Genomic DNA, 54,827 nt, shown 5'->3' on the forward strand with positions numbered 1-54,827 from the left:
ACCTCATGGAGGCCCAGTACCTGCGACTGGACCCCGAATAGTGCAAGCGGCGGCGGGAGCGGGCGCATAAACAACGCTCGTTCACCATCACCCCAGTCAGCGACGGCACTGAGCTTTCTGGACACTCCGGGCTCCGCCCGGCACGTCTGTCCGACCTGCGCGGCACCATGCCACTCGAAGCAGCAGCAGAACTCCGCGAACGCCTCGACGCCATCGCCCGCACGGTGTGCCCCGACGATCCACGCCCCATCTTCACCCGCCACAGCGACGCACTCGCGATCCTCGGATCTGAGCACCAACTCGCCTGCCAATGCGACAAGCCCACCTGCAAGGCAGCGCAACGACCCGCACGGCACGCCAAGAACATCGAACTCGTCGTCCAACTCCCCGCCCTCATCGGAAAAGACGACATCCCCGCGCTCCTCGACGGCGCCCCGATTGACCCCGAACTCGCACGGATGCTCGCCAAAACAGCAAAACGAATCAAATTCACCACAGACCCCGACCAATACAAGCCAGCACCGGCTCTCGAAACCCATGTGAATGCGCGCGACCAGCACTGCAGGTTCCCCGGCTGCTACCGAAGCGCGCGAACGGAACTCGACCACACGGTTCCCTTCGACCACGAAGATCCCAGCGCAGGCGGCTTCACCGTCCCAGACAACCTCAAACGATTGTGCCGACACCACCCTCCCCCACTCGCAGAACTCGTGGGAGGTGCCCCCAGCGCCAAAACACACGGACACTGGCGAGACCAACAATCACCCGACGGAACCGTCCACTGGACATCGCCAACCGGCCAGCACCACACCACCAATCCAGGCTGAGCAAGATATCTGGCTCGCCCTCGGTTTACCGGACGTGCGCCTCCACGAACGGCGGGTTCACAATTTCGCAGTGCAGTTCACGACCACGCACGTCGATGCTGACCTCGTCGCCCACCGCGACTCCGGATGTCGAGTCGAGCAGAGCCAAGGCGACTCCCGTCTTCAAAGTCGGCGAGAATGTGCCAGACGTGACCTCGCCGATCGCCTCTCCGCCTCTGCGGACGGCGTTGCCCCGGCGCGGAATGCCCTTCTCCACGGCCTTCAGGCCGAAGAGCTTCCGCTCGGGCCCTTGCTCTTTCTCGGCCACAACGGCTTCGCGCCCGAAGAACTCGGGCTTCTTCCAGCCCACGGCCCACTCGACTCCGGCCTGCACCGGCGAGATGTCCAGCGCGAGCTCGTGCCCGTGCAGCGCGTACCCCATCTCTGTGCGCAGCGTGTCCCGCGCCCCGAGCCCGGCAGGCTCGCCGCCGAGCGCTTTGACCTGCTCCAAGACCGCCGAGAACACCTCAGGGGCGTCCGACCACGTGGGAATCAGCTCGTATCCGTGCTCGCCGGTGTAGCCGGTGCGGCAAATCCGCACGACGACAGAACCAGACTCGACCGGAACCTCCGCGTCCACGTACGCCATGTACTCCTCGGGGTACGAAATGCCCAGCCGTTCGAGCACCTCTTGGGACTTCGGCCCCTGCACGGCGAACACCGCGTAGTCGCGGTGCTGGTTCGTGACCCGGATCTCCGGCGGGGCAACCGCCTCGAGCGCCGTGACCACGCTGGCCGTGTTCGCCGCGTTGGGCACCAAGAAGATCTCCTCGTCGCTCACGTAGTACGCGATGAGGTCGTCGATCACGCCGCCGTCGGGGGCCAGGCACAGGGTGTACTGGGCCTTGCCGGGACGGATGCGCCCGAGGTCGTTGCTGAGCGACCGGTTCACGAAATCGACCGCGCCCGGACCTGCCACCAGCGCTTTGCCGAGGTGGCTCACATCGAAGACGCCGACCCGCTCGCGGACGGAAGTGTGCTCAGAGACCACGCCCGAGTACGACAACGGCATGCGCCACCCGCCGAACGGGGCGAATTTCGCGCCGAGCGACTCGTGGATCTGCGGGATCGGGCCTTCTTGCACCAGTTCGGGTTGATCGTCACTTCCCATGCTCGCTACAGTAGCGGATTGCAGTGAAGCAGCAGGGCGCGAGCCACGGTCGAAGAAAGTCGGGACGTTCTTATGGATCAGTCGAAGCATAACGATCCACTCACCGTGCTGCCGAAGCTCATGCTCGACTCGGCATTGCGCCAAGCCGACGAGGTGCTGCTGGTCGGCGTGGTCTCGACAGGGGGCGGTGAGATCAAAGTCCTCGGCTCGGCCCTCTCCTCCGCGCAGGCCGACGAGCTCGTCCGATCCCTGCGCAGCGTCGGGGCCAAGGGCAAAGCCCTTGAGCTTTTTCGCGTCCCCGCTCCTGTCGACGTGAACGCGACGAGCGTGCTCGCCGTTGGCCTCGGCACTGCGGAGGAGGGCGAAGACCCCGAGCGGATCCGCAGGGCCGCAGGCGTCGCCGCCCGCGCCCTTGGTGAGACGGGCAACATCGCGACCACGCTCTCCGAGCTCGACCTCGGCGCGACCGTGGAAGGGTTCGTCCTCGGCGGCTACAAATTCGACACATACAAATCGGCCTCCGCCGATCCGGCCGGCCGCGCGAAACAGCTGCGGCTCCTCGTCGGGCATCCGCGTTCCGCGCAGGCCAAGGCCGACCTCGCGCACGCGCAGTCCGTCGTCGAATCCGTCTCGGCCGCCCGCGACTTCGTCAACACGCCGCCGAACCACCTCTACCCGGACAGCTTCGCCGCCCGCGTCGTCGCGATCGCCAAAGACCTCGGCGTCGCGGCAGAGGTCTTGGACGAGAAGCAGCTCGTGAAGGACGGGTACGGCGGCGTCGTCGGAGTCGGCCAAGGCTCGTCCCGGCCGCCCCGTCTCGTGAAGCTCGAATACCGGGGCCGGAAAGACAAAACCGCTGGGATCGACGTCGCCCTGGTCGGCAAAGGGGTGACGTTCGACACTGGCGGCATCTCGATCAAGCCCGCAGCGGGCATGGAGAACATGACGTCCGACATGGGCGGAGCCGCCGCCGTGGCGGGGGCCCTTTTCGCAGCGGCGAAACTCGCGCTCCCGCTCAACATCACCGCCACGCTGCCGATGGTCGAGAACATGCCGTCCGCGACCGCCCAGCGCCCCGGCGACGTCATCACGCAGTACGGGGGCAAGACCACGCTCGTCATCAACACCGACGCGGAGGGCAGGCTCATCCTCGCGGACGCCATCGTGTCGGCGTGCGAGCGCGACCCGGTCTACCTGATCGATGTGGCAACACTCACAGGGGCGCAAATGATCGCGCTCGGCGCCCGCACCCCCGGAGTGATGGGGACCGAGGAGTTCCGCGACCGGGTCTCCGAGATCTCCCGCTCGGTCGGCGAGGGCGGCTGGTCCATGCCGCTGCCCGAAGAGCTCGCCGACGATCTGAAGTCTCCCCTCGCTGACCTCGCGAACGTCACGAACCACCGCAACGGCGGCATGCTCTCGGCGGCGCTTTTCCTCAAGGAGTTCGTCACCCCCGACGTCTCGTGGGCGCACCTCGACGTCGCTGGCCCCGCGTACAACACCGGCTCCGCGCATGGTTACACGCCGAAAGGCGGGACCGGAGTCCCCGTCCGCACCCTCGTCGCGGTGCTCGAAGACATCGTGCAGCGGGGATAGCACGCGGGCCCGCCATGGTCACGGGGTAGGCTCTGCGGAGAGGAAGACGAAACTCCACCAGACCATGTGAGGAGACACCAGGACATGCCTATCTCGGTTCGGATGCCTGCGCTCGGCGAAAGCGTCACCGAAGGGACCGTCACCCGTTGGCTCAAAAACGAGGGCGACACCGTCGCAACCGACGAGCCGCTGCTTGAGGTCTCCACGGACAAGGTCGACACCGAGATCCCCTCGCCTAGCGCTGGTGTGCTGTCGAAGATCGTCGCCCCGGAAGACGCCGTCGTCGAGGTCGGCGGAGAGCTCGCGGTGATCTCTGCGGAGGGCGAGTCCGCCCCGGCGCCCGCGCAAGCGGAGGCCCCGGCCCCGGCGCCCGCTCCGGTCGAGCCCGCGCCGCAAGCCCCTGCCGCTCCGGCTCCTGCCGCCGAGGCCGCGCCCGTCGCAGAGGCCCCTGGCACGACGGTGACGATGCCGACGCTCGGCGAGTCCGTCACCGAGGGAACCGTCACGCGCTGGCTGAAGAAGGAGGGCGACACCGTCGCCCTCGACGAGCCGCTCCTTGAGATCTCCACCGACAAGGTCGACACCGAGATCCCCTCCCCCGCCGCTGGCGTGCTGCAGAAGATCCTCGCAGGCGAGGACGCCGTGGTCGAGGTCGGCGGCGACCTCGCGATCATCGGCTCCGGAGCCGCTCCCGCCGCCCCGGCTCCGAGCGCTCCCGAGCCCGTGAAAGCTCCCGAGCCCGCGCCGCAAGCCCCTGTCGCCCCGGCCCCCGTCGCCGAGGCCGCCCCCGTCGCCCAACCTGCGCCTGCGCCCCAGCCGGAACCGCAAGCGGCTCCGCAGGAGGCCGCGGATGAGGACGAGAGCGCGAGCCCCTACGTCACCCCGCTGGTCCGCAAGCTTGCCCGCGAGCACAACGTGGACCTCGAAACAGTCGCCGGATCCGGCATCGGCGGCCGTATCCGCAAGCAAGACGTGCTCGACGCGGCCGAGAGCAAGAAACCCCCGCAAGCGGGAAGCGCCCCCGCCGCCGCGCCGCAGGCCCCGGCCGCCGCTGCGGCTCCTGCCGCCTCGCCCGCCCTCTCGCATCTGCGCGGCACCACGCAGAAGGTGAACCGGATCCGGCAGATCACGGCCAAGAAGACCCGCGAGTCGTTGCTCTCCACCGCGCAGCTCACGCAGACGTTCGAGGTCGACGTGACCAAGATCGCGGCGCTGCGCGGCAAGGCGAAGACAGGCTTCCAAGAGCGTGAGAAAGTCAACCTCACCTTCCTGCCGTTCTTCGCGAAGGCCGTGGTCGAGGCTCTCAAGGCGCATCCGAACGTGAACGCCTCGTTCAACGAAGAGGCCAAAGAGATCACCTACTACGACGCCGAGCACCTCGGCATCGCGGTGGACACCGAGCAGGGCCTGCTCTCTCCGGTGATCCACAACGCGGGCGACCTCTCGTTGGCCGGGCTCGCCCGCGCCATCGCCGACATCGCGGCTCGGGCCCGTTCCGGGAACCTCAAGCCCGACGAGCTGGCAGGCGGCACCTTCACCATCACGAACATCGGCAGCCAGGGCGCGCTCTTCGACACCCCGATCTTGGTGCCGCCGCAGGCCGCGATGCTCGGCACCGGCTCGATCGTCCGCCGCCCTGTCGTCGTGAAGGAAGAATCCGGCGACGAGGTCATCGCGATCCGCTCGATGGTGTACCTGCCGCTCACCTACGACCACCGTCTCATCGACGGGGCCGACGCGGGCCGCTTCCTCACCACGATCAAGCACCGCCTGGAAGAAGGGGCGTTCGAGGCCGACCTCGGGCTCTGACGTGAGCGCTGGATTCCTGTGAGGATTCTGTAGGTTTCCGGGCTCGGATTGCGTGCGGGAACGCCATGCCTCAGGATATGGGCATGAAGATCATTCGTACCGCCGTGCCCGCGCTCGCCGCCGTGTGCCTCAGCTCCTCCTGGCTCCTCGCCCCCGCCGCGCTCGCCGACACCAGCGCCAAGGACGCCTGCAACCAGTACCGGGACGCCAACCAGAAGGCCAACTCCCGGTGGATCGAGTTCAAGGACAGCCACGAGGACGACGACTCGAAGGCGTACTGGCACGACGTCGCGGCCGATCTGAACGAAGCCGCGCTCACTGTCAACGATCTGGCCAAGGACAAGGGCTACCCGGACAACATCCAGAACGCCTTCGTCACGTACGCGCACTCGATGCGCGACCTCGCGGAGTCCGTGAACCGGCAAGAGAAGTACGACCGGCTGCAGCGTCCGCTGGGCTCGGTCCAGAAGGCGCAGCAGGACGTCCAGAACGCCTGCAAGTCGTACTGGGGCTGATCTTGATCGCCGGGGCCGCCGCCAGACGCTAATATGGCGGGGTGTTCGCGGGTCCCACTGCACAGGAGGTCGAATCGGCGACCCCGGAGACGAGGGACCGGGCCGTCGAAGCCATTCGGATTCTCGCGCTCGCCCGGCAGGCTGTCTTCCAACGGCATCACCTGGATCTTCCAGGTGATGCCGTTGTGCTTCTGCGCAGGCGCCCGCTCGCGAAGCCTGCGGGGGCCATGGTCGGCTCCGTGCCCATGCTCGTCCGAGCGACCACACTGCCCCACCACCGAAAGCAAACCGTATGAGACTCTTCCCCTCCGCCGCCGCGATCGAGGCGGGCACGCCTGCGAGCCGGGACCGCTCGATCGACTTTCTGCGCATCCTCTCGTTGGGAGTCGTGGTCGTCGGGCACCTCCTCTTGGTGGTGCTCTATTTCGACGCCGCATGCGCCGAGCCGAGGCAGTGCGTCCGCGCGGCAGGCGCGCTCGACGACTCCACGGCGCTGCAATGGCTGACGTGGGGCATGCAGATCATGCCGCTCTTCTTCTTCGCGGGCGGCGCGGCGAGCCTCGGCTCGTGGCAATCCGGGGCGAGCTGGGGCGGCTGGCTGCTCGCCCGCTGCCAGCGCCTCTACCGCCCCACGCTGTGGTTCGTCGCGGCCATCTTCCTGCTCGTCCTGATCTGCCAGCAGTTCGTCCCGCAGGACGCGATGGCTATCGCGGTGCCGCAGATCTTCGTGCTGCTCTGGTTCCTCGGGGTGTACACCGTCTGCCTCGCGTTCGTCCCGCTCCTCTCGAAAATCACCACAGGACGGCAACTGGCCCTGGTCGTCGCGGGCCTGTACGGGCTCACCGCCCTCGTCGACGCGGCGCGCTGGACATGGGGGTCCGATTGGCAGATCGGGGCCCCGAACTTCGTGTTCGTCTGGCTCATCCCGACCGCCCTCGGCGTCGGCTACCGCAAAGAGCTCATCCCCCGGCTGGTCGGAGCCGCGATGTTCGCGACCGCGCTGGCGGCCGACCTCGCGCTGTGCTTGGCCGGGCCCTATGCCATCGCCATGCTCAGCACCGCGGACCAGTCGCACATCTCGAACTTCACGCCCCCGTCGCTGCTGTTGGCAGGGCATTCGGTGTGCCTGTGCGGGCTCGCCGTCCTCCTCGCCCCCTGGCTGCGCAGGCTCATGAGCCACCCGCAGGCGTGGCGGGTGGTCGCCATCGGCAACACCGGCGCGATGACGCTCTACTTGTGGCATTGGGTGGTGCTCTTCGGCATGGACGGCGCGTTGATCGTCGCGGGGCTGCTGCCGACGTCGCAAACCTCGCCCGGCCTCTGGCCGGACAAGGCGGAACAAGCTCCGCTCTTCCTCTTCCTCGTCCTCGTCGCGTTCCTCCTGCTGCGGCCGCTCGAGACGAGGCCGCTGCCCTGGTGGGACGACAAGGTTTCCGCCCCGGGATGGCGCAGCCCGGTCGTCGGAGCGCTCTTGATCTGCGCAGGGGCGAGCACGCTGGCGCTGGCCCGGCTCGGGCCGCAGGTCGTCGGATTGTGGGGAGTCGGGGCGATGGCCGCTTCGCTGGCCTTGGCGCGCGCGACCGCTACCGCTGCTTCTTCTCCAGTTTCGCGAGCAGCTCAAGGCCGAACTGCTGAGACTTCCTGATCTGCTCGGGCGTGTCCCCCCAGCCGAGCAGGACCGAGGCGCCGAGCGGCAGGAGGACCGACTCCAGCCCGTCGTTGTCGTGCCCGAGGTAGCCCGCCATCTCCAAGAGCACGTAGCCGTGCATGGCGCTCCAGAACTGGAGGATCATCGACACCGGGTCGCCGCCTCGGATGCGCCCCGAGTCGATCGCGCGCTGCACAGCGTTGGCGATCACGAGAATGATGCCGAGCTCCGGCTGCACCTCTCCCCTGCTGATCGAGGGCACGGTGAAGGTGACCGGCACGGAGACTCCGTGCGCCGAGGCCTCGCCGAGCATGAGCCGGTAGAGGTGCGGATTGTCCAATGCGAAACGCCGGTACAGGAAGGTGTACACCGCGAGGTCGGCCACCGGGTCGTCGCTCGGCTCCAAGAGCTCCAATTTCTCGGCGAACCGGTGCAGGCCCTCCTCCGCGACCGCCGTGAGCAACTGCTTCATACCGCCGAAGTAGGTGTAGACCGACATCGTCGAGGTGTCGCAGGCAGCGGCGACCCGACGGGCCTGCAACGCGTCCGGACCATGGTCGGCAAGCAGGCCCAGCGACGCCTCGACTAACTCTCTGCGAAGATCACGAGCTGAAGACACTGGTTAAATTTCCCATATTCTGTAACAGAACTCCACTTTAGAAATCGAGCTGTGACGATTCAGATGCGCTCGCAGCAGGCAGACTGGGCAGTCTGGCATGAGATTCCCCCGCCGTGGCCCCTTCATTGGAGAAGCTCCGCATTTGGAGAAAATCCGCGAAGCGTGTAGGGTGAACCAGGCTCAAATTGCATATGGGGCTATGGCGCAGCTGGTAGCGCATCACACTGGCAGTGTGAGGGTCAGGGGTTCGAGTCCCCTTAGCTCCACCGAAACGGCGCAGGTCAGAACGAGTTTCTGATCTGCGCCGCTTGGCGTTTCAGGGGGTTCGCGCCTCGGCTCGCCGAGTCCGGCGGGCCGAACTGGCGCTCGGCCACCAGATCTGGTCCCCGACGAGCGCGAGCATCGCCGGAACAAGAATCGTGCGCACCACGGTGATGTCGAGCAAGAGCCCGACCCCGATGGCGAAGCCGATCTGCAGCAAGTTCATCACGCTGCCGCTCATCAACGCGAACATCGTGATCGCGAAGACGACTCCGGCCGTTGTGATGACGCTGCCGGTGCTGCCGAACCCTCGGACCAGGCCCTGCAGCATCCCCCTGTGCTCCGACTCTTCTCGGATCCGCAGCGCGAAGAGCATGCTGTAGTCCGAGCCCACGGCGATCAACGCCATGAACGACACGGGCAATGCGGCCCAGTCGAGGTCGATATGCAGGATGTGCTGCCACACCAGCACGCTCGCCCCCATTGCCGCGGCATAGGAGAGGACGACCGTCCCGACCATGAGGAGCGGAGCCAAAATACTGCGCAACAGGACGATCAGGACGAGGAGCACGCCGATGACGGCGACGATCCCGAAGATGGTGAAATCCCGCCAGACCTGGTCTCGCATATCCGCGGAGAGCGAGGCGAGTCCGGTCGAGTGGAACTGCGCGTTCTCCAGCACCGTCCCTTTCGCCATGTTGCGCGCGGTCTCGCCCACCTTGCGAGTGGCGTTGATCGTCTCGTAGCCTGCCGCGTTCCCCTTCCAAACCACAATCATGCGGGCCGACTTGCCGTCCGGGGAGAACAGCAGCTCGGACCCGGCTTTGAAGCCTGGGTCCTCGAACCCCTGCGGCGGGAGATAGAACCCCGAGCCAGGACCTTGCGAGGTGTGCTGGCCGACCTGGGACAAATAGTCGGAGGCGGTCTGCAGGCCCGCGCCCAACTGGTTCGTGAGGTCGAGGACCTGGTCCATCCCGGTCTGCACTTGGTTCAGCCCGCCGACGAGCTGGGCCATGCCGCCCGCAAGCCGCTCGGTCCCGCCGACCAATTGCGCGAGTTGGGCTTTGACCTGGTCGGGCGACTTGCCGCTCACCTGGTTCAGCAGGGATTGCACGGACGCGAGCGAGGCCCGCAGCGCGGGCAGCGAGTCCTGCGCGCGCTGGATCGACCCGAGCGGGTCCCCGCCCATGTCGTGCAGGAGCCGCAACGCCCTGCCGAGGGAGCCGTTGGAAGTTCTGTCGAGCTCGGCGAGGTCCGCGTGCAGTTTCGAGCAGATCGGATTCGGCGCGCAGTCCGGGCCGAGGTCCTCTGCCGCAACAGGGCCGAGGAACGTGTTGATCGTCGTGATGGCCCAGAAGAGCAGGCCGTTGTTCCGGAGGGCCTCGTCCATGTCGGCGAGGGTGGACTCGAGGAGGTCGACCGACCCGCCGAGGTCGCTCACAGCGGACTTCGCGCCGTACTCGCCGCCCGTGGCGGCGTGAATCGACTGGTCGGCCCGCTGGTAGGAGTCGAGAAGCCCGTGCGCGAGGCCCGCGAGCTGCTGCACCCCGGAGACGAGCTGGGGCAGCTGCGCGCTCGCGGAGCCCGCCCCGGAGCGGAGCCTGCCGACCCCCGCCGCGAGCCTGGCCAGCTGGGGGGCCGAACGCGTGAGCTGGTCGTTCGCCTCGCCCAAGCGGCCGCCGACGACGCCGACTTGATAGCCGATGGCGGTTTGGCCGAGCGGCTCGCCGGTCGGACGGGTCATGGAGCGGACGTAGGCGACCTCTGGCAGTTTCGCGACGCTCATCGCGATCAGCTCCAACGCCGCGAGGTCGTCGGTGTCGCGCATGTCGTGGTCCGCGCGGACGATGAGGAAGTCCGGGGAAGCCTCGTTCACTCCCCAATGCCGGTCGACCTTCTCAAAGCCTGCCGCGCTCTCCGAATGCCGGAGCTGCATGGCGTTCTCGTCGAAGTTCATCCGGAAGGTGAGCAGCACGGAAGCCAACGCGAGGAGCAGCGCCAACGCCGCCGCGGTCAGCGCGCGAGAATGCCGGATGATCCGCACGCCCGTCCGCCGCCACTTGCGCTCGTCGAGCGGGCGGGGCTCGGCCAGCCCGCGTTTGCCGAGGATGGCGAGCAAGGCGTACGGCAGCGTCGACGCGACGAACAAGCCGAGGCCGATGCCGATGGCGATGGGCGGGCCCGCTGTTTTGAACATGCCGACTTCGGCGAAGACCATAGAGAGCGCCGCCGCCGCGATGGTCAGCACCGAGGCAACGACGATGGGCGAGGTTTTCGCCGCGGACCGGGCCACGGCGTCCACCACCGGCAATTCGTCCCGACGCGCTTCGTGGTACGCCGCCACGGCGAAGATGGCGTAGTCCGTCACGCCGCCGAGGATCATCGCGGTCATGAGCGAGATCGTGAAATTGGATATGGGCAGCGCCCCGTGCAGCCCCAGCCAGGAGACGACCGGGCGCGCGAGGCCCAAGGCGTAGCCGATGGTCAGCAAGGGGACCGACGCGGTGACGAAGGACCGGTACACCGCGAAGAGCAGCAGCGAGATCAAGACGACGGAGACCCCGGTGATGACGACGAGCGACGAGTCCATCGCGGTGAACAAGTCCGCCAGTTCGGGCGCCGAGCCGGTGTAGTAGACCTCCAAGCCAGGAGGTTTCGCCAGGCCCGCGATCATCGCCCGGGTCGTGTTGACGTTTTGGTGCGCTTTTGTCGATCCGACGTCGCCGGTGCCCGCGACGATGAAATTGATCGCCTTGCCGTCCGGGCTGAGCGCGATGCTCTTGGTCTGCTCGTTATGGTAGGTGTCCAGGACGAACGAGACATTCTCCTTGTCCGCTTGCAGCGCGTCCACCAGGCGGCGGACGAATGCCTCCTCCGCAGGCCCGAAGCCGTGCTCGTCCACCACCACGACGCTGCCGATCGAGGTGGACTGCTGGACGCCGAAATCCTTGGACATCTGCAGCAGAGTCTTCGTCGATTGGATGTTCCCCGGAATGAACGGCGCGGAGTGCTGCCCGACGGTTTTCTCCAACTGCGGCACGACGAGATTGAGCATGCCGATGAGCACGGCCCAGAAACCGACGACCCACCACGCCCGACGGGCGCAGAAACGCCCGACCCTCCCCATGAACGGGCTGCTTTCGCCGTGCGGTCTTCCCATGGCTTGGACCTTTCGTCATAAGCGCACCCGGCTTTCGCCACCTGTTCGGCAGAGACCCGTCGAGTGCCGTATGACATATACCATAAGATGGATCACCCTGCGGAACACCGCCTTTGCGGCACGACGCCCGCCCCGCGAGCCCGAGGCTTCCCGGCGAAAGCAGCATTTGGGGCCTGCTACACTTCCGTAGCATTAGTTATGTCAGACTAACTAACATAACTTCCCCGGGCGGGCCGGGACAGGATGGCGAAAGGCGGCGCGATGGGCCAGGGCGAAAGCACGGCGGGCAGGCGGGAGAAGAAATCCCTCCTCGGCCGGTATTGGCTGTATTTCGTGACCGCCGTCCTCGTCGCGCTCGTCGTCTTGGCCATCGACAGGATCGGCTCGATGTATTTCCAGACGGAGAACGACAAGGCGACGCCGAGGAACGCGGGCGACGTCGTGAAATTCATCCCCAAACACGTCACCTTCGAGCTTGACGGCGACATCGGCGGCGGCGGGCAGGTCACCTATCTCGACGTCGACGGGCAGCCGCACGACCTCGTGCTGACCTCGTTGCCCTGGTCGTTCACCGAGACGACGTTCCTCACCACGGTCTCCGCCACCATCGTCGCCAGGGTGAAGGGCGACCAGCTCACCTGCCGCATCCTCGTCGACGACGTGCTCCGAAAGGAAGTCTCCCTTTCGAACCCCGGCGCGACGGTCACCTGCGTGGTGTTGTCCGCATGAGCGCGCCGCACACCGCCGAGCCGCACGCCCCGCAGGGCGCGGCAGCGCAGGCCCCGACGAAGAAGCCCTTCCTCGCGAAGGCGATCCGCGTCCTCGCGTTGCCGATCCTCGTCTTCTGGATCCTCTTCACCGTCGTGGTGGAGGTCTTCCCGCCGCAGATCGACACTGTCTCCATCAAGCTCGCGGGCCCGATGGTCCCGCTCGACTCGCCCTCGCAGAAGGCGATGCTGCACATCGGCGACGTGTTCCACGAGTCCTCGTCCACCAGCATCACCATGGTCGTCCTCGAAGCGCAGGACCGCAAGCTCGACGCGCAGGACCACGCGTACTACGACGACCTGCTCCGAAGGCTGCAGGGCGACAAGGCGCATGTGCAGTACGTCATGGACCTGTGGGGCAAGAAAGTCACCTCGGCGGGAGCCCAGAGCAACGACGGCAAATCCGCGTACGTGCTCGTGCGCATGACCGGCAACATCGGCGAGGCGCAGGCGACCGAGTCGGTGAACGCGGTGCGCGACCGGGTGTGGGCCGACACGCACCCCCAGCAGTACCCGGACACTCCGGGCCTCAAGCCCGTCCCGCAGGGGCTCAAGGTCTATGTCACCGGGCCTGCCGCCTTGGCCTCGGACACGATCAAAGTCGCGACCGACAGCATGCGCTGGATCCTGTACCTGACCCTGGGCATGATCGGCGTTCGGATGTACCTCCTCTACCGCTCGCCCATGGCCGCCGTCCTGCAGTATGTCGTCGTCGTGACCGAGCTGCTCGCCGCGCGCGGACTGGTCGCGGCCCTCGCGCACCTCCACCTGATCCCGATCTCCACCTTCGGCGCGAACTTCGTGGTGACGCTGGTCCTCGGCGCGGGGACCGACTACGGGTTCTTCCTCGTCGGCCGTTACCGCGAGGCCCGCTCCGCAGGCCTGGACAGGGAAGAGGCCTATTACGACGCCGTTCGCGGCGTCACGCACGTCATCCTCGGCTCCGGCTTCGCGGTGACCGGCGCGATGTTCTGCCTCGGCTTCACCCGGCTCAACTACTTCAGCACCATGGCGGGCGCCTGCTGCGTCGCCATGATGCTGACCACGCTGATCGCGCTCACCATGGGCTTCGCGATGCTCGCCCTCGGCAACCGCTTCGGCTGGTACGACCCGAAGGACAAGCCCGCGAGCAGAGGGTGGCGCAAGATCGGAACCATCGTCGTCCGCTGGCCCGTCCCGGTGCTCGCCGCGAGCTCGGTGCTGGTCGTCATCGGGGCTGCGACGGTGCTGACCTACCACGTCGATTACGACGATCAGCACTCCCAGCCGAGCTGGACCGCGTCCAACCTCGGCTTCCAAGCCGCCGACCGGCACTTTCCGCCCGGCAAGATGAACACCGAGATGCTCATGATCGAGGCCGACCACGACCTGAAGAACCCGCAGAGCATGGTCGCCATCGAGCGAGTCGCGAAGACGATCTTCCGCGTCCCCGGCGTCGCGGAAGTCCAGGGCATCACCAGGCCCGAGGGCCATCCCATGGAACACGCCACCCTCGCCTTCGCGCTCGGCGGCAGCTCGTCGAACTCCGCCGCGACGCTGCAGATCATGAAGGACAACATCGGCAAGATGGAGCAGCTCGCGGAGGTCTCCGCGCACACGGAGCTGATCTCGGAAAAGCAGCTCGCCGTCCTGAAGAACCAGCTCGCCCTGCAGGAGGAGCAGTCCGACATCGCGCACAGCTCCCGAGGGTCGGCCGAGCGGTCGTTGGCCATCACCCAGCAGATGCGCGACGACATGGGCTACGTCGACGACTACTTCCGCCCGTTCCGCAACTATTTCTACTGGGAGACCTACTGCTACGAGCTGCCCTGGTGCTGGGCGGGCCGGTCGATGTTCGACATGATGGACCAGCTGGACAAGACCGCCGACGAAATGGCGATCACCACGGCCGACTCGCAGCGCACGGACGCGCTCCAGCCCCAACTGATCGCGCTCACCAAGCAGAACATCGCGCTGACCGAGCAGACGATCGAGCAGACAAAGCAGCAGATCGACCTGACCCGCCAGCAGATCAGCATCCAGCAGGCACAGGTGGCGCTCACCGAGTCCGCGCTCCCCGACGCGCTCCCGATGGGCAAGGCCTACGACGACGCGCGCAACGACGAGGTGTTCTATATGCCGCCGTCCGCCTTCGTCAATCCGGACTTCAAGATCGGCCTGGAATTCTTCGTGTCCCCGGACGGGAAGTCCACCCGGTTCATCATCACCCACGAGGGCGACGCGCTGAGCGAGGCGGGCATCGTGCACGCCAGGGCCATCCTCGAGGCAACGCGCGAGGGCATCAAAGGAACCTCGCTCGCCGGGTCGAAGGTGTATCTCGGCGGCGCGGGCACCAACTACATGGACGTCCAAGACGCGGCCGATTTGGACTTCGCCATCGCGGCGATCTGCGCCTTCGCGCTGATCTTCGTGATCATGCTGTTCATCACCAAGAGCCTCGGGGCCGCCCTCACCATCGTCGCGACGGTGGCGTTCTCCTACACCGGGGCGTTCGGCATGGGCGTCCTGCTCTGGCAGCACCTCCTCCACAAGCCGCTCAACTGGCTCGTGCTCCCCATTTCCTTCATCATCATCGTGGCGGTCGGATCGGACTACAACCTGATGCTGATCTCCCGGTACAAGGAGGAAGTCGCCACCGGGGCCGGGCTGAAGACCAGCCTCATCCGGGCTATGGGGTCGACCGGCTCGATCGTGACCACGGCAGGCGTGGTGTTCGCCTTCACGATGTTCGGCATGCTGATCAGCAGCCTCAACTCGATCCGACAGGTGGGCACCACCGTCGGCATCGGCCTGATGATCGACACCCTGCTCATCCGCACGTTCGTCACACCGGCCATCGCCACGCTGCTCGGGCGCTGGTTCTGGTGGCCGATGAAAGTGCGGCCCCGCCCGGTCAGCGCCTTGCGCCGAGGCAGGTGAGGCAGGCGGGCTTCACCCGACGAGCTTGCTGAGCCAGTTCTTGTCGTCCAGGTCGACCTTCTTGCCGTGCGCCACAACTGTCGGGACCGAGATTTTGCCGACGGTCTCGCGGAGCTCTTCGGCGGACCGCTCCCCCGCGTCATGGGCGGCGGCGGTCTCGTCCGCGCCCCGAATCTCCGTGACGGCCGAGTCGTCCGCGCCGAGCTCCTGCGCGATCGCCGCCAGCTGATCGTCCGACAGGTCGCTCGCGCCGTGCTCCTTCGGTTGCGTCCCCTTCGCGAAGAGCCGCTTGTGCAGCGCCGCGAAATCTTCCGGATCGTGCTGGAACAGCGCCGACGCGGCTCCAGCGGCGCGCGAGGAGTAGTCGCCGGAAGCGGACCTCGGGTCGAGGAAATGCAGCATGTGGTATCTGACTTGCAACTTCCCGCTCGCCGTGGCGCGGGCGATCCGGTCCCCGAACTCTCGCTCGAACGCCGCCGAGTACGGGCAGAGGTAGTCCTCGTACACGTCGACGACTGCAGCCGCGTCGTCGCCACCGACCGTCGCGAGCGCCGTGTCGGCGGGGTCCGCCCCGGCTCCTGGAGCCACAGCTGCGGACAGAGCGGTCAAGAACGAGGCGAGAAGAGCAGCGCGGAGCCTGGGCATAGCTGCCACTTTACGAGCCCGAAAGGTGTTCGAGCCACTGCTGGTCGTGCGCCCAGTCCACCGGCTTGCCGTCCTTGAGCACCGCAGGCGTGAAAACACGTCCGTGCAGCAGCCCGCTCAGCTCGTTCGTCGCGGCGCTCGCGGCGCCGACCGCCGCCTGCACGTCCGCGCCGGAGCGGATGTCCGCCGCCGCCGCGCCCGCGCCGACGCCCTCGGCGAGCTGCGCCAGCTGGTCGTTCGACAAATCGCTCTCGCTGCCCTCTTGTGGCTGCGTGTCCTGCGAGAACAGCTTCGAGTGGAACGCGAGGAATTTGTCCGGAGCCTTCTGGAACACCGCCAACGCGGCGCCTGCCGCCCGCGACGAGTAGTCCTTCGAGGCCGAGCTTCGGTTCAAGAAGTTCAACATGTGGAACCGCACCCGCAGCTTGCCCTCGCCCACCGCCTTCGCGACCTGCTCCCCATAAGCTTCCTCGAACGCCCCGCATGCCGGGCACATGAAGTCCTCGTACACGTCCAACACCACGGCGGCATCCGGCCTGCCCACCGTCGCCAGCACCGGGTCCGGCGACGCGGCTGCCGTCGTTGTCGGCTGCTCCTGCGAGGCCGTGGTTTCTGCGGCCCGGCTCTCCCGCTGCTTCGCGCCCCACAGCCACACCGAGGCGACCGCCCCGACGGCGCAAAGCAACGTCAGTGCTCCGGCGAGCAGGCCGAAGACGAGCGGCAGCTTCGACTTCGGCGGCTTCGGCGGCGGGAAGTCCGGGGACGGGGAAGCCTGGTGCGTCATCGTTCTTATCCTCCTAGCAGCTTTGTCAGCCACTCCTTGTTCGTGAAATCGACGATCTTTCCGTCTTTGACCACGGTCGGGGTGACGAGCTGTCCGGTGGCGATCGCCGAGAGCTCGTGCAGTCCTGCGCGTGCGGCTGCTTTCGCCTGCTCGACCCTGGCGCCCTGGCGCACGCAGTCCGCCGCCCGCGCCGAGGCGCCCGACTCGGCGGCGAGCTGCGCCAATTGGTCGTTGGAGAGATCCGCCGTCGAGCCCTCCTCCGGACGGGCTCCGGATTGGAAGAGCGTCGCGTGGAATCGCGGGAAAGCTTCCGCGTCCTCCTCGTGCACGCAGATCGCCGCGCCAGCCGCCCGGGACGAATAGCTGCCCGAGGCGGACCTGCCGTCGAAAACGGCGAGGAGGTGGTAGCGGACGAGCAGCGCGCCTTGCTGCCAGGCGGCGGAGACCTGGTCCGCGTACCGGTGCTCGAACCCTGCGCAGGCCGGGCAGAGGAAGTCCTCGTACACGTCGATCACAAGCGGCGCGCGCGGGTTGCCGACCTCGAGGGGGCGCGGCGGGGGCGGGACGTCCGGCCGAGCCGCCGGGGCGGCTGCGGTCGCGGGCTTCGGCGAAACCGCCTGAGCGCTCTTGCTCTGGCTGATGAACGCGCCGGTCAAGAGGATCGCGACCGCGACGGCGGCACCGCCCGCGACCCAGACCCAGAACTTGCCCGCGCCCGAGATCATCCCGCAGGCTTGGGCGCGGGGACCTCTGCCGGAGCCGAAGCAGGAGCGGCGTCGGGGGCGCCGAGAAGCTTCTGGAGCCACTGCTGGTCGCGCTGCCAATTCTGCGGCTTGTCGTCCTTGAGGATCGTCGGCGTGGAGACGCTCTTGGTGATCCCCTGGAGCTGGTGGATCGAGGCCGAGGCCGAGCCTGCGGCCGTCTTCACGTCCGCGCCGGAGCGGATGTCCGCCGCCGCCGCGCCCGCGCCGACGCCCTCGGCGAGCTGCGCCAGCTGGTCGTTCGACAAATCGCTCTCACTGCCCTCGCGCGGCTGCGTGTCCTGCGAGAACAGCTTCGAGTGGAACGCGAGGAACTTGTCCGGAGCCTTCTGGAACACCGCCAACGCGGCCCCCGCCGCCCTCGACGAGTAGTCCCCCGAAGCCGAATTCTTGTTCAAGAAGTTCAACATGTGGAACCGCACCCGCAGCTTGCCCTCGCCCACCGCCTTCGCGACCTGCTCCCCGTACGCCGCCTCGAACTCCGCGCACGCCGGGCACATGAAGTCCTCGTACACGTCCAACGACACCGCGGCCTCCGGCTTCCCCACCGTCGCCAGCACCGGGTCGTACTTCGTGTTGTCCTCCGGGTACTGCTGCTTGATCCCCCACCAGACACCGGCGGCGAGCGCCACGATCACCAATGCCCCGGCCGCCCAGGGCAGCCATTCGCCGACTCGCGGTCCCGGGCCTTTGCGCGCTGCTGTCTTCGCGGCGCCCTTCTTCGACTGGGTCTTCGTCTTGATCGTCATCTACGCCTCGGTTTTTCGTCGACTATTTCTCGGCAGGGCAGGCTTCAGCAGGAGCCGGCGACGATTCTAGCGGAACCGTGAGCCGGGAGCGCGGACCGAGCGCGGCCCACGACCTGGGTTTCACCGCGAGCCACAGCGCGAGCGCGAGGAATCCCGCGTCCCTTGCGATGTCTTTGGCGTATCCCAGACCAGTGGCGGAAAGGTCCTCGCCGCCCTTGGAGAAGCACCCGCAGTCGATCTGATAGCCGTGCGCCCACACCCAGGCGATGCCCGCGATGTAGCCCGCGAGCACGACGGCGCTCACGACTGCGACCACGCGCACGCCGAGGCCCACCAGGAGCAGCACGCCGAGCGCGACCTCCAGACCCGGTTGGATCCCCGCCACGGGCCGCACCGCCCAGTCCGGCAACAACTGGTACGCCGAGACCGCGAGCTCGTTCTGGACCGGGTCGCCGAACAATTTGGGGAATCCGGCGTACAGCCAGACGGCGGCGAGCCCCAGCCTCGCGAGAAGGCTCACGGCAGGCGCCAGCCGCGCGAGCCCTGATTTCCGATCATCAACCACAGCCGCATGATACCCGCCACAACGGGCTGTCTCCTTGGGATGTGACAGAGCTTTCTGACGCTGTTCTCAGAAAAACCCGGTAATTTCAACATGTGCCCCCCAGCCCAGCCCGTCCCCCAAGGCTTCTCGCCCTCGCGCTGATCGGAACCGCCTCGGCCTTCGCCTCCACCGCATGCTCGAGCTCCGCGCCCGCGCCTTCCGACGAGCGCTCCGGGGTGTTCATGCTGCGGCACGAGCACATCGCGGCGCTCACCGGCCCGAAGCGGGACCAGCCGTGCGATATCGACGCCGACCTGTACCTGCCCTCGGAGGCCAGCGCCGAACACCGCGTTCCGGCGCTCATCTACTCGCACGGATTCGGCGCGACGAAGACGCAGGAGAGCGAGATGGACGCGGAGCTCGCCAAGCGCGGGTACGTGATCCTCGCGTACACCCAGCTCGGGCACGAGGGGTCGGGATGCCAGATCCACCTCGACGACCCAGACTACGAGGGCGCGGTCGTCAGCCAACTGGTCGACTACCTCGCAGGCGCCCCCGGGCTCGCATTCGCCGACGCGGGCCATGCCAAACCGCTGCCGTCGCTCTCCGTCGTGCAGGCCGACGACCACGACCACGCGAACGGCCACGCCCAGCACGACCCGAGGGTCGGGATGATCGGCGGCTCCTACGGCGGACAGATCCAATTCGTCGCCGCCGCGCACGATCCACGGATCGACGTGCTCGTCCCATCTCTCACCTGGAACGATTTGAACCAGGAGCTCGCGCCGAACTACGCGACGCAGAGCGGTGCCGCCCCGCTGCCCGGATCCGCGAAGGCGGGGATCGCCGAAAGCCTCTTGCGCGGCGGCGAGCACGACCCTCGGCTCAAACTCAGCGACCTCAAACAAGGCGACGGCTGCGACAGGATCGCCCCCGTGTCCTGCCACGCCCTCCTCGACCTTGGCGAACAAGGGCAGCTCACCGAGGCGCAGCAGCAACTGCTGCTGTCTCGTTCCGTGAAGAGCTTCGTCGACAAAATCAAGATCCCGGTCCTGCTCGCGCAAGGACAAGAAGACCGCCTCGCGCCGTTCAACGAGGCGCTCAAGACCTACCAGGCGCTGCGCGAGCGGCAGGTCCCCGTGCAGCTTCTATGGCATAAGTTCGGCCATGACACGCCATGGGACCACGGCGAACCGGTCGGCGACTCCGGCTGGAGCTTCGCGCCGGACAAAGTCGAGCACGCCTTCGCGAGCATGCACGTGATCCACTGGCTCGACCACTACCTCAAGGACGACCAAAACGCGGACCCCGGCGCGAGCTTCAGCTACTACTGCCCCTGGTCCGACCATCCGGGAACGGAGTCCGCGCAGACGTACGGCCGCGCGCCCGACTACCCTGCGGGCCCCGACCAGTCGTGGTACTTGGCCGAGGGCGGCCAGCTCGCGGGAATCCCCTCGGGCCCCGCCTCTGGCAAGCAGATCGTCACGCGCGAGCAGGCGGGCGGGGCCGGGCCCGCGAAAACGTTCACCAGCGACCCGCTCGCGCAACCGGTCGACGTCGTCGGAGCGGGCAAGCTCGCGTTGTCCATGTCGTCCTCCGGCACGGGCACCGTGTTCGTCACCCTGCTCGACGTCGCTCCGGACGGAACCGCAGCCGTCGTCACCAAGCTCCCCTCGCTGGCCCGGTTCAGCGGCGACGGCCCGGTGGCGGTCGAACTCGTCGGGGTCGCGCACCGATTCGCGCCCGGCCATAAAATCCAGCTCGCCATCGCCGGCTCCGACCCGGCGTACATGGCGGCTCCGGGCCCCGCGCCGGTCTCGCTCGTCCTCGGCGACTACAGCGCGCGGCTCACCTTGCCCACCGTTCCCAGCAGCTGACCCCTTGCCGGTCGGGTGATTAAGCTTCTTTCGTGACCTCCGCACCGCAATTGCGCCTCATCGCCCGGCTCAACCCGTCTGCCGCGGACTCGCGTCGCGGCGTCGTGCGGTTGCACGCCGAGGTGCTCGCGGCGTTGGGCTTGCGGGAATGGGACGCGGTCGAGCTGCTCGGGACCAGGACGACCGTCGCGGTCGCGGGGTTGTCCCCGTCCGGGTTCCCCGCAGGCGTGGCGCTCTTGGACGACGTCACGTTCTCCAACACGGGGCTTCGCGAGAACGGCGAGGTCGTGGTGTCCCAGACAAGCGTCGTCGGGGCCCGGTCGGCGCGGCTCTCCGGGTCGGTCCTCGCCAAAGCCTCGATCACGCCGAGCGCCCTGCGGCTGGCGCTGCTCGGGAAGGTGCTCTCGGTCGGCGACGCGGTCTCGCTGCTGCCCAGAGACCTGGGTCCGGGCACAAGCACCGCCCCAGCCGTCGAGTCGCTCACCAGGTCGGTCGGGATCACCTGGACCAGCGAGCTGCTCACCGTCGTCGCGACCGATCCGGCAGGCCCGGTGAGCGTGCAGCCGAACTCCGCAGTGGGCTTCGAGGACGCGCACGCCCCCGAGCCGGTCCGCGACGCTCCCCCGCAGACCCCTGCGCACGCCTCTGCGCAGACAGCTCCGCAGCCGTCGGAGCCGCAGCGCGGAGCCGGGCAGACGACGCGCGATCCCGCCGAGCTCGTCGGCGTCGGCCAGCAGGTCGCCGCGCTCCGCGAATGGCTCGCGCTCGCCTTGGACCAACCGGAGCTGCTCCGCGCCCTCGGCGTCGAGCCCCGCCTCGGAGCGCTCGTCACCGGGCCGGGCGGAGTCGGCAAAGCGACGTTCGTGCGCTCGGTCGTCCAAGGCAGGCCCTTGGTGGAGCTGGACGGGCCGGGCACTGGCTCGTTGGAGTCGAACGCGCGGCGGCAGGCGGTCCGCGCGGCGGCAGACGAAGCCGTGCGCCGCCGCGCCGTGCTCCTGGTGACCGATGTCGACGCGTTGCTTCCCGCCACGCCCGAGCCGGTGGCGACTGCCGTGCTCGACGAGCTCGGCAGAGTCGTCGAAAGCCCTGGGTGCGCCCTCGTGGCCACCACCGCCCATCCCGAAGGGGCGGACCGCAGGCTGCGCGACCCAGGCCTGTGCGACCGCGTCTTGGCGCTGCCCTCCCCCAACGGCCAAGTCAGGGAGGACTTGTTGCGCGTCTTGTTGCGCACGGCGCCCACCGGGGAACTGGACCTGCGCGAGATCGCGCTCGGGGCCCCCGGTTTCGTCGCGGCCGACCTCGCGGCGCTGGTCCGCGAGGCGGCGCTGCGCGCGGCGGCGCGGGCGAGCCAGTCGAACGAGCCGCCGGTCATCGCCCAGGAGGACGTGCAGGGCGCCCTGTCGGTGATCCGCCCGTTGTCCCGTTCCGGGAGCGAGGAGTTGTCCATCGGACGGCTCACCCTCGACGACGTCGGGGACATGGTCAAGACGAAGCAAGCCCTCACCGAGACAGTGCTGTGGCCGCTGCGCCACCCGGACACCTTCGCCCGGCTCGGCGTGGAACCGCCGCGCGGCGTGCTCCTCTACGGGCCGCCGGGCTGCGGGAAGACCTTCCTTGTCCGGGCGCTGGCAGGCTCCGGGCAGCTGTCCGTGCACGCGGTCAAGGGCGCCGAGCTCATGGACAAGTGGGTCGGCTCGTCGGAGAAGGCGGTGCGCGAGCTCTTCGCCCGGGCCCGTGACAGCGCGCCCTCCCTCGTCTTCCTCGACGAGATCGACGCCCTCGCCCCCCGGCGGGGCCAGTCCGCCGACTCCGGGGTGGCCGACCGCGTGGTGGCGGCCCTGCTCACCGAGCTCGACGGCGTGGAGCAGCTGCGCGACGTCTCGGTGCTCGGCGCGACGAACCGTCCCGACCTCGTGGACCCGGCCCTGCTGCGGCCGGGGAGGCTGGAACGGCTGATCTACGTGCCGCCCCCGGACGCCGAAGCCCGCGAGGCGATTCTGCGGGCCGCGGCGCGAGGCGTCCCGCTCGCGGGCGATGTGGTGCTCGCCGAGCTGGCCGAGCAGCTCGACGGCTACTCTGCCGCCGACTGCGCCGCCGTCCTCCGCGAAGCCGCCCTCACCGCGATGCGCCGGGACATCGAAGCCACGGACATCACCCGCGCCGACGTCGAGGCGGCCTTGCGGGCGACCCCGGGGTCGCTCGACCCCGTCCAAGCAGCCCATCTGGCGGCATACGCAGAGCAGCGGCAGAGTTAGGGGCGATCGCCATGGCGCGCCAGGTCGACTGGACCCACGAGCTGGCCGAACAGCTCGAATGGCATTGGCGGGAGCAGCTACGGCCCCGGTTCGACGGGCTCGCCGACGCGGAGTACCTCTGGGAGCCGACAGACGACTGTTGGAACGTGCGCCCCCGAGGGACGAGCACGGCGCCTGTCCAGGCCGGTGGCGGCGCGTTCACCCTCGACTACGCCTCTCCCGCGCCCGAGCCCGCCCCGGTGACCACCATCGCCTGGCGGCTGTGCCACGTCATTGTCGGGGTGTTCGGGACCAGGACCGCCGCGCACTTCGGCGGGTCTGCGGTCGACTACGAGAGCTTCGAGTACCCCGGCACAGCAGACGAGGCGCTCGGCTTGCTGGACGACGCCCACAGATCGTGGGCACGAGGTGTCCGCGGCCTCGGCCCCGAGGACCTCGCCCGGCCCTGCGGACCCGCCGAAGGACCCTACGCCGACTATCCGATGGCGGCATTGGTGCTGCACATACATCGCGAAGCCATCCACCATGGCGCGGAGATCTCCCTGCTCCGCGACCTGTACACGCGTCTCGGGCGCGACAGGGCGAGCTAGCGCGGCGGTTGGCGGGAGTCGCGGACCGCGACCGGCCGCCACAACGCCCACGCCGCGAACAGCCCCGCCGCCGCCAGCAGCCCGGCTCCGACCCAGAGGTCCGCGTCCCCGCCCGTTTTGGCCACGACCTCCGCACGGTCGACGAGATCGACCACGACCAGCGTCGCGCCATAGATCGCGAGCAGCGCGGCGATGACGACACGGATGTCGAACAGCCCCGCCGTCCGCCGCTTCTCTCGAACCATCCCGCTCTCCTTCAGATCAGTGGAAGACCACGTTCAATGCGACCACCAGGACCAGGCCGACCAGCGCAAGGCGCGTCGGACGCTGCCACCACGGCAGCCGCTCGTCCGTCTCCTCCGGCGTTGTCGCGCTGTACACGAGGCCCACAAGCTCTGCGGCGGGCTTCGGCGTGGTCGCCGCGCTCACGGCGACGCTGACGACAACGTCCACGACGAACGCCAGGCCCGCTTCGAGGAAGTTCGGCCCTTGTCCCGCGAGCGCGAACACGCCGAGCTCGAACGCGCCCCACAGGCCCAACGCGGCGAGCGTGCCCGCGACCAGGCCCGCCCATCCTGCCGCAGGAGTCATCCGCTTCCAGAACATTCCAAGGAGGAACGTCGCGAAGAGGGGCGCGTTGAAGAACGCGAACAGAGTCTGCAGATAGGTCATGACGTTGTTGTAGTGCGAGGCGATGAACGCCGTGCCCACTGCGGTCAAGGTCGCGCCGACCGTCGCGAGCTGGCCCACGCGCAGATAGTGCCGGTCTGGACGGCCCTTGCGGACGTATTGCTGCCAAAGGTCGTAACTGAACACCGTGTTGAACGCCGAGACGTTCGCCGCCATCCCGGCCATGAACGAGGCGACGAGGCCGGTGATCGCGAGGCCCAGCAGGCCGGTCGGCAGCACCTCTTTCATCACCTACAGCAACGCGTTGCTGTAGGTGACGCCGGAGTCCGAGACCGGTTTGCCCGCTTTGTAATCGGCCAGCTGCGGCACCAGCACAGCGGCGATCATCCCGGGAAGCACCACGATGAACGGGATGAACATCTTCGGGAACGAGGCGATGATCGGGGTGCGCCGCGCCGACGAGAGGGAGTCTGCGGCAAGCGCCCGCTGCACCTCGACGAAATTCGTCGTCCAGTAGCCGAACGCGAGCACGAAGCCGAGGCCGAACACGATCCCGAGCGCGGAGAGGAAGCCGTTGGAGAACCCGCTGAGCTCGTTCCCCGGCCACGAGCTCAGCTGCCCCGCGCCGCCGGGGCCCGCCGCCACTTTCGCCACAAGCCCGGACCAGCCGCCGACCCTGTGCAATCCGATGACGGTGAGCGGCAGCAGCGCCGCGACGATGACGAAGAACTGCAGCACTTCGTTGTAGATCGCAGCGGACAAACCGCCGAGCGTGATGTAGCAGAGCACGATCGCGGCCGCGGCCAGCACGGATGCCCACAGCGGCCAGCCGAGGAGGATGTTCACGACCGTGCCGAGCAAATACAGGTTCACACCCGCGATGAGCACTTGCGCCACGGCGAAGCTCAGCGCGTTGACGAGGTGCGCCCCGGGCCCGAACCGGCGCAGCATGAACTCGGGGACGCTGCGCGCCTTTGACCCGTAGAAGAACGGCATCATCACCACGCCGAGGAACAGCATGGCGGGCACCGCCCCGATCCAGAAGTAATGCGCCCCAACGGCTCCGAACTGAGCCCCGTTCGCCGACATGCCCATCACCTCGACGGCGCCCAGGTTCGCGGAGACGAACGCGAGGCCGGTCACCCATGCGGGCAGCGACCGCCCGGAGAGGAAGAAGTCGATGCTCGAGGACACGCCTCGGCGAGCGAGGAATCCGATGCCGAGCACAAAGAGGAAGTAGACCGCGATGATCGCGTAGTCCACAAACCCCGCGTCCAGCCGCAGCCCGCCCGTCGTCATCCCGAGCGCCTCATGCCAGCCGCCTCGCCCCAGCCGAGGCGAGCGTGGTGAACGCCTGCGGCAGGCCGAAGCCCTCCGCGCGGAAACGCGATTCGACCGCGTCGGCCACCGCGCCGACGCTCCCCTCGTCCACGAGCGCGATGACGCTGCCGCCGAAGCCGCCGCCGACCATCCGCGCCCCGTGCGCCCCCGCCTCGCACGCGGCCTCGACCGCCGCGTCGAGCTGCGCCGAGGACACCTCGAAGTCGTCGCGCAGCGACGCATGCCCTGCCGTCAAGATCGGGCCGATCACGCGCGTGTCCCGTCCGGTCCGCAGGATATGCGCGACGGTGAGCACCCGCTCGTTCTCGCCGAGCACGTGCCGCGCCCGACGGCGCAGCAGCGGATCGAGCGCGTCGAGCCGCTGCGCGTCGGCGACGTCGCGGAGGGACGCGACTCCGAGGTCGTGGGCCGCGCGGGCGCACTGCTGCCTGCGCAGCGCGTACTCCCCGTCGACATGCCGATGCGCCGTCTTGGTGTCCACCACCATGAGCGCGAGCCCGAATTCCACGAGGTCGAACGGCACATGCACATGCGCGCCCGCGCCGAAGTCCACGAGGAGGGCGTGGCCTTGCGCGCACAGGACGGACGCGGTTTGGTCGAGCGTCCCGGTCGGCGCGCCGACGTAGTCGTTCTCCGCCGCCCTCGCGATATCGATCAGCTCCTCGTCGGGGACGTCCGGAGCGAAGAGGTCGCGCAGCGCGACAGCCACCGCGCACGTCACCGCCGCCGAGGAGGAGAGCCCGGCTCCGACAGGCACATCGCCTTCCAGCAGCAGGTCGGCCCCCTCCACCGGATAGCCGCGCTTGGCGAACTCGTGCACCACCCCGAACGGGTAGCGGGTCCAGCCGGGGGCGTTCTCCCGGTCGGCCAGCGCGCCGATGGACGCGCTGGCCCGATCCGGCTCGTGCCCGAGGGACGCGACGCTCACCACGTCGTCGCCTCGGAGGCTCACCGCGCAGGTGACGCCCAGCCGCAACGCGATGGGGAGCGCGAAGCCGTTGTTGTAGTCGGTGTGCTCGCCGATGATGTTCACCCGGCCCGGCGCGGCCCACACCCCAGCGCTCATCCGGCCTCCCTCAATTCGGCGGCCACCGTCTCCGGGGTGGTGTCGCTGATGAACGCCCCCATCCCCGACTCGGAGCCCGCGAGGTGCTTGAGCTTGCCGGGGGCTCGCCGGATGGAGAACAACTGCAGGTTCAGCCACCAATCGGCCCGCGCCTGTTTGGGGGCTTGGTTCCACGCCGCGACGTATGGCATCGGCGCGTCGAAGCGCCTGGCGAACCGGCCGAGCACGTCGAGGTACAGCGCCGCGAAACCATCCCTTGCCGCGTCGTCGAGGTCGGGGATGTCGGCTGCTTGGCGATGCGGGTAGAGCGCGACCTCGTACGGCCACCTGGCGAACCGGGGAACGAAGGCGGTCCACTCCTCGTTCGCCGCCACGATCCGCCCGCCCTCCGCGCGCTCGGCGGCGAGGACCGCGCCGAACAGGTTCTCGCCGTGCGCCGCCCGGTGCTCCGCCACGTTGCGCGCGATCTTCTCCGCCCTCGGTGTGACGAACGGGTACGCGTAGATCTGCCCATGCGGGTGCGAGAGCGTCACGCCGATCTCCTCGCCGTGGTTCTCGAAACAGTAGACCTGCGCCACCTCGTCCAACGCCGACAGCTCAGCGGTGCGCTGCGCCCACACGTCGACCACCTGCCGCGCCCGGTCCGCCCCCAATTGCGCGAACGAGGAGCTGTGGTCGCTGGTGAAACAGACGACCTCGCAGCGCCCGCTCCCGCCTGCCAATGACGCCCGTCCGCCCAATGACGCCCGTCCTCCCAATGACGGGAAGCGGTTCTCGAACACCGCGACCTCGTAGTCCGGCTCGGGGATCTCCGTTGCGCGGCCCTCCGACGAGGGGCAGAGCGGGCATTGGTCGGCGGGCGGCAAAAAGGTCCGGGTCTGGCGGTGCGAGGCGATCACCACGTGCTCGCGCAGGAGCGGGTCGAATCTGAGCTCCGAGCGAGTCGCCGCCGCCGGGAGGTCGCGGCGGTCGACCGCCGCGCGGCGCGGCGCGGCGGCTCCGGGCGCGACCCGGTCGAAGTAGAGGATCTCCCTGCCGTCCGCCAGTGTCCGACGCGTCGTCGCCAGGCCCGCAGATGTCACTCCAGCACCTTAGCAAGCCGACCTGTGGCATCCGGGCGGCTTACTGGCCGGGCCGCCTCATCGGGGGCAGGTCGCCTTGAAGGTGAAATCGCTGAGCTTCGTCGCGTCGTGCAGTTGTTTGATCTTCCCGGTGACGGTGTACGTCCTGCCGTCCTTGGCGAGCACCGGATCGTCCGCCCCTCCGGTGGAGCCAGGCTCCCAGAAGTAGTCGAGGCCGTCTGCTTTGAAGATCAGGTCGGCGACTTTGCCCTTCCCGGTGTCGACCGAGACTTTCCCCCCGTCCTTGGTCTTCCCCGTCACCAAGACCGCATCCCCCATGGCAATGCACCGCACGTCCTGCAATGGGTACGCCTTGCCCGCGAGGACAAGCGAAGCCTCCGCAGAGGCGGCGGCGGTCGTCGCGGGAGCCGGTCCGCCGTTCGGCGTCGAGCCCTTGCCCGCGCAAGCTGCCGGAAGCGCGGCGGCTCCGAGCACGGCCAGGGCCGCGAGAGCGCGTTGCGCGCGAGAATTCGTCATTGGTCCCTCCCCTCTTGGGGAGCAAAACTGCGCCCGCTCCCCGAGAACACATCAAGTTTGATCTTCTGATCATGCCATATCGAGAACAGCGCCGACGCGCACATCGAGGGCAGCAATAAAAAATGCGCCAGGTCAGTGAGGTGGAAGCCCTCTGACCTGGCGCATTCGTAGCGGGGACAGGATTTGAACCTGCGACCTCTGGGTTATGAGCCCAGCGAGCTACCGAGCTGCTCCACCCCGCGTCGGGGGCGCTCTCATGAGCGCGATTTTCGAGTATAGCCATGCGCCGCGCGCATGGCAAATCGGCAGTTCGACCGCTTCGGCTCGCTCCGTTCAGAGCGCTGGAAATCAGTTCGGGGCGTTGGCGACGTCGTTGACCCCTTGCCGGAACGCGCCGACGGAAGCCTGGTACGCCCGGACAGCCTCGTTGTAGCTCTCCATTGCTTTCTGCTGGTCGGCGAGCGCCTGGCCGATCTTGACGAAATCGCCGCTCTTCTCCGCGTCGTCAAGCCTGCCTTTCGCCGTGCCCACGCCGTCGCGAGCGGCTTCGACCGCCTTCTGCGCGCCGTCCACCGCCTGGCCGAGGGCCTGCAGCCTGTCTTGCGCCTGTTGCTTGGTCTGCGAGGCCGCCGGGGGCTGTTGCTGCACGGGCTCCGCGGGCGGGGTCTGCTGCTGTTGCGGCGTGACGACGGCGTGCAGGTCGACGTTGATGCCCGCTTGCTTCAAGGCTTCCTGCAGCGCCCCTTCGACCTTGGAGTCGAAGCCGACCTTGTCGTCGAAGAACACATACACCCGCGACAGCGTCGGGAACGCCGACTCCTGGTTTTTCGCCTGGGTGTAAATGGGCTCGAGGTACAAGAGGCCCCCGTTCCCGACCGGAACGGTGAGCAGGTTCCCGTACCGCACGTCGGCCGAGCCGAGCAGGGTGATCGCCTGGTTCACCGAGTCGGTGGTGCGGAGCCTGCCGTAGACGTTGCTCGGCCCAGGGATCTGGCCGCCTTTGTTGGTCAGCTGGCGCACGGTGATCTGGCCGTAGTCGTCCGGGTCGGAGGCGACGGAGACGTACGCGGAGAGATACGGCTGGCTCTGCGGCGTCATCACGGTGGTCAGCTGGAAAGAGGCCCGGCCAGCATGGTTCGGGTCGGTGGCCACGACGTAGTACGGCGGCTGGCTCGCCTGGTTCGCCAACTGCCCCGAGGCCTGCGTGGGGTCGACAGGCACCGACCACTGCTCGCTGCCGTCGAAGAAGGTGCCCGGTTTGTCCACGTGGTACCGGGTGAGCAAGGCCCGCTGGACCTTGAAAAGGTCCTCGGGGTAGCGGAAGTGCGCGGCCAACTGGGGCGAGATCTGGCTCTTCGCCTTCACCAGCCCGGGGAAGACGCCCATCCAGGCTTTGAGCACGGGGTCCTTGTCGTCCTGCTGGTACAGCGTCACCGTCCCGTCGTACGCGTCGACGGTGGCTTTCACCGCGTTGCGGATGTACGAGACCTGGCCGGAGAGCTGCTCCCTGCGCAACGCCGCGTTGCCCCCGGTGTCGAGCGAGTCCAGCGTCGTGTCGCGCAACGAGACCGACTTCGCGTAGGGGAATTGCTCAAGCGTGGTGTAGCCGTCCACGATCCATTGGATCCGGCCGTCCACCACGGCGGGGTACACCTTCTCGTCCAGCGTGAGCCACGGAGCTACCTTCGCCACTCGCGTGCGGGGGTCGCGGACGAAGATCAGTTTGGACTGGCCGGTGATCTGGTCGGAGCGCAGGAAGTTCAGCTCGCGGAACTTCGCCGTGAACGCGAGCCGGTTGAGCATGCTGTCGATCGGCACTCCCCCGCTCCCGTTGTACGAGAACTGCACGCCCTCGGGGTCGTACTCCTGCGCGGGCCCGCCGACGATCGCGTAGTCCGCGTCGGTCGCGCCGATGAGCTCGCCGAAATACACCCTCGGCTGGGAGACCCGGAGCGCGTCCGGGACGCGCGGGTCGCCGATATTGCTGGTGTCGCTCGACACGAAGACCGGGAAGCCGCCCTGGCTCGCGCCGTTCGACTTCTGGTCCGCCGCCCCAGGCTGGTCCGTCTCGGTCACCTGGTTCGCCGGGGCCGCGACGAAGCCGTTGCCGTGCGTGTAGACCATGTGCCGGATCTGCCAGCTGTCCTGGGAGCCGGTCAGGTTCGCCGACGTGAGCTCGCGGACCGCGACGAGGTAGTCCCGCAGCTGCCCGTCCACTATGTACCGGTCGAGCGCGAGCTGGCTCGGGAAACCGTAGAAGGTCTTCTTGCGCTGCTGCTGGACGAACGTGGGCGAGAGCAGGTTCGGGTCGAGGATCCGCAGATTGGAGAGGGTGTTCGTGTCTTGTTGGACGCTCTGCGCGAACTCGTTCTTGTCCTGCGGCGGCGACCAGTCGACCGTCTTGACGTAGTTGCTGGTCAGATTGAACGCCTGCTGGGTGGCCTTGATGTTGCGGTCGATGTACTCGCGCTCCACCTCTTTGGCGTTGGGGGTGGCGGTGAGCCACTGCACCGTGGCGGGCCACGCCATGCCGATGAGGACCGAGGAGAGCAGCATGAGCGCGGTCGCAAGCGCGGGCACGCGCAGGTCCCGCAGCACGATGGCGGAGAAGAAGGCCGCCGCGCAAATCATCGCGATCGCGACAAGGACGAGCTTGGCCGGAAGCACCGCCGCCGTGTCGGTGTAGCCGCCGATCACCGAGAACTGCTGCACCCTTCGCTCGTGGAACAGCAGCTCGTACTGGTCGAACCAGTACCCGACCGCCTTGAGCAGGAAGAAGACCCCCGCGATGGCGGCCAGTTGGACCCGCGCGGCCCTGGTGAGCATGCTCCCGGAGCGGGACGGGCGGACGCCGTCGAAGAGGTAGTGGGTGACCAGGTTCGCCAAGAAGCAGACGACGACGACGACTTCGAGCGTGTCCAGCGTGAAGACGTAGAACGGCAGGTCGAAGACATAGAAGCTGAGATCGTAATGGAACTGGGGGTCCTCGACGCCGAACGAGGAGCCGTGCAGGTAGAGCTCGATGACCGGCCAGTTGGCCTGCATGAGGAAGCCCGCGAGGAGGCCGACGACGACCGGCATGCCGAAGCCGAACGAGCGCACAGAGCTCTCGACCACGGTGCGGTACCGGGCGATCGGGCTCTCGACCGCCACCGGGATGAACACCGGCCTGCCTCGGTACGCGAACCAGATGGAGGCGAAGACCAGCGCTCCGACCAGCGTCGCCGTCACGAGGAAGACGACCGCCCTGACGCGCAGGACCGTGAAGAAGACCGAGGTTTGGCCGAGCTCGCGGAACCACAGCCAGTCGGTGTAGGGGCCGACCAGCTTGAGCAGGAGGAAGAACGCGACGAAGAGGAGCCCGACAATCGTCGACATGGCCCGGACCCGCCGGGTTACGGTCCGAGGGCTCATCCGCGGCCAGCCAGTGCAATCATCTTCGTCTCCAACACGACCACCACTCTACGGAAACCGGCGGACACTGCCACCAGACCCCGCTCGGACCAATACGCCCAACGGGTTGCGGGAATCGGCGGAACAAGCGGATGAGATCCAAGGCGGCAGTGCGCGTGGTGCACAAGAGCGGAGGTCACGGAGCAGGTGCATGAGCGCACGACAACGCCGGAGATCGCCGCTTGAACGTCGATCAGCAGCTGGGGACGGGCTTATTGGCCTTCAAGTCGTCGAGCTCTTGCACCGCGTCGTGCAGGGTCGCCACTTTCAGAACGCGCAGTCCGGCGGGGATGTCGGTGGCCGCCTCGGCGCAGTTCTCCGAGGGCACGAGGAAGACGGTCGCGCCGTCTCGGCGCGCGCCGAGCATTTTATGGGTGATGCCGCCGATCGGGCCGACTTTTCCATCGGGCTCGATCGTGCCGGTGCCCGCGATGTCCTGGCCGCCGGTGAGCTCGCCCGGGGTGAGCTTGTCGATCACGGAGAGGGCGAACATGAGCCCGCCCGAGGGGCCGCCGATTTTCGCCGGGACAGTGATCCGCACTTGGAAGGGCGAGTCTGCGGCGAGGCGCATCTTCACACCGATCCTGCCTTTGGCGGGGTCGTTCTCGGCGGGAGCGAGGACGATCCGCGCGCTCCCGCGTTCGCCCGCCCGCTCGTACACGATGTCCAGCTCGTCGCCTGGTTTGTGCGAGCCGACCGCCTTGGCCACGTCTTCAAGGGTTTTTGTCTCCGCTCCCCCGACCGAGACGAGCCAGTCCTCGGGCCGCAGCGCGCCATCCGCCGGGGAATGGGGCACGATCTGGGCCACTCGGACGCGCAGCGGGTACCCCAGCTCGCCGAGCGCGGCGGCCTCGGCCGCTTCCTCGGAGTTCGAGAAATCGGCGGCGTTCTCCTGCTCCACCTGGTCCCTCGATTTGTCCGAGGGATAGACCTCCTCGCGCGGGACGAGCTCCTCGTCGCCGGAGAACCACAGGTTGAGCGCTTGGAACATATTGAGCTGGTCGGCGGCCGACACCGTGACCAGGCGCAGCCTGCCGCTCGTCTGGTCGGCGTCTTTGCCGACCAGGGTGACGACCGGCTTCCCCGTGTCCTTGCCCTCGTTGTCGACTCCGTCGCCGAGCAGGTCCAGGGTCGGGCCAGGGCCGAGGGCGACGTAGGGCACCTCGACCGTGCCCGCGACCCCGAGCAGCGCGACGAAAGCGCAGCCTGCCACGAGCACGGCCACAATCCGCTGGAGAACGGGAGCGGTTCGGGAACGAACGGGCTGATCATGCTGCCCAGTGGTCATGCGGCAACGGTAGCAGGTTCGCCCTGGGCAGAACCACGGACAGAATGAAAAGGCGTACCCTGGAGCGATGACCGCGACGATCATTCCCCGTGAGCACGAGGTGATCCTATGAGCAAGCCGCCGTTCGGATTCTCCCCTTGGGAGGGGGCCGACGGCCCTGGCGAAGGAGGCCCCTTCGGCCGGTCGTCCGGGTTCGACCCGAGCGATATCGGGAAGCTGCTGTCGCAGCTCGGGGAGACGTTCAGCAAGCTCGGCCAAGCGGCCAGCGGCGGGGCCCAGGCTCCTGTCGTGGACTACCAAGCGGTGCTCGGCGGGGCCAAGAAAGCCGTTGCAAAGCACAAGGCGCCCGCAGAGGAGCGGCAGAAAGCCGTCTCCGAAGCCGTTCGGCTGGCCGAGCTGTGGCTCGACGAGGCGACCGGTCTGCCCACGGGCGTCCACACGATGGCGGCCTGGTCCCCTGCCGACTGGCTGGACAACGTGATCGGCTCCTTCCAAGAGCTCTGCGACCCGGTCATCGAACGGATGGCCGGAGTCTGGCAAGACCGCTTGCCGCAGGAGGCCACGGACATCCTCGGCCCAATGCTCGCGATGGTCTCCCGCCTCGGCGGGTTCGCCTTCGGCGAGCAGCTGGCCAGCGGGTTGGGGGAGATCGCGGGCGAAGTCCTCACGGCGACCGAGATCGGGATCCCGCTCGGCCCGAACGGCGTCGCCGCGCTCGTGGTCGACAACGTCGCCGAGTTCAGCGAGGGACTCGTGCAGCCTGCCCAGGAAGTGCTGGTGTACCTCGCGGCCCGTGAGGCCGCGCACCACCGCCTGTTCAGCCACGTCTCCTGGCTCAAGCCGACCATGCTGGCCGCTTTCCAGGGCTACGCGCGGGGCATCCAAGTCGACCTGCCCGACTTCGAGTCCGCCGCCGAGGAGCTCGACCTGGCCGCGCTGCAGGATCCGGAACGGATGCGCGAGCTCTTCGACCCTGCCAAATTCGAGCTGAAGCCGACGGAAGAGCAGCTGCAGGCCCTCGCCCGTTTGGAGCATCTGCTCGCCTTGGTCGAGGGCTGGGTCCGCACTGTCGTCACGAAAGCGCTCGCCGACCGGCTGCCGAGCACGGCGGCCCTCGACGAGACGATCCGCCGACGGGCGGGCGGCGCGGGCAGCGCGGAGAAAACGTTCGCCACGCTGCTCGGGCTCCAGTTGCGCCCCAAAAAGCTGAACGAGGCCACAAAGCTCTGGCTCCAAGTCGGCGACAGCGTCGGGGTCGACACCCGTGACACGCTCTGGGACCACCCCGACCTCCTGCCCACCCAGGAGGAGCTCGACCACCCCGCCCAGGTGGTGGACCGACTGCTCGTCGAGAACGACGGCCCAGACCCGGCCGCCCTCTAAAGCGCCCGTCCCGAGCGCGCCGCGCCGCAGTCCCGGCAGTTGTGCATAGCTTGTGGACAACCTGTGGACAATGTGTGCACAACGGATTCGACTTCCGCCGCGCGCACTGACAGAGTGCGCAATATGGCAACTTCTTGCGGCAGGATTCCCGTCAAAGGCGACGGACAAACTGCCCTTCCACGTGCTGCGGCGCCCCGATGCGGCAGCCTGCTCCAACTGCGGACCGGCGTCGCTGTGCTCCCCCGCTCGGACGGGACCGTCCAAATAGGCTGCGCCTGCCGGGGGACGCTGCGCATGCGGCCTCCTGCGTCCCTCGACCAACGGCGCTGCCTCGCATTGCTCTCCCTCCTCAGAAAGGGACACACCGCCGCCGAGCTCCGGGCTGCGGCGAAGCTGTCCGACGTGCGGCCCCAGGCCGTGGACGAGCTGCTCCGGCATGTTCGCGCAGCGGGCTTGCTCGCCCGCCAGGAGGAAGCGCCCGCCCGAGTCCACGTGCACGGCTCCGGGCCTATCGCGACTGGTCTGCGGAGCGCGCTCGAGGAGAACGGGGTCCTCGTGACCGCGACCCGGGACACGCTCCTGCGCCGGGACATCCCCGAGCACCACCCCGAGCTCGTCGTCCTCGCCGACCGCGTCGTGCCCGATCCCGCGATCATCCATCAGCTGCTCGTGGCGCGTAAACCCCATATCCAGGTGCGGCTGGTCGACGGCGACGGCCAGATCGGCCCCTTCGTGCTGCCGGGACGGACGGGATGCCTTTGGTGCGAGCAGCAGCACGCCGCAGACTCGGACCCGCTGTGGTCGGAGCTGCTGCGCAGGCTCGGCCCGACCTGCGGGCATGCCGAAAGCCGGGTCGTCCGCGCGACGCTCGCCCAAGCGACGGCCGAGATCGGCCACGCGCTGCGGTTTTTGCGCGGCTCGCCGCGGGTCTGCGCCCCGCGCGTCCTCGGCGCGGTCCTCGGAACCGGCCACGACGGCGTCCTAGCCCCGCCGAGCCCCGCCCCCGCGCACCCGAAGTGCATGTTCCACACCATCGTGCCGCACCGTGGCAAACCCCGGCCCGGCGCCCGTCGGGACGACTTGCCCGACCCATGTCCCCAGGTTGGAGCTGTATGATGAAAAATCTATGAACGACATCACTCGTGGCAGTTTTCGACGGACCACCAAGCTTGCTTCGTTCGGACTCGAAGTCGCCGGACGAGGGGTGCTCGGTTTCGGAAAACGCCTGGCGGGGCAGGACAAAGACGCTGTCAACGCGGAGCTTCTGCAAAAGTCCGCGGAACAGCTTTTCTCTGTGCTCGGCGAGCTCAAGGGCGGTGCGATGAAGATGGGGCAGGCGCTCTCCGTCTTCGAGGTCGCCGTCCCCGAAGAGTTGGCCGAGCCGTTCCGCGAGGCGCTCGCGAAGCTTCAGGACGAGGCTCCGCCCATGCCTGCGAAGAAGATCCACCAGGTGCTCGACCAACAGCTCGGGACGAAATGGCGGGACCGGTTCCAGTCGTTCGAGGACTCCCCCGCCGCCTCGGCCAGCATCGGGCAAGTGCACCGGGGGGTCTGGTCCGACGGGCGCCAGGTCGCCATCAAAGTGCAGTACCCGGGAGCCGACCACGCCCTGCGCAGCGACTTCAAGACGATGCGCAGACTGACCGGTGTCTTCAAGGCAGTCTCGCCCGGCACCGATTTCGAAGCCGTCATGGACGAGATCGAGGACCGGATCGAAGAAGAGCTGGACTATCGGACCGAGGCGAGCAACCAACGCGCCTTCGCGAAGGCTTTCGCAGGCGATCCCACCTATGTCGTGCCGAAGATCGTCGCGAGCGCGCCGAAGGTGATCATCTCGGAATGGGTCGACGGGACCTCGCTGCGCAAGATCATCGCGAACGGCTCGCAGGCCGAGCGGGACCACGCCGCGACCCGGCTCTGGGATTTCCAATTCGCCGCCATGGAGCGGGCAAAGCTCCTGCACGGCGACCCGCACCCCGGCAACTTCCTGTTCCTGCCGGATGGCAGGATGGCCGCCCTCGACTTCGGGATGTGCGCCCCGTACCCGGAGGGCGTGCCGAGCTGGATCGGCAAAGCCATCGAGCTCAGCCTCCGCGACGACTACGACGGGGTCGTCGAGGTGATGCGCGAGCGCGATTTCTTCCGACCAGGGTATTCGGCCACGGCGGACCAGGTCCGGACCTACTTGCGCCCGCTCACCGATCCGTTGCACACCGACACGTTCCACTTCACCAGGGCGTGGATGCAGGAGACGACCAACCCGTACGCCGATGTGCGCGGGCAGAACTGGCAGACCGGCAGGCAGATGAACGCCCCGGCGAGCCATCTCCTCCTGTTCCGCGTCATCGGCAGCTGCGCCGCGATCAGCGCGCAGCTGGACGCCGACGTCCCGCTGCGCAGCGTGGTGAAGAAGTGGAACCCGTCCTGGGCGTGACTGCTGGGAGGATCGTCGTCCTCACCGGCCCGCCCGGCTCGGGCAAAAGCACCGTGGGCAGGCTCCTCGCCGAGCGGTTCCCGATGAGCGCGCATCTGGTCGCGGACACGTTCTGGCATTTCATCCGATCGGGCTATCTCCCCCCGTATCTTCCAGAAGCGCACCGGCAGAACAAGATCGTCACCGCTGTCGTGGCGGACGCCGCATGCGGTTACGCCCGAGGCGGGTACACGGTGGTCTACGACGGCGTCGTCGGCCCCTGGTTTTTGACAGCGCTGCGCGAGGCGGCGCTGCGCGAGGACAACGCGCAAAAAGACGACGAGCACAGAGACGACGAGCACAGCGCCGTTCCGCTGCACTATGTCGTGCTCCGCCCGGACGAGGAGACCGCCGTGGCCCGAGCCATGGCCCGGACCTCGTCGGACGCGCTCACCGACCCCGAGCCAATACGCTCGCTGCATCGGCAGTTCCGTGATTTAGGACCGCTGGAGCCGCATGCGGTCGACTCCGGCGGACTCACCGCCGAGGAGACCACGGCCCTCGTCTTCGACGGGCTTGGCCGGGGCTCCTACCTCCTCAGGTAGGAGCCCCGGCCCGGCTCAGGCTCCGATAGCCACGGCCTTCCGGGGACGGCCCCGAGGCCGCTTCCGAGCGATCACCTCTCCCTGGTGGAAGATCTCGCCGCCCCAAACACCCCACGGCTCGGCCCGGCGCAATGCCTCGGCGAGGCAAGCCTCCCGAATCGGGCAGTCCTCGCAACGCCGTTTGGCCAGTTCGAGATCGGCGGGCTCCTCGGCGAACCACAAATCCGGGTCCACCGCCTCCTGGCATGGCAGGCCAGATCCGACAGTGCGAGAAGTCAACGCCTCCAACTGCATAACTGCGAACATGATGAGCTCCTTGGACAAAAAAATGGAAAACAAAAACGCCGAAAACCGCCTTTCGGCAGAAATAATTCGGCGAGACAGAGGGAGCACCCTGAGCGGAACGCTCGTCGGATCAAAAAGCAGGACAAGCTGCCGGACGACCCTAGACGGGCATTCGACTCGGTGCGGCTGTGACAGAACCGCGGCAGGCCTTCACAGGCCTGCGGCGGGGAACAGGACTTCTAGACGCGCGCGCGGGCGGCCGAGGACCAGACGCTCGGGCGGCGATGATTCGCCGCCCGGCCAGATCGCCCGTCGACCACGCGCTCGTGAATCTCGTCGATCATCGGCAGGCCCGCGCGCCCCGGCTTCGCCGGAGCCGTCCAGGACTTGGTCGCCCAGGGCCGATAGGCCTGGCCCGCCATGCCGAGCTGCTGGATTTCCTCAAGGCTCCCCGTCCCGATCACGGCAGCCTTCATCGCGAACGTGTTCACAGCGATGTTGCTCATATCGGTCCTACCTCCTACGGATTCGTCCAGCCTCGGTCTTCACTCAGGCCGCTGCCTTCGCATACGCCATGGAAAATCGAGAACGAGTCCTCCACGACTTCTTTGGCGACCATTTTAGCGAGCCGCCGAAGAGAGCGCAATCATTTTTTGACCAGGTCTTTCTCAGCTCCCGCCGCCCCGCTCGGACGGAGCTGGGCCACAAAGCGCGACGGCCTCGCCGCCCGTCCGCCGCTTTCGCGGGACCAGGTGAGCATGAGCCGGGTCCGGGCCCTGGTGATCCCGACATACAGGAGCCTTCGCTCCTCCGCGACGGCTTCGGAGCCCGCGGCGACCGCCCATGCGACCGGCATCGCCCCTTCGACCAGGCCGACGAGGAAGACCGCTTCCCATTCCAGTCCTTTGGCCGCGTGCAAAGAGCACAACGACACCCCCTCTTCGCCGCCGACCGGGACCTTCTGCGCTCGGAGCGCCCGCTCGAATCTTGCGGCGCTGGCGTTCGCCCGGAAAAGAACCGCCACCTCGCGCGCGGGGACGCCGCCCTGGAGCAGGCCCGCGATCTCGCGCGCCACCGCCGCCGCCTCGCCGGGCTCGTCCGCATGCTCCACGAATTTCGGCGCGGGTCCGCCGGGCAGCTGGCCCTGGAGCCCGACCGCGTCGCCGAGCAGCGCGTTGGCGACATCGGTCACCTGTGGCGTGGAACGGTAGTCGCGGTCCAGCCGGAACGAAGCCGTCTGCGGGAAACGTTTGCCGAACTCGGCGAAGAAAGCCGGATGCGCCCCCGCGAACGAGTAAATGGTCTGGTTGGGGTCGCCGACCGCCGTGACGTTGTCCCTGGTCCCGAGCCAGGCGAGGAGCAACTCGTGTTGCAGCGGGGTGACGTCCTGGAACTCGTCGACGAGGAAGCATCGAAGCCAGGAGCGCAACTGGTCCGCCGCGTCCGCCGAGGACCGCAGGACCCCGATCATGGCGAGCAGCACGTCGTCGAAGTCCAACTGCCGCTCCGCGCCGCGCGCTTTGAGGCTCTCGTAACGCTGGTAGACGTCGGCGATCGCCGACGGGTCGGACTTGACCGCCCGCCGCCGCGCACGAGCCGCCTCCGGGTAGCGCTCGGGCCCGATCAACGAGGCCTTCGCCCACTCGATCTCGCCCTGCGCCTCCTTGCGGCCGAGCTCTTCCTCGGACAACCCCGCGGCTTCCGCCGCCCTGGCGATGAACGGAGCCTTCCGGTCGAGGATCCGCCATGGCCGCGACTCCGTCGGCCAGAAGTACGCGAGCTGGCGCGCGGCGGCCGCGTGGAATGTCGACGTGCGGACCGCTTCCAGACCCAGCCCGCCCTCGGCGAGCCGGTCCAGCTCGGCGAGGCGCTCGCGCAACTCTCCCGCGGCCCGGACGGTGAAGCTCACCGCGAGCACTTCTTTCGGGCGGACCTGCTCCGATGCGACCAAGTGCGCGATCCGCCTGGTGAGGACGCGAGTCTTCCCCGACCCGGCTCCCGCGAGCACCCGCACCGGGCCGCGCGGCGCGACGACCACGGCGCGTTGGCGCTCGTCGAGATCGGCCACGAGCGCTCGGCTCAGCTTGGTCCGGGACATAGAGCCATCATGCCGGCGCGCACCGACATTCTCGTGGCCGAGACTCGCATCGCTCTCCGAGATCCTAGGAAATATCTCCGCCCCCCATGCGGTTGAATAGAGCCATGACGACTGCGACCGGGCCACAGTTCACGATGTACACCACCACCTGGTGCGGCTACTGCCGCAGGCTCAAGGTCCAGCTGGACCAGGCGCAGATCCCCTTCGTCGAGGTGGACATCGAGCAAGACCCCGAAGCTGCCGCCTTCGTCCGCTCCGTGAACGGCGGCAATCAGACCGTGCCGACCGTGCGGTTCCACGACGACACCGCCTACACCAATCCCCCGCTCGCCAAGATCCAAGCGAAACTGGCGGCAGCGGACGGCGTCTAGTCCGAGCGCGTCCGCGAGGCGTTAAGCGACGAAGCGGCGCTCCTTCGTAGAACGGCTTGCTAGGCTGTCGCATATGGCAGATATCGTCCCCATCTCGCTCGGCCTCACTGAGGGCGACGTCTTTACCCTTTGGGCTCCGCGCTGGCAGGAGGGCGACGACGAGTGGGAGGCGTTCCTCGGCAAGGACGAGGACCTCTACGTCTTCCCGAGCGTCGCGGCGCTGGTCGCCTTCGTTCGCGCCGAGAACGACCACGACCTCACGGATCACCCCAGCTGGGAAGCTCTTGCGGGCCTCTCGGCAGAGGACTTCATCCCGTCGGAGGACCGGGTGTTCGACCTGGTGAACCTTCCCGAGCTCGTCGCGGAGGACCCCACCGACGAGTCCCTGGCCGAAGTCGGGGACATCTTCGAGCTCACCAGCAGCATCGGCGAAGTCTGCGAGGTCGGCGTGGTGGACAAGTTCTTCACCAAGCACCCCGTGCTGTCGCTGAGCTACACGAACGCGCGCGACTACCAGAGCCGCGAAGGGCAACGGCTGTGGTCGGTGGTCGGGAAAGCGGTCGAGACGGACTGGGACGGCGTCCTCGACGCGATCGACGACCTGGTCAGCACTCCTGAGGTGGACAAGTCCTCGGTCGCCGACGCGGAGGAGGAGCTCGCGGCCGCCGCGCTCGCGCAGGAGGACGACGACCTCGACAGCGACGAGGAGCTGGACGACCTCGACGAGGATGAGGACGACCTCGACCTCGACGACGAAGAAGAAGACGACGAGGACGACCTCGAGGACGACGACCTCTGGGCCGAGATCGGCATCGACCCGATCAAGATCGTCACGACTGCGGGCGACCTCTACACGCTGCGCTGCTATCTCGACGAGGATCCGGTCTTCCTCGGCCGCGACGGATCGATCTACGTCTTCGGCTCAGGCCGATCCCTGCTGCGCTACCTCGCCGACGACCACGAGCACGAGCTCGCCGAAGTCGCCACCTACGACCGGCTGCGCCTCGCCGTGCTCGACGGGTTCGCCGAGCTCGACGTGGCAGAGGAGAACATCTACATCCTCACCGGCATCGCGGAGGACTTGGAGGAAGGCCCGGACGCGGTCGACCGCGACCAGCTGGACCTCGCTGTGGAGCTCTTCACCGACGCGGCGGAGTTCGCGGGCGACGCGAACGTGGAGAAGGAGCTCTCCCCCTCTGCCACACTCGGCAGGCTCGTGGCCCATATCCTCGACCCGAAGGACGGCAGGCTTGCCCCGACCCCTCCCTACGACGCGGAAGCGGGCGCGTGGAAGGCGTTGGAGCTGGGATTCGAGGCGCGCCTCAGCCGTCGCTGAGCGGCGGGGGCGAGCTCACGCGCACTCGGGAAGCAGTCTCGACAAATCGCCTGCGGCCCTCCTCGTGACCGGCGAGGCGCAGTGCTCGGCGCGGTCGCGGACGGCGGCGCGCACCTCGGGCGCGCGCATCCCCAGCGTGGGGTCGTAGCGCAGCATCGCGGGCACGGCAGTGGCCGCGAGATAATGGAAGTAGGCGTCGTTCGGCGTCGCGAGGTCGCGCAGCAGCCCCTGGGCGGTCTTGCGCAGCAAAAGCGAGCCGGTGATAGAGAAATCCGCCGTCACGGCGACATCGCGGTTGAATGTGGGGAACGCCCAGCCTTCGACCAGGCGCAACAGCGGATTCTCGCGCACTGCCCGGTCGTACCGCTGCGCCTCTTCCACGTCCTCGGTCTGGATGATCCGCCCGATCGACGCACTGCGGTACGCCATCGCCAGGCGGCGGTTCAGCTTGTCCGAGCCTTCGGCGAGCCCCGCGCATCCAGTCGCCTTGGCCGTGTGATGGGCCAGGGTCGCGTGCGCCATGATCGCCCGGAAGGAGCCCGCGTTCTTCGGCAACGTGCCTGCCAGCTCCGCAGCTGCCACGGCGAACGGCCGGGGGTCCGCGAAGAGCCCGCCCGCGGCGCCGTTCTTCCAGAGGTAGCCGAGCGCCTCGTCTTGTTTGCGGCCCCAAAAGCGGGACAGGTAGGCGGCAGATTTCTGCGGGTCTTTCCGCATGACGTTCAGCGCCGTCTCCAACACGGCGGCGAGACGCTGCTCCGGTATCCGCTCTTCTCTGACCAATTTGCGGAACGACTCGAAATCGACGACGAGGCCGACGTCCTGCAGCTCTTCGACCAGGACGCTCCGGCGTTGCTTCAGCACGTGGCCGACCATGCTCTCGGCCACGCCGGGCAGGACCGCGATCAGGGATTGCAGCGTTTTCCCCTTCACCCGGTCGAGCCAGTCGTCTTCGACCCAGAGTCTGCTCACCGTGCTCTCGTCCATGTTCGCGAAGAACGCCACATCGACGAGCGAGAGCCCGGATTGAGCGGCTATTTCAGCGAGGGTGGGATACATGTCATCCCTTGTCATGGTCGGTCGCAAAGGAACGGAGCGGGTGGCGCTTCGGGGCAATCCCCCTCAAGACTACCAAGAATTCGCATGTGCCGCCCGGAGCGCAGCTGTGCGATCTGCCACCGACAACGCCCGGGCAACGCCCGAGAACGCCTGGGCTACGCGTCTTCCCTCGGGGCGGGGCGCTCGAGCTCTGCCCGAGGGTGCTGCTGCGGGGCGGCTCCCGGCGGCTGGGCGAAATTCTCCCGAACCGCCTCGTAAATGGCCAGGCCCTGGCTGACCAGGCCGCTCGCGAGCTCGTTGAGGCCGTCGCTCCCGTTGAGGACGGTGAGGTTCGCGCCCGCGAGCCCTTTCGCGACTTGCTCCGCGATGGCGGGAAGCTGGCTGACCAGAGCCTGGTCGAGCGCCACTCGGTTGTGCGACGAGAACGCGTCGGCCTGGGTTTTGACCCGCTCCGAGTCGGCCTGGGCGAGGATGCGGATGCGCTCGGCCTCCGCCTCGGCGGGTTTGACGACTTCGGCGACGAGCTGCTCCTGCCGGAGCGCGGCCGCGCGCTGCGCGAGCTCGGTCTTCATCTCCAGCACCTCGCGCTCGGCGAGGGCTTGGGCGAGCGGCCCGGCCTGGGCCGCCTTGGCCTGCTCGGCGTCCGTCTCCGCTTTGTACTGGGCCTGCACGATAGCGGTGTCCCTGGCGTACTCGGCTTGCCTGCGCAGCGACTCCTGCTCCGCCTCGGCCGCGGCTTGGGCGGCTCGGGCTTGCGCGATCTGCGCCTCCCGCTGGATGGCCGCGTTGTGCGGGGCCGCCATCGCCTGGATGTACCCGAGCGCGCCGTCGTCGATGGACTGGATCTGGAAAGCGTCAACCGTGAGCCCGATTTTCGCCATCTCCGCCTTCGAGCTCTCCAACACCTCCATCGCCAGTTTCTGGCGGTCCTTGATGATCTGCTCGACTGTCATCGAGCCGATGATCGACCGCAGGTGCCCGGCGAAGATACGCCCGGTGAGCACGCCCATCTGGTCCTGCTCGTCGAGGAACCGCTGCGCCGCGTTCACGATGCTCGCGTCGTCGTTGCCCACCTTGAACGCGACCACCGCTCGCACATTCAACGTGAGGCCTTGTTGCGTGACGCACTTGTCCGAGATCTCGGCCTCGCTCATCGCGAGGGTGAGGAACCTGACCTTGCGGAAGACGGGAACGACAAAGGCCCCGTGGCCGGTGACGACCCGGAACGGGGCGTCCGACTTGCCGCGCCCGCCCGAAATGAGCATCGCCTCGTTCGGATTGGGCACCCTATATCCAAACACGTCGGCCTCCAAGCCTTGATTCTGTGTAGTCTCTAGTTCTTCAAAGAATATCCCACTGCTCGACATGCACCGCCAAAGGGCCGCGCTCGTCGATCACAAGAACTGTGGTCCCAATAGGGAGCGGAGCGTCCGACCAGGCCAGATACGCCTCGCGGCCCCCGCGCACGTCGAGCAAGGCCTCGCCGGGCCCGTCCGTCCCGCGAGTCGCGATCGTCAAGACGCCCGTCCGTCCTACCATGCCGCTCACAAGGGCTCATGCTACAGCCATCCGGCGGGGCAGCCCCGAGAGAGCCCGAGGCCGCCCCGCGCCGACGAGGGCTACGCGCTGCCGAAGGCTCCGCACACGCAGGATGTGTGATCCGCAGCTCCCGAGTGCTACGATTTCATTCTGCGAATCCGGGGAGCTTGTCCCCGTGCCCCACCAGGAACAAGCCCCGAGGATCCCGCGTTCGAAAGGACCTTCCTGGTGGTGTTCACGCCTCACGACAAGAAAGGCGATCTGCCGAACCCGCAGCCCGAGCCTTGCGAAGAGCCGCAGGCTCCTCTCGACGGCGGCAGGAGCCCCGCGCTCGCCTCGTTCCAGGAGGAGCTCAGACGGCTCCGGCTCGCCGCAGGCCAGCCCAGCTTCCGCGCGATCGCCAAAGACATCGGTTGGAGCCACTCCACCATCGCCCGCGCGTTCACCGGCGACGCCGCCCCGAAATGGGACCTTGCCGAAGCCCTCGCCGCCCACCTCAACGGCGACCCCGAGCGCCTCAGGCGCTTGTGGATCGCCAGCATGGACGCGAAGCTCCGATCGGAGCCTGGCGCCGCGACGGGCTCCGCCGAGTCCACCGCCGCGCGATTCCCGGTGATCAGCGCCGTGGCCGCGATCTGCGCCCTCCTGTTGGTCGTGGTCCTGCGCGACCTCGCCCCCGACGCGGCGCACCGGAACGAGACGATCTCCGCGACGGCCCAGTTCTTGTTCGTCGCAACAGCGGCCCTCCTCTGGTGGGGGGTGTACGCCAAACACCGCGGCCGGGAGAACCTGGCCCTCGCGCTCTGTCTCGCAGGATGGTCCCTCATCGCCGCGCGGGATATCGCGACGATCCAGCTCGGAAAGCCGTTTCTCGCGTCCAAGCCGCTGGTCGACATCGTGGTCGTCCACATGCCGAGCGTTTGCTTGATCCTGCTGCTGCTCTCCTTCCTGCGAGGACCACAACGGCGAAGCGCCATCATGGCGACGCTCTGCCTCGTCCCCGCCTGGTCTGTCGTCCTCCTGCTGGTCTGCGAGCGCGCGGCAGCGTTCCCGCAGGAGGTGAAAATCGGGTTCGCGCTCTATTCGGCGATGCACATGGCGGACTGCTTCCTCGTCGCCCGCGTCTGGCAGCTCAAAAAGAACTGGACATGGGCGCTCGTGCTGTCGGGCTGCGCCGTGCTGATCGCTGTGGACCTCTTGTTCGCGTTCCTTGTCGCCGCGCGTGCGGACGGCACCGTCCCCGTCGGAGCCGCCGCCGGATTGCTCGTGTGCCCGCTGATCCTCATCGTCGCCGCGCGGTGCGCCGTCCTTGAGGAGGGCGGCGTGCCTCAGCAGCTGCGATGACAATCCGCACGCTTTGGAACAATTTGTCTCAACTGCTGGTCAAGGCGTCTCAGAGCGTGTTCTCCGCTTGACGCCCGGGCATGGCGGCGGCAAAGCTTGGAGGCACCGGGACGCAATGCCGCGCCGCCGGACGACATCAGCCGTGAGCCGTTCCGAGGGGTCGGCTCACTGCGATGCGTCGTGGAAGGCCGGGGGCGGCCACGACATGGGGGCGTGGCCGAGAACGCATGCTCTCGGCCACGCCAACCTCAAAGAGCTCACATCACCCGCGTCGGCCCCTCGCCCCAGTCCGCGAGCGCGTCGTAGCCGGGGACGATGATCTCTTCGATGAGCTTCTTGCGCTCCGGGTAGTGCACGAAGGCGCAGCGCGCAGCGTTCACCGTGAGCTTGCGGATGTCTTCGATGGTGAGGCCGAGCGCCTCCACGCAGCGGTGCGCCTCCTCGCCGGGGCTGGCGTCGCCGAGCAGCCTCGAATCGGTGTTGAGCGTGGCGCGGAAGCCCAGCCGCAAGAGCGTTTTGATCGGGTGCTCCGCGAGGCTTCTGGCAGCTCCGGTCTGCACGTTCGAAGTCGGGCACAGCTCAAGGCCGATCCGGCGGTCGCGCAGCGTGTGGGCGGTGAGGCCGAGCTTCACGGTGGACAAGTCCTCGGGGTCGGGGATCTCGATGTCCTCCATGATCCGCACGCCGTGGCCGATCCGGCTCGTCCCGCAGACCGCCACGGCCTCTTTGATCGAGGGCGGGCCGTACGCCTCCCCCGCGTGGATGGTGAACGGGACGTTCGCCTTGCGCAGGTACTCGAAGGCGGCGAGGTGCTCGCCGGGCGGGAAGCCCTCCTCAGGCCCCGCGATGTCGAAGCCGACCACGCCTTTGTCCCTGAACCGCACCGCGAGCTGCGCCACCTCGAGGGACAAGCTCGCCTGCCGCATCGCGCAGACCAGCGAGCGGGCGATGATCGTCTTGCCCGAGGCCGCCGCCTCCCGCTCCCCTTCCGCCAAGCCGACGACGATCGCCTCCTGCGCCTCGTCCAGGCCGAGCCCGTCGCGCAGCGACAGCTCCGGGGCGTACCGCAGCTCCGCGTACACGACGCCGTCGTTCGCGAGGTCCACCACGGCCTCTCGGGCGACCCGCCGCAGCGACTCGGCGCTCTGGAGCACGGCGACCGTGTGGTCGTAGACCTCCAAGTAACGCACGAGCGACCCGCTGAACGCGGCCTCGTGGAAATAGCGGGACAGCGCGGCCGCGTCGCGCTCCGGCAACCCCCGGTACCCCGCCTCGTCGGCGAGCTCCAAGAGCGTCTGCGGACGCAGCCCGCCGTCCAGATGGTCGTGCAGCAGCACTTTCGGGGCTCGCCTGATGGTGTCGAGGTCCGGCCTGTCGTGCCTGGTGAGCGTCTTCGTGGAAACCGTCATAGCCCGACGTTACCTCGTGGAAGCGAAATCTGCGGGGCTTATCCGATGCGGTCGATGACGAGGCTGGGCGGCGAGAATTCCGCCTCCGGGCCTGCTATCTCGAAACTCGCCGCCAACAGGTCGCGAGCGCGGTCGAAACGGCCCGCCTCGTCGGCGAACATCGTCGCCAGCGGCTCGCCCGCCGCGACCAGGTCGCCCGGACGTTTCGCGAGGAGGACTCCCGCCCCGAAGGACACCGGGTCTCCTTGGCGCTCCCGGCCCGCGCCGAGCCGCCACGCCGCGACGCCGATCCCGCGCGCGTCGGCCTTGGCCACCCTGCCCGGCCTCGGCGCGACGACCGTCTCCTGGTACGCGGCTTTCGGCAAGGGCGCGTCGGGGTCCCCGCCCTGCGCGCGGACCATCGCGCGCCACGCCTCGTGCGCCTTGCCCGAGTCGAGCGCTTCGCGGGCCTTGCCCGGATCGATCCCCGCGAGCCGGAGCATCTCCTCGGCGAGGACCAAGGTGAGCTCCCGCACGTCCGAGGGGCCCTCGCCGCGCAGCACGTCGACGGACTCGGCGACTTCGAGGGCGTTGCCCACGGCGAGCCCGAGCGGGACGTCCATGCCGGTCAGCAGCGCCGTGGTCCGCACTCCCGCGTCTGTTCCGATCGCCACCATCGTCTCGGCCAGCTCCCTGGCCCTCTCGACGTTCTGCATGAACGCGCCGGAGCCGACTTTGACGTCGAGCACCAGCGCGCCGGTGCCCTCGGCGATCTTTTTGCTCATGATCGAGCTCGCGATCAAGGGGATGGACTCGACAGTGCCGGTCACGTCCCTGAGCGCGTAGAGCTTGCGGTCGGCGGGCGCGAGGTCGCTCGAAGCCGCCGCGACCACCCCGCCGATCTGCTCCAACTGGGCCGCGAAGGCTTGCGGCGAGAGGTGCGGCGACCAGCCGGGGATGGACTCCAGCTTGTCCAGGGTGCCGCCGGTGTGCCCGAGGCCCCTGCCGGACAACTGCGGCACCGCCGCGCCGCAGGCCGCGACGAGCGGCGTCAGCGGCAGGGTGATCTTGTCCCCCACGCCGCCGGTGGAGTGTTTGTCCACGGTGGGCCTGCTCAGCCCCGCCAGGTCCAGCCGCTCGCCGGAGCCGATCATCGCCTGGGTCCAGCGGACGAGCTCCCGACGGTCGAGGCCGTTCAGGAACACCGCCATCGCGAGCGCCGCCATCTGCTCGTCGGCGACGTCGCCCGTGGCGAAATTCGAGACCACCCAGTCGATCTGCCCGTCGGTGAGCGCCTGCCCGTCGCGTTTTGCCGCGATGACCGACACCGCGTCGAAGTGTTCGCTCATTTCTCATTCCTTCCCATAGCCAGCTCGCTCGAGAAAGCATGCGGCAGCAGCTCCCGCAGCGGGATCGGCCCGTCCTCGTGGTCCACGAGCATCTCCGGGCCGCCGTGCTCGTAGAGCAGCTGCCGACAGCGCCCGCACGGCATGAGCGGCCTGCCCTCCCCGTCGCAGCACGCCATCGCGAGGAGCCTGCCGCCGCCGCCGAGCGCCAGCGCGCCGACGAGCCCGCACTCCGCGCAAAGGGTGAGTCCGAGTGAGACGTTCTCCACATTGCATCCGGCGACGATCCGTCCGTCGTCTGCCAGCCCGGCCGCGCCCACCGGAAAATGGGAATACGGGGCATGCGCGCGGCGCATCGCTTCTTTTGCCTTTTCGCGAAGGATTTCCCACTGAATCTCTGGCACGCTCGTTCTTTTCCTTTCCAATAATTGGAAACATCGCAGGGCCTATTCTTGCCCGACCAGTAACATTGGGTAGGCAAACCTTATTCTTTTCTTCTGTCCCCCCGCCACAGGGAGTCGTGGTTTCCGGCTGTTCCGCGAGGTCTAGAGTCACCAGTATTAGCTCCGTTCCATCGGGCCCGACAGCGGGACCGGCAAGACAGAGATGGAGGCAGAATTGAGAGACATGGAGGCGCCATGGCAGTGAGCACGCGGTCGCTCTATCGCGGCGACCCTGGCATGTGGTCTTGGGTGTTGCACCGCTTCACGGGCGTTGCCATCTTCTTCTTCCTGTTCGTCCACGTCCTCGACACCGCGATCATCCAGATCAGCCCGGACCTGTACGACGAGGTGATCGGCACGTACAAGACCCCGCTCTTCGGCATCTTGGAGATCGGGCTGTTCGGCGCGGTGCTCTTCCACGCGCTCAACGGGCTGCGCGTGGTGCTCGTCGACTTCTGGTCCAAGGGGCCCCGCTACCAGCGGACCATGCTGTGGGCGGTCGGCGCCACGTGGCTCGCCGTCTTCGCCGTGGCGGGCGGGGTCATGTTCTACATCTGGGTGAGGAATCTCTGATGACTGCGACTTTGACCCCCTCCACCGCCGCTTCGCCCGGCCCGTCGAAGAAAAGCGCCGGATGGCGGCACTTCGAGCGGCACGCCTGGTTCTTCATGCGGATCTCCGGCGTCGCCCTGGTCCTGCTGGCCCTCGGGCACATGCTCATCATGCTGACCTTCGACCCAAGCGGCCCGAACCCAGGCGTGCACCGGGTGACCGCCGCGTTCGTCGCCGAGCGCTGGCACCAGCCGTTCTGGCGGGGGTGGGACCTCATCATGCTGTGGCTCGCCGAGCTGCACGGCACGAACGGCGTGCGGGTCGTCATCGACGACTACGCGCGCAAACCCGCGACTCGCTTCGTCTTGCGCGCCATCCTCGGACTATCCGCCGTCATCACCCTGGTCGCGGGCAGCTACGCGCTGATCGCCTTCCACGCGTGATCACAGAGAATTTTGGGAGAAAGGTAACATCATGACGACTCACAACCATGAGTACGACGTGGTGATCGTCGGCGCCGGCGGCGCGGGCATGCGCGCCGCGATCGAGGCAGGCCCGAGGGCGCGCACCGCCGTGCTCACCAAGCTGTACCCGACCCGCAGCCACACCGGGGCCGCGCAGGGCGGCATGTGCGCCGCCCTCGCCAACGTCGAAGAGGACAACTGGGAGTGGCACACCTTCGACACCGTCAAGGGCGGCGACTACCTCGCCGACCAGGACGCGGTGGAGATCATGTGCAAAGAGGCCATCGACGCGGTCATCGACCTTGAGAAGATGGGCCTGCCGTTCAACCGCACGCCCGAGGGCAAGATCGACCAGCGCCGGTTCGGCGGGCACACCCGCGACCACGGCAAAGCGCCGGTCCGCCGGGCCTGTTACGCGGCCGACCGCACCGGGCACATGATCCTGCAGACGCTCTACCAGAACTGCGTCAAGCACAACATCGAGTTCTACAACGAGTTCTACGTGCTCGACGTCGTCCTGACCGAGACCGCCGACGGCCCGGTCGCCACCGGCGTCGTCGCCTACGAGCTCGCCACCGGCGACCTGCACGTGTTCCACGCCAAAGCGATCATCTTCGCCACCGGCGGCTCCGGACGCATGTACAAGACCACCTCGAACGCGCACACCCTGACCGGCGACGGGATGGGCGTGGTCTTCCGCCGCGGCCTGCCGCTGGAGGACATGGAGTTCCACCAGTTCCACCCCACCGGCCTCGCGGGCCTCGGCATCCTGATCTCCGAGGCGGTCCGGGGCGAGGGCGGCATCCTGCGCAACGCCTCCGGCGAGCGGTTCATGGAGCGCTACGCCCCGACCATCAAGGACCTCGCGCCGCGCGACATCGTGGCGCGGTCCATGGTGCTCGAAGTGCTCGAGGGCCGAGGAGCCGGTCCCAACAAGGACTACGTCTACATCGACGTCACGCACATCCCCGAGAGCGTCCTCGACGAGAAGCTGCCGGACATCATGGAGTTCTCCCGGACCTACCTCGGCGTCGACCCGGTCAAAGAGCCGGTCCCGGTGTTCCCCACCTGCCACTACGTCATGGGCGGCATCCCGACGAACGTCGAGGGCCAGGTGCTGCGCAACAACACCGACATCGTCCCCGGCCTGTACGCCGCGGGCGAGTGCGCCTGCGTCTCGGTGCACGGCGCGAACCGGCTCGGCACGAACTCGCTCTTGGACATCAACGTCTTCGGCCGCCGCGCCGGGATCGCGGCGGCGGAGTACGCCGCGTCGGTCGACTTCACGCCCCTGCCCGAGGCTCCGCACCAGATGGTGGAGACCTGGATGGCGGGCATCCTCTCCGAGCACGGCTCGGAGCGCGTCGCCGACATCCGGGCCACCCTGCAGAAGTCCATGGACGAGAACGCCTCCGTGTTCCGCACCGAGGAGACGCTCAAGCAGGCGCTCACCGACATCCACACGCTCAAGCAGCGCTACGAGCACATCACCGTCCAGGACAAGGGCAAGCGCTACAACAGCGACCTGCTCGAAGCCGTCGAGCTCGGCTTCTTGCTGGAGCTGGCCGAGGTGACCGTGATCGGGGCGCTCGCCCGCAAGGAGTCCCGAGGCGGGCATGCCCGCGAGGACTACCCCGCCCGCGACGACGTGAACTTCAAACGGCACACCATGGCGTACAAAGACGGCTCCGAGCTGATCTCCGAGATCCGCCTGGACTACAAACCCGTCGTGGAAACCCGCTACGAGCCGATGGAGCGCAAGTACTGATGACCGCCGCACAGACAGAAGCCCCGCTCTCCGAGTACACGCCGTCCGTCGACGGAGCGCTCGAGCCCCCGGTGCCCGAAGGCTCGACCATGGTCACCGTCCGCGTCCTGCGCCACAATCCCGAGGACTCCTCGGCGAACGGCTGGCAGGACTTCCTCGTCCCCGCCCTTCCGACGGACCGGGTGCTGAACCTGCTCCTCTACATCAAGGGGTACTTGGACGGGACGCTGACGTTCCGCCGCTCGTGCGCGCACGGGGTGTGCGGGTCCGACGCGATCAAGCTCAACGGCGTGAACCGCTTGGCCTGCAAGGTGCTCATGAAGGACCTCCTGCGCAAAGACGGCAAGCCCGTCGTCCTCACCGTCGAGCCGATCAACGGCCTCCCGGTGGAGAAGGACTTGATCGTGGACATGGAGCCGTTCTTCGACGCGTACCGGTCCGTCAAGCCCTTCTTGATCAACGACGGCCCCCTCCCGGAGAAGGAGCGGCTGCAGAGCGCCGAGGAGCGCCACCGCTTCGACGACACGACCAAGTGCATCCTCTGCGCCTGCTGCACCACGTCGTGCCCCGTGTTCTGGACCGAGGGCAAGTACCACGGCCCTGCCGCGATCGTGAACGCGCACCGGTTCATCTTCGACAGCCGCGACCGGGCCGGGGCCGAGCGGATGGAGATCCTGAACGACGAGTACGGGGTGTGGCGCTGCCGCACCACGTTCAACTGCACCGACGCCTGCCCGCGCGGCATCCAGGTCACCCAGGCCATCCAAGAGGTCAAGCGGGCCATCATGTTCGGCTCGAAGTAGCGGCATAAGGCTCCGCTCGCCCTGCGAGACCACAGAAGCCGCGCGATACTAGCAACCATCCCGACAACACCGGTTTCGTCGGCCACCGGCGAAACCGAAGCCAAGGAGATGGTGTCCATTCCCGCAGCCGCAATGCCCTCCGCGCCCCCGAAGCCCTCCTCGGCCACGAGGCGGGCCGTCCATCCGGTCGACGAGCTGCTCCCCCTCCAGAAGCTCGCCGCGTACGGGTTCCAGCATGTGCTCGCCTTCTACGCGGGGGCGGTCCTCGTGCCGATCCTCGTCGCGAACGCCCTTGGGCTGACCGAGGCGCAACTCGTCCACCTCATCAACGCGGACTTGTTCACCTGCGGGATCGCCTCGCTGATCCAGGCGGTCGGCTTCGGCCGGGGGCGGTGGCGGTTCGGCATCCGGCTGCCCCTCCTCCAAGGCGTCGCGTTCACGGCGGTGAGCCCGATGATCGCCATCGGGACCGCTGCCATCGCCCGAGGCGGGCAGCCCGTCGACGGCCTGCTCGCGATCTACGGATCGGTCATCGTCGCCGGGCTCTTCACCATCGCGGCCGCCCCGTTCTTCGCCAGGCTGATCCGCTACTTCCCCCCGGTCGTCACCGGCTCGATCATCCTGGTCATCGGCGTCGCCCTGATCCCGGTCGCCGCGGGCGACATCACGTTCGGCGCGATCGTCGGCCAGAACGGCTTCTACGTCGATCCGGCCACCGGGTCGAACGTGTCGCAGACCGCCCCGCTCGACTACGCCGTGCGCAACCCGGGCCTGCTCCTGAAAAATCTCGCATACGCCTTCGGCACGCTCGCCGTCGTGCTGCTGGTCCAACGCTTCTCGCGGGGCTTCCTGCAAACCGTCGCGGTGCTGATCGGCCTGGTCGCGGGCACGACCGTGTCGCTCGTCCTCGGCGACACCAGCCTCGCGGGCGCCGCCGCCGCGCCGTGGTTCGCCGTGGTGACCCCGCTGTCCTTCGGCGTCCCGACATTCTCCGTCACCGCAGTGGCCTCCATGGCGGTCGTCATGCTCATCAACATGATCGAGACGACGGGCGACAGCTACGCGACCGGCGAGATCGTCGGAAAGCGGATCCGCGCCGACGACATCGCGGCGGCGATCCGCGCCGACGGGCTCGCGACCACGCTCGGCGGCCTCTTCAACTCATTCCCCTACACCGCGTTCGCCGAGAACGTCGGGCTCGTCCGGTTGACCGGGGTCCGCAGCCGGTGGGTCGTCGCGGCGGCGGGCGCCGTCATGATCGTCCTCGGCCTCTTGCCGAAAACCGGCTCGGCCGTCGCGAGCATCCCGCACCCCGTGCTCGGCGGCGCGGCGCTCGCCTTGTTCGCCGCCGTGGCGGTGGCGGGCGTGCAGACCTTGCAGAAAGTGGACTTCACCGACCACCGGAACGGCATCGTCGTCGGCACGACTGTCGGCATGGCCGGGCTCGTCACCGCCTTCGGCTCGATCGCGACCGCGTTCCCGCACTGGGCGCGGATCTTCTTCGGCTCCGGCATCACGCTCGGAGCCATCACCGCGATCCTGCTCAACCTGCTCTTCTTCCACACCGGCGGCCGGGGGCCGGGCGTGGCGGGACGCCCCGGCGCGCGTCTGACCACGCTCGACCAGGTCAATGCGATGGGGGCGGAGGAGTTCGACCAGACGTTCAGCAGGGTCTTCCACGGCCAAACCTGGCTCTTGGAGCGCTGCCGCGAGCAGGGGCCCTTCGCGGACGTCGTCGAGCTCCGAGGCGCCTTCCAAAACGCCCTGCTCTCCTCCTCCGACGAGGAGCAGCTTTCGCTGCTGCGGTCCTTCCCCGAGCTTGCCAGCGCCGACGACGTCGGGCACACATACGCGCTCGACCACGCGGCGAACGGGATCGACGCGGTGGACAACGAGGTCTATGCCGATATCGGAGCGCTCACCGGCGCGTACCGCGAGCGGTTCGGCTTCCCGCTCATCGTCTGCGCGCGCGATGTGGAGCATTACGAGCGCGTCGTCGCGAGCGGCTGGTCCAGAATGGCGAACTCGCCGGTGGCCGAGCGCGTCTTCGCGCTCATGGAGGCGATCAGAATCTTCAACCACCGGTTCGACGACACCATCGCCGACGCGAACCCGATCGCGGCGACGCGCCAACAGCTCGCCACAGAGTTGTGAGCTGTGGCGGACGCCCGGCTAGCAGACGCCGTGCACGTCGCCTTCCGCATCGCCCAGCCTGCCCTGCAGATCCCCGCCCCGCGCGTTGACCGCGTCCAGCTGCGCCTCGGTCTTGGCGGCTCTGCGTTGCGCGAACAGGCCTGGGAACTGGCTGAGCACGCCGATGTACGCATTGAACTTCTGGCGGACGGACGGGTCCTTGAGCTGTGCGAGCGCAGACCTCGCGTCTTGCAGCTCCTGGTTCGCGGTGTCGATCGCGGCGGAGTAGAAGCTGTTCACCGAGTCCGGGTCGTCCATATTGGGCGCGCCGCCCGCGCCGAGCCCGCGCTGGTAGCCGACGATCTGGCCGAAATAGCCGTTGACGACGGCGCAGTCGTCGGCGGGGTCGGCATGGGCCGGGGCGACGAAGCCGCCCGAGACAGCGGCTGCCGCGAGGACGAGAGAGGCGAGACGAGACGAGCGCATAGCGTGATTCCCCACTTTTGAATCGAGATGACGGTCTGATCGTGATGGCGGCCAGGTCCGACGAGCGGAGGCCTCCCTCCGTCGCAGGACGGAGCATAGCAGCATGGCCGGAGCCCGCCCGAGGACGTCTCCACAGCGCAGAACGCAGAAGCGGGCCGCCCC

The 54,827-nt window shown here is 68.0% G+C and carries 46 protein-coding genes, 2 tRNA genes and 1 pseudogene; 23 read left to right on the top strand and 26 right to left on the bottom strand.

The window, feature by feature from the left end; translation table 11 throughout:
* The first annotated feature begins 86 nt into the window (after positions 1-86).
* Positions 87-827 (top strand): DUF222 domain-containing protein, encoded by a 741-nt coding sequence (locus ACRC20_RS00135; protein ID WP_438684343.1) that lies wholly within the window; start codon positions 87-89, stop codon positions 825-827.
* Between the two features lie 25 nt (positions 828-852).
* Here ACRC20_RS00135 and gcvT read toward each other — a convergent pair whose 3' ends face one another.
* The gene (gcvT, locus tag ACRC20_RS00140) at positions 853-1,977 is read right to left on the bottom strand and encodes a glycine cleavage system aminomethyltransferase GcvT (protein ID WP_438684300.1); all 1,125 of its coding nucleotides are present in this window, start codon (positions 1,975-1,977) and stop codon (positions 853-855) included.
* A 72-nt stretch (positions 1,978-2,049) separates the two neighbouring features.
* On the opposite strand from gcvT, the gene ACRC20_RS00145 reads away from it, so the two are divergent.
* The 4 genes from ACRC20_RS00145 to ACRC20_RS00160 all read left to right on the top strand — a co-directional run bounded on the left by ACRC20_RS00145 (position 2,050) and on the right by ACRC20_RS00160 (position 7,542).
* Positions 2,050-3,573, top strand: coding sequence for a leucyl aminopeptidase (locus tag ACRC20_RS00145; protein ID WP_438684301.1), 1,524 nt, complete (start codon positions 2,050-2,052; stop codon positions 3,571-3,573).
* Positions 3,574-3,657: 84 nt separating this feature from the next.
* Complete coding sequence (gene sucB, locus ACRC20_RS00150; RefSeq protein WP_438684302.1) at positions 3,658-5,382, top strand: 2-oxoglutarate dehydrogenase, E2 component, dihydrolipoamide succinyltransferase; 1,725 nt, start codon at positions 3,658-3,660, stop codon at positions 5,380-5,382.
* A gap of 83 nt (positions 5,383-5,465) precedes the next feature.
* Positions 5,466-5,897, top strand: a complete 432-nt coding sequence (locus ACRC20_RS00155; protein ID WP_438684303.1) for a hypothetical protein — start codon at positions 5,466-5,468, stop codon at positions 5,895-5,897.
* A 292-nt stretch (positions 5,898-6,189) separates the two neighbouring features.
* On the top strand, positions 6,190-7,542 hold the full coding sequence (locus ACRC20_RS00160; protein ID WP_438684304.1) for an acyltransferase family protein: 1,353 nt from the start codon (positions 6,190-6,192) through the stop codon (positions 7,540-7,542).
* Here ACRC20_RS00160 and ACRC20_RS00165 read toward each other — a convergent pair.
* On the bottom strand, positions 7,481-8,164 hold the full coding sequence (locus tag ACRC20_RS00165) for a TetR/AcrR family transcriptional regulator (RefSeq protein WP_438684305.1): 684 nt from the start codon (positions 8,162-8,164) through the stop codon (positions 7,481-7,483). The two genes, ACRC20_RS00160 and ACRC20_RS00165, sit on opposite strands and share 62 nt — an antisense overlap.
* A gap of 193 nt (positions 8,165-8,357) precedes the next feature.
* Between ACRC20_RS00165 and ACRC20_RS00170 the strand changes: the two genes are divergently transcribed.
* A tRNA-Ala gene (locus ACRC20_RS00170) sits at positions 8,358-8,430 on the top strand.
* Between the two features lie 50 nt (positions 8,431-8,480).
* Here the strand turns inward: ACRC20_RS00170 and ACRC20_RS00175 are convergent.
* Positions 8,481-11,585 (bottom strand): MMPL family transporter, encoded by a 3,105-nt coding sequence (locus ACRC20_RS00175; protein ID WP_438684306.1) that lies wholly within the window; start codon positions 11,583-11,585, stop codon positions 8,481-8,483.
* 261 nt (positions 11,586-11,846) lie between these two features.
* On the opposite strand from ACRC20_RS00175, the gene ACRC20_RS00180 reads away from it, so the two are divergent.
* Entirely contained in the window at positions 11,847-12,314 is a 468-nt protein-coding gene (locus tag ACRC20_RS00180; RefSeq protein WP_438684307.1) for an MmpS family transport accessory protein, read from the top strand.
* Complete coding sequence (locus ACRC20_RS00185; protein WP_438684308.1) at positions 12,311-15,271, top strand: RND family transporter; 2,961 nt, start codon at positions 12,311-12,313, stop codon at positions 15,269-15,271. The genes ACRC20_RS00180 and ACRC20_RS00185 overlap by 4 nt, the downstream gene beginning before the upstream one ends.
* Before the next feature lie 12 nt (positions 15,272-15,283).
* On the opposite strand, the gene ACRC20_RS00190 is transcribed toward ACRC20_RS00185, so the two are convergent.
* Genes ACRC20_RS00190 through ACRC20_RS00210 form a run of 5 tightly spaced genes read right to left on the bottom strand, consistent with a single transcriptional unit; the run spans position 15,284 to position 18,775 of the window.
* Positions 15,284-15,916, bottom strand: a complete 633-nt coding sequence (locus ACRC20_RS00190) for a DsbA family protein (protein ID WP_438684309.1) — start codon at positions 15,914-15,916, stop codon at positions 15,284-15,286.
* A gap of 10 nt (positions 15,917-15,926) precedes the next feature.
* Positions 15,927-16,700, bottom strand: a complete 774-nt coding sequence (locus tag ACRC20_RS00195; RefSeq protein ID WP_438684310.1) for a thioredoxin domain-containing protein — start codon at positions 16,698-16,700, stop codon at positions 15,927-15,929.
* 5 nt (positions 16,701-16,705) lie between these two features.
* Entirely contained in the window at positions 16,706-17,425 is a 720-nt protein-coding gene (locus ACRC20_RS00200; RefSeq protein ID WP_438684311.1) for a DsbA family protein, read from the bottom strand.
* Entirely contained in the window at positions 17,422-18,210 is a 789-nt protein-coding gene (locus ACRC20_RS00205) for a thioredoxin domain-containing protein (protein ID WP_438684312.1), read from the bottom strand. The genes ACRC20_RS00200 and ACRC20_RS00205 overlap by 4 nt, the downstream gene beginning before the upstream one ends.
* 22 nt (positions 18,211-18,232) lie before the next feature.
* Positions 18,233-18,775, bottom strand: coding sequence for a MauE/DoxX family redox-associated membrane protein (locus ACRC20_RS00210; RefSeq protein WP_438684313.1), 543 nt, complete (start codon positions 18,773-18,775; stop codon positions 18,233-18,235).
* 92 nt (positions 18,776-18,867) lie between these two features.
* Here ACRC20_RS00210 and ACRC20_RS00215 point away from each other — a divergent pair, with 92 nt between their 5' ends.
* Genes ACRC20_RS00215 through ACRC20_RS00225 form a run of 3 tightly spaced genes read left to right on the top strand, consistent with a single transcriptional unit; the run spans position 18,868 to position 23,476 of the window.
* On the top strand, positions 18,868-20,631 hold the full coding sequence (locus ACRC20_RS00215; protein ID WP_438684314.1) for a CocE/NonD family hydrolase: 1,764 nt from the start codon (positions 18,868-18,870) through the stop codon (positions 20,629-20,631).
* Between the two features lie 32 nt (positions 20,632-20,663).
* The gene (locus ACRC20_RS00220; protein WP_438684315.1) at positions 20,664-22,886 is read left to right on the top strand and encodes an AAA family ATPase; all 2,223 of its coding nucleotides are present in this window, start codon (positions 20,664-20,666) and stop codon (positions 22,884-22,886) included.
* Between the two features lie 11 nt (positions 22,887-22,897).
* Positions 22,898-23,476, top strand: coding sequence for a DinB family protein (locus ACRC20_RS00225; protein WP_438684316.1), 579 nt, complete (start codon positions 22,898-22,900; stop codon positions 23,474-23,476).
* Here ACRC20_RS00225 and ACRC20_RS00230 read toward each other — a convergent pair.
* The 8 genes and pseudogenes from ACRC20_RS00230 to ACRC20_RS00265 form a co-directional block, all read right to left on the bottom strand.
* Positions 23,473-23,721, bottom strand: coding sequence for a hypothetical protein (locus ACRC20_RS00230; protein WP_438684317.1), 249 nt, complete (start codon positions 23,719-23,721; stop codon positions 23,473-23,475). The two genes, ACRC20_RS00225 and ACRC20_RS00230, sit on opposite strands and share 4 nt — an antisense overlap.
* A gap of 16 nt (positions 23,722-23,737) precedes the next feature.
* A pseudogene (locus tag ACRC20_RS00235) lies at positions 23,738-25,405 on the bottom strand (sodium:solute symporter family protein).
* A gap of 10 nt (positions 25,406-25,415) precedes the next feature.
* Positions 25,416-26,513: a galactokinase gene (gene galK / locus ACRC20_RS00240; protein WP_438684318.1), complete on the bottom strand. Its 1,098-nt coding sequence runs from the start codon at positions 26,511-26,513 to the stop codon at positions 25,416-25,418.
* Positions 26,510-27,559 (bottom strand): galactose-1-phosphate uridylyltransferase, encoded by a 1,050-nt coding sequence (gene galT, locus ACRC20_RS00245; RefSeq protein WP_438684344.1) that lies wholly within the window; start codon positions 27,557-27,559, stop codon positions 26,510-26,512. The genes galK and galT overlap by 4 nt, the downstream gene beginning before the upstream one ends.
* A 93-nt stretch (positions 27,560-27,652) precedes the next feature.
* Positions 27,653-28,111, bottom strand: coding sequence for a lipoprotein LpqH (locus ACRC20_RS00250; RefSeq protein ID WP_438684319.1), 459 nt, complete (start codon positions 28,109-28,111; stop codon positions 27,653-27,655).
* A gap of 168 nt (positions 28,112-28,279) precedes the next feature.
* Positions 28,280-28,353 (bottom strand) — tRNA-Met (locus tag ACRC20_RS00255).
* A gap of 106 nt (positions 28,354-28,459) precedes the next feature.
* Entirely contained in the window at positions 28,460-31,525 is a 3,066-nt protein-coding gene (locus tag ACRC20_RS00260) for a UPF0182 family protein (protein ID WP_438684320.1), read from the bottom strand.
* Between the two features lie 232 nt (positions 31,526-31,757).
* Complete coding sequence (locus ACRC20_RS00265) at positions 31,758-32,852, bottom strand: YlbL family protein (protein ID WP_438684321.1); 1,095 nt, start codon at positions 32,850-32,852, stop codon at positions 31,758-31,760.
* Between the two features lie 108 nt (positions 32,853-32,960).
* Here ACRC20_RS00265 and ACRC20_RS00270 point away from each other — a divergent pair, with 108 nt between their 5' ends.
* From ACRC20_RS00270 to ACRC20_RS00285, 4 genes are all read left to right on the top strand, one after another.
* A complete protein-coding gene (locus tag ACRC20_RS00270) occupies positions 32,961-34,235 on the top strand; it encodes a zinc-dependent metalloprotease (RefSeq protein WP_438684322.1) in 1,275 nt (424 codons plus the stop codon).
* 123 nt (positions 34,236-34,358) lie between these two features.
* The gene (locus ACRC20_RS00275; RefSeq protein ID WP_438684323.1) at positions 34,359-35,351 is read left to right on the top strand and encodes a hypothetical protein; all 993 of its coding nucleotides are present in this window, start codon (positions 34,359-34,361) and stop codon (positions 35,349-35,351) included.
* 10 nt (positions 35,352-35,361) lie between these two features.
* Positions 35,362-36,669, top strand: a complete 1,308-nt coding sequence (locus tag ACRC20_RS00280) for an ABC1 kinase family protein (RefSeq protein WP_438684324.1) — start codon at positions 35,362-35,364, stop codon at positions 36,667-36,669.
* Positions 36,666-37,253 carry an AAA family ATPase gene (locus ACRC20_RS00285; RefSeq protein ID WP_438684325.1) on the top strand — a complete coding sequence of 196 codons (588 nt, stop codon included), beginning with the start codon at positions 36,666-36,668 and terminating at the stop codon, positions 37,251-37,253. The genes ACRC20_RS00280 and ACRC20_RS00285 overlap by 4 nt, the downstream gene beginning before the upstream one ends.
* 15 nt (positions 37,254-37,268) lie before the next feature.
* On the opposite strand, the gene ACRC20_RS00290 is transcribed toward ACRC20_RS00285, so the two are convergent.
* The 3 genes from ACRC20_RS00290 to ACRC20_RS00300 all read right to left on the bottom strand — a co-directional run bounded on the left by ACRC20_RS00290 (position 37,269) and on the right by ACRC20_RS00300 (position 39,636).
* The gene (locus tag ACRC20_RS00290) at positions 37,269-37,559 is read right to left on the bottom strand and encodes a WhiB family transcriptional regulator (protein ID WP_438684326.1); all 291 of its coding nucleotides are present in this window, start codon (positions 37,557-37,559) and stop codon (positions 37,269-37,271) included.
* A 218-nt stretch (positions 37,560-37,777) separates the two neighbouring features.
* Positions 37,778-38,044 (bottom strand): hypothetical protein, encoded by a 267-nt coding sequence (locus ACRC20_RS00295; RefSeq protein ID WP_438684327.1) that lies wholly within the window; start codon positions 38,042-38,044, stop codon positions 37,778-37,780.
* A gap of 140 nt (positions 38,045-38,184) precedes the next feature.
* The gene (locus ACRC20_RS00300) at positions 38,185-39,636 is read right to left on the bottom strand and encodes an ATP-dependent helicase (protein ID WP_438684328.1); all 1,452 of its coding nucleotides are present in this window, start codon (positions 39,634-39,636) and stop codon (positions 38,185-38,187) included.
* An 86-nt stretch (positions 39,637-39,722) separates the two neighbouring features.
* On the opposite strand from ACRC20_RS00300, the gene ACRC20_RS00305 reads away from it, so the two are divergent.
* On the top strand, positions 39,723-40,007 hold the full coding sequence (locus ACRC20_RS00305; protein WP_438684329.1) for a mycoredoxin: 285 nt from the start codon (positions 39,723-39,725) through the stop codon (positions 40,005-40,007).
* A 73-nt stretch (positions 40,008-40,080) separates the two neighbouring features.
* Positions 40,081-41,343, top strand: a complete 1,263-nt coding sequence (locus ACRC20_RS00310) for a primosomal protein (RefSeq protein ID WP_438684330.1) — start codon at positions 40,081-40,083, stop codon at positions 41,341-41,343.
* A 15-nt stretch (positions 41,344-41,358) separates the two neighbouring features.
* On the opposite strand, the gene ACRC20_RS00315 is transcribed toward ACRC20_RS00310, so the two are convergent.
* The 3 genes from ACRC20_RS00315 to ACRC20_RS00325 all read right to left on the bottom strand — a co-directional run bounded on the left by ACRC20_RS00315 (position 41,359) and on the right by ACRC20_RS00325 (position 43,938).
* Positions 41,359-42,399, bottom strand: a complete 1,041-nt coding sequence (locus ACRC20_RS00315; protein ID WP_438684331.1) for a hypothetical protein — start codon at positions 42,397-42,399, stop codon at positions 41,359-41,361.
* A 155-nt stretch (positions 42,400-42,554) separates the two neighbouring features.
* Positions 42,555-43,700 carry an SPFH domain-containing protein gene (locus ACRC20_RS00320; RefSeq protein WP_438684332.1) on the bottom strand — a complete coding sequence of 382 codons (1,146 nt, stop codon included), beginning with the start codon at positions 43,698-43,700 and terminating at the stop codon, positions 42,555-42,557.
* Between the two features lie 40 nt (positions 43,701-43,740).
* The gene (locus ACRC20_RS00325; protein WP_438684345.1) at positions 43,741-43,938 is read right to left on the bottom strand and encodes a hypothetical protein; all 198 of its coding nucleotides are present in this window, start codon (positions 43,936-43,938) and stop codon (positions 43,741-43,743) included.
* A gap of 228 nt (positions 43,939-44,166) precedes the next feature.
* Here ACRC20_RS00325 and ACRC20_RS00330 point away from each other — a divergent pair, with 228 nt between their 5' ends.
* The gene (locus ACRC20_RS00330; protein WP_438684333.1) at positions 44,167-45,282 is read left to right on the top strand and encodes a helix-turn-helix domain-containing protein; all 1,116 of its coding nucleotides are present in this window, start codon (positions 44,167-44,169) and stop codon (positions 45,280-45,282) included.
* Between the two features lie 257 nt (positions 45,283-45,539).
* Here ACRC20_RS00330 and ACRC20_RS00335 read toward each other — a convergent pair whose 3' ends face one another.
* Genes ACRC20_RS00335 through ACRC20_RS00345 form a run of 3 tightly spaced genes read right to left on the bottom strand, consistent with a single transcriptional unit; the run spans position 45,540 to position 48,420 of the window.
* Positions 45,540-46,691, bottom strand: a complete 1,152-nt coding sequence (locus ACRC20_RS00335) for an adenosine deaminase (RefSeq protein ID WP_438684334.1) — start codon at positions 46,689-46,691, stop codon at positions 45,540-45,542.
* 38 nt (positions 46,692-46,729) lie between these two features.
* Complete coding sequence (locus ACRC20_RS00340; protein ID WP_438684335.1) at positions 46,730-48,019, bottom strand: thymidine phosphorylase; 1,290 nt, start codon at positions 48,017-48,019, stop codon at positions 46,730-46,732.
* Positions 48,016-48,420, bottom strand: coding sequence for a cytidine deaminase (locus ACRC20_RS00345; RefSeq protein ID WP_438684336.1), 405 nt, complete (start codon positions 48,418-48,420; stop codon positions 48,016-48,018). Before ACRC20_RS00345 ends, ACRC20_RS00340 begins: the two co-directional genes overlap by 4 nt.
* Positions 48,421-48,654: 234 nt before the next feature.
* Here ACRC20_RS00345 and sdhC point away from each other — a divergent pair, with 234 nt between their 5' ends.
* From sdhC to ACRC20_RS00370, 5 genes are all read left to right on the top strand, one after another.
* Positions 48,655-49,032 (top strand): succinate dehydrogenase, cytochrome b556 subunit, encoded by a 378-nt coding sequence (sdhC, locus tag ACRC20_RS00350; RefSeq protein WP_438684337.1) that lies wholly within the window; start codon positions 48,655-48,657, stop codon positions 49,030-49,032.
* A complete protein-coding gene (locus ACRC20_RS00355; protein ID WP_438684338.1) occupies positions 49,032-49,454 on the top strand; it encodes a succinate dehydrogenase hydrophobic membrane anchor subunit in 423 nt (140 codons plus the stop codon). The genes sdhC and ACRC20_RS00355 overlap by 1 nt, the downstream gene beginning before the upstream one ends.
* Positions 49,455-49,485: 31 nt before the next feature.
* Entirely contained in the window at positions 49,486-51,243 is a 1,758-nt protein-coding gene (gene sdhA, locus ACRC20_RS00360) for a succinate dehydrogenase flavoprotein subunit (protein WP_438684339.1), read from the top strand.
* Entirely contained in the window at positions 51,243-52,046 is an 804-nt protein-coding gene (locus tag ACRC20_RS00365) for a succinate dehydrogenase iron-sulfur subunit (RefSeq protein ID WP_438684340.1), read from the top strand. The genes sdhA and ACRC20_RS00365 overlap by 1 nt, the downstream gene beginning before the upstream one ends.
* 108 nt (positions 52,047-52,154) lie before the next feature.
* Complete coding sequence (locus ACRC20_RS00370; RefSeq protein ID WP_438684341.1) at positions 52,155-54,200, top strand: solute carrier family 23 protein; 2,046 nt, start codon at positions 52,155-52,157, stop codon at positions 54,198-54,200.
* Between the two features lie 18 nt (positions 54,201-54,218).
* On the opposite strand, the gene ACRC20_RS00375 is transcribed toward ACRC20_RS00370, so the two are convergent.
* Positions 54,219-54,665 carry a hypothetical protein gene (locus ACRC20_RS00375; protein ID WP_438684342.1) on the bottom strand — a complete coding sequence of 149 codons (447 nt, stop codon included), beginning with the start codon at positions 54,663-54,665 and terminating at the stop codon, positions 54,219-54,221.
* Positions 54,666-54,827: the final 162 nt, after the last annotated feature.

The organism is Segniliparus sp. (assembly GCF_051660745.1).
Classification (GTDB): domain Bacteria; phylum Actinomycetota; class Actinomycetes; order Mycobacteriales; family Mycobacteriaceae; genus Segniliparus.

What these genes read in the sequence shown, in the direction of transcription:
- ACRC20_RS00225 (WP_438684316.1), top strand. Translation starts at nt 22,898, where the DNA reads ATGGCGCGCCAGGTCGACTGGACCCACGAGCTGGCCGAACAGCTCGAA.
- ACRC20_RS00270 (WP_438684322.1), top strand. Translation starts at nt 32,961, where the DNA reads ATGAGCAAGCCGCCGTTCGGATTCTCCCCTTGGGAGGGGGCCGACGGC.
- ACRC20_RS00195 (WP_438684310.1), bottom strand. Translation starts at nt 16,700, where the DNA reads ATGACGCACCAGGCTTCCCCGTCCCCGGACTTCCCGCCGCCGAAGCCG.
- gcvT (WP_438684300.1), bottom strand. Translation starts at nt 1,977, where the DNA reads ATGGGAAGTGACGATCAACCCGAACTGGTGCAAGAAGGCCCGATCCCG.
- ACRC20_RS00355 (WP_438684338.1), top strand. Translation starts at nt 49,032, where the DNA reads ATGACTGCGACTTTGACCCCCTCCACCGCCGCTTCGCCCGGCCCGTCG.
- ACRC20_RS00325 (WP_438684345.1), bottom strand. Translation starts at nt 43,938, where the DNA reads ATGGTAGGACGGACGGGCGTCTTGACGATCGCGACTCGCGGGACGGAC.
- ACRC20_RS00375 (WP_438684342.1), bottom strand. Translation starts at nt 54,665, where the DNA reads ATGCGCTCGTCTCGTCTCGCCTCTCTCGTCCTCGCGGCAGCCGCTGTC.
- ACRC20_RS00200 (WP_438684311.1), bottom strand. Translation starts at nt 17,425, where the DNA reads ATGATCTCGGGCGCGGGCAAGTTCTGGGTCTGGGTCGCGGGCGGTGCC.
- sdhA (WP_438684339.1), top strand. Translation starts at nt 49,486, where the DNA reads ATGACGACTCACAACCATGAGTACGACGTGGTGATCGTCGGCGCCGGC.
- ACRC20_RS00300 (WP_438684328.1), bottom strand. Translation starts at nt 39,636, where the DNA reads ATGTCCCGGACCAAGCTGAGCCGAGCGCTCGTGGCCGATCTCGACGAG.
- ACRC20_RS00275 (WP_438684323.1), top strand. Translation starts at nt 34,359, where the DNA reads ATGGCAACTTCTTGCGGCAGGATTCCCGTCAAAGGCGACGGACAAACT.
- ACRC20_RS00250 (WP_438684319.1), bottom strand. Translation starts at nt 28,111, where the DNA reads ATGACGAATTCTCGCGCGCAACGCGCTCTCGCGGCCCTGGCCGTGCTC.
- ACRC20_RS00205 (WP_438684312.1), bottom strand. Translation starts at nt 18,210, where the DNA reads ATGACGATCAAGACGAAGACCCAGTCGAAGAAGGGCGCCGCGAAGACA.
- ACRC20_RS00365 (WP_438684340.1), top strand. Translation starts at nt 51,243, where the DNA reads ATGACCGCCGCACAGACAGAAGCCCCGCTCTCCGAGTACACGCCGTCC.
- sdhC (WP_438684337.1), top strand. Translation starts at nt 48,655, where the DNA reads ATGGCAGTGAGCACGCGGTCGCTCTATCGCGGCGACCCTGGCATGTGG.
- ACRC20_RS00190 (WP_438684309.1), bottom strand. Translation starts at nt 15,916, where the DNA reads ATGCCCAGGCTCCGCGCTGCTCTTCTCGCCTCGTTCTTGACCGCTCTG.
- ACRC20_RS00260 (WP_438684320.1), bottom strand. Translation starts at nt 31,525, where the DNA reads ATGAGCCCTCGGACCGTAACCCGGCGGGTCCGGGCCATGTCGACGATT.
- ACRC20_RS00280 (WP_438684324.1), top strand. Translation starts at nt 35,362, where the DNA reads ATGAACGACATCACTCGTGGCAGTTTTCGACGGACCACCAAGCTTGCT.
- ACRC20_RS00315 (WP_438684331.1), bottom strand. Translation starts at nt 42,399, where the DNA reads ATGTATCCCACCCTCGCTGAAATAGCCGCTCAATCCGGGCTCTCGCTC.
- ACRC20_RS00265 (WP_438684321.1), bottom strand. Translation starts at nt 32,852, where the DNA reads ATGACCACTGGGCAGCATGATCAGCCCGTTCGTTCCCGAACCGCTCCC.
- ACRC20_RS00180 (WP_438684307.1), top strand. Translation starts at nt 11,847, where the DNA reads ATGGGCCAGGGCGAAAGCACGGCGGGCAGGCGGGAGAAGAAATCCCTC.
- galK (WP_438684318.1), bottom strand. Translation starts at nt 26,513, where the DNA reads ATGAGCGCTGGGGTGTGGGCCGCGCCGGGCCGGGTGAACATCATCGGC.
- ACRC20_RS00340 (WP_438684335.1), bottom strand. Translation starts at nt 48,019, where the DNA reads ATGAGCGAACACTTCGACGCGGTGTCGGTCATCGCGGCAAAACGCGAC.
- ACRC20_RS00160 (WP_438684304.1), top strand. Translation starts at nt 6,190, where the DNA reads ATGAGACTCTTCCCCTCCGCCGCCGCGATCGAGGCGGGCACGCCTGCG.
- sucB (WP_438684302.1), top strand. Translation starts at nt 3,658, where the DNA reads ATGCCTATCTCGGTTCGGATGCCTGCGCTCGGCGAAAGCGTCACCGAA.
- ACRC20_RS00185 (WP_438684308.1), top strand. Translation starts at nt 12,311, where the DNA reads ATGAGCGCGCCGCACACCGCCGAGCCGCACGCCCCGCAGGGCGCGGCA.
- ACRC20_RS00145 (WP_438684301.1), top strand. Translation starts at nt 2,050, where the DNA reads ATGGATCAGTCGAAGCATAACGATCCACTCACCGTGCTGCCGAAGCTC.
- ACRC20_RS00305 (WP_438684329.1), top strand. Translation starts at nt 39,723, where the DNA reads ATGCGGTTGAATAGAGCCATGACGACTGCGACCGGGCCACAGTTCACG.
- ACRC20_RS00310 (WP_438684330.1), top strand. Translation starts at nt 40,081, where the DNA reads ATGGCAGATATCGTCCCCATCTCGCTCGGCCTCACTGAGGGCGACGTC.
- ACRC20_RS00230 (WP_438684317.1), bottom strand. Translation starts at nt 23,721, where the DNA reads ATGGTTCGAGAGAAGCGGCGGACGGCGGGGCTGTTCGACATCCGTGTC.
- ACRC20_RS00295 (WP_438684327.1), bottom strand. Translation starts at nt 38,044, where the DNA reads ATGAGCAACATCGCTGTGAACACGTTCGCGATGAAGGCTGCCGTGATC.
- ACRC20_RS00155 (WP_438684303.1), top strand. Translation starts at nt 5,466, where the DNA reads ATGAAGATCATTCGTACCGCCGTGCCCGCGCTCGCCGCCGTGTGCCTC.
- ACRC20_RS00290 (WP_438684326.1), bottom strand. Translation starts at nt 37,559, where the DNA reads ATGTTCGCAGTTATGCAGTTGGAGGCGTTGACTTCTCGCACTGTCGGA.
- ACRC20_RS00175 (WP_438684306.1), bottom strand. Translation starts at nt 11,585, where the DNA reads ATGGGAAGACCGCACGGCGAAAGCAGCCCGTTCATGGGGAGGGTCGGG.
- ACRC20_RS00370 (WP_438684341.1), top strand. Translation starts at nt 52,155, where the DNA reads ATGGTGTCCATTCCCGCAGCCGCAATGCCCTCCGCGCCCCCGAAGCCC.
- ACRC20_RS00335 (WP_438684334.1), bottom strand. Translation starts at nt 46,691, where the DNA reads ATGACGGTTTCCACGAAGACGCTCACCAGGCACGACAGGCCGGACCTC.